Here is a 57452-nt window from a genome sequence, read left to right on the forward strand (position 1 = left end):
AGCGCTGACGGAGGGGGCGACGCCCTCAGGCGTCGGTGCAAGTTTTCAACCCCTCCACCACCGCCTGCGGCGGCGGTCCCCCTCCCCAACGCTGCGCGATGGGGAGGATCTTCATCCCTGCGGCCCCAACCCCTCGACCTTCTCGGTCAGCGCATCGATCTTGTGGTGCAGCCGCATGATTTCCAGCTCGGCGCGCAAATTGATCTCGTAGTCGAGGCTCGCCGCCAGCCGGTCCTTCGCCGAGGCGCGGTTCTGGCTCATCATGATGATCGGCGCCTGCACCGCCGCCAGCGTCGAGAGCATCAGGTTCAAAAAAATGAACGGATAGGGGTCGAAGGCGAGTCCCCAGCGCTCGAGTATCTCCGAATTGAGCAGCATCCACCCGAACAGCACGAGCGTGAAGACGAGGATGAAGCCCCACGATCCGCCCACCGCCGCGACGCGGTCGGCGAGGCGGTCGCCGACGCTCGCCTGCGCATCGTCGAGGTCGGCGGCGTCGCGGCTCGTCGGCGCGCGCTTGGCGATCGCCTCCAGAACGCGGCCCTCCTCGGGGTCGAGATCGGCGAAGGGCCGCCCGAGCAGCCGCAGCGCCAGGTCCGACAGATGCGCCTCGTCGTTCATCCGACCCAGCGCCAGACGCCCGCAACCATATAGCCGAGCGCGCCATGCGCCCAGGTCGCCGCAACCCACAGCACGATCCCGCCGAGCAGTGCATGCGGCCGCGGAATGGCGTCGATCCACGATCCGCGGCCGCTGAGCTGCCGCACGAACGGCACGAAACTCGTCCGCGCCGCCCAGTGGCGCCAGGCATCGCCCATCAGCCGCGCCTTCTTGACGTCCTGCCCCGCCGACCCGGCGAGCGCGAGGAAGGCGATGATCGCCGACAGCATGATCTGCCCGGGCGTCGGCACCACCAGCGCATGCGCGAGCGCCCACAGCGCGAAGCCCCACATCATCGGGTGGCGCGTGATCGCATAGACGCCGCGCGGCGCACCCTGCGCCGCCGCCGCGGCGTTCGGCGCGGGCAGCGCGGGGTTGCCGACCAGCGATCCCATGAACAGGATGCTCGCGAGCAGCACGACGACCGTCGCGAAAATCCACAGGCCGTCACCGACCGCCCAGAGCGGCGGCTCGGGCGGCATGCCGCGCCACGCCTGGACGAGCATGATGAAGGTCGCGATCGCGACGATCGAATAGACGATCTGGAACGCGCGCTCGCCCATCCGCTCTGCGAGCGGCGCGCGCAGCGGATGCGACAGCGCGAAATGCGTGCCGACGAACAAGGCGCCCGTGACGATCAACAGCGACATCGGTTGCATGGAGCCACTCCCTCTCCTTCTCCCCGGTCCGCCGCTTGGTCGTCAGGTGCGGGCGCTTACCTGTCGTACGCTTTTGGTAGCACACCTTCCTGCGGCGTCGCATAGCGATCGCGCAGGCGATCCTGCCGCGTGACCAGCGACTGGCGCTTGCCGTCGATCCACAGCATCGCCGGGCGGCTGCCCAGTTCGAGCGGATCATTGTCCCAGATCACGACGTCGCCGACGCGGCCCGGGCGCAGCGAACCGATCGTCGCGTCCATGCCGACAGCACGCGCCGGGGCGCTGCTGATCGAGGCGAAGGCCTGGTCCCAGCTCAATCCGCTCGCGCCCGGCATCCTGGTCAGCGCCACCAGATTGCCGGCATATTGCGTCGCATAGCCCATCTTGTGCGCATCGTCGTCGTCGAACACCCCGACCGACACCGCCACCCCCGCGGCGGCGAGGCGCCCGGCGTTCGATTGCGTCGCGCCCAGTTGCTCGAAGCTCGACGGCAGGTCGGTCAGCGGCGACACGAGCACCGGCACGCGCGCCACAGCGATGTCGCCGGCCACCAGCCAGCCCTCGGTCGCGCCGACCAGCACCAGCTTCAGCGCCGGGAACTCGGTCTTGAGCTTCAACACGTTGAGGATGTCGGTCGCGCGGTCGACGCGCACGAACAGCGGCGTCGTCCCGTCGATCACGCGCGCCAGCGCATCGGCGTCGGCGCGCTGGATCAGCGCGTCGCTGCCCCATTCGGCGAGCGTCGCGGGGTTGCGCGCATAACTGCGCGCTGCGAGCAGTTGCTCGCGGAACAGCAGGAACAGCGCGGCGCGGCTGCCGCCCGCCTTTGCCGAGCCGTCCTCGCCGAACGCCACGAACTGCAGCGCGCGGGGCTTGGTCACCATGTCGTTGTCGTCGGCCAGGTCGACCACCGCGCCTTGGCCCGCGAACAGGCTGCCGCTTGACCCCGGCGCGACGATCGCGCGCGTGACGCCATCGGCGCGGTTCACCGCGACGGGCGAGCCCATCGGGTTGAGCGCTGGCGCGATGTCGAGCCCCGCCGAAAAGCGCGACTTGCTCGCCGACCGGTCGTTGGTGCCCGAAACGGCGTCGACCTCGGTCAGCCCGACGCGGCTGAACGCCGCGACGATCCCCGGGGTGACCCAGCGACCGCCCGCGTCGACGCGTTCGACGCCTGCCGGGATTGCCACACCCGCGCCCGCCGCGACGACCTTGCCGCCGCGCACGACGACGGTGCCGCCGTCGACCGGCGCGCTGCCGTCGCCGATGACGAGCTTCGCATTGACGATCGCGACGTCCTGCGCCGCTGCGGGGAGCGCGATCAACGCGGCGGCGGAAAGGAGGAGCGCGCGGATCATTTCACGTCTCCTTCACCCGGCTGGCCCAGCTCGAAATCGCTCACCGGCCGCCGTTCGGGGTCCATCGCGTCGTACAGCATCGCGCCGTCGATCCACACTTTCTCGGGCCGCGAATAGACGCTGAACGGATTGCCGTTCCACAGCACGACATCGGCCATCTTGCCGGGCTTCAGGCTGCCGGTCTTGTCGGCAATGCCCAGCGCCTTGGCGGGGTTGTACGACAGCCAGGTCCATGCCTGCTCGTCGCTGACCTCGATCCCCATGCGGTGTCCCGCGGCGCGCGCCTTCGCCGCCTCCTGGTTGAGCCGCTGGATCTGGTTGGCGTCGTCCGAATGGACGATCGTGCACGCGCCGGCCTTGTACACCAGCGGGATATTTTCCTTGACCGAGTCATAGGCTTCCATCTTGAAGCCCCACCAGTCGGCCCACATCGCCGAGCAGATGCCCTCCTTGGCGAGCAGGTCGGCGATCTTGTAGCTTTCGACCGCGTGGTGGAAGGTCGAGACCTTGTAACCGAACTCCTTCGACATATCGATGACGAACGCCATTTCGTCGGCACGGTAGCAATGATTGTGGATGAGGATCTCGCCCGCCAGCACCCCCGCGAGCGTCTCCATCGCGAGGTCGCGGTCGACCGCCTTTCCGTCGTCCATCTTCTTCTTGTACGCCGCCGCCTTCGCCCAGGTCTGCCGGTTGACCGCGAAATTGCCCATGCGGGTCGAGGGCATGCGCCCCTTGCCGCCATAGACGCGCTTCGGATTCTCGCCGCACGCCATTTTGAGGCCATAGCGCGCGCCGGGGAATTTCATCCCCTGCACCGTGCGCGACGGGACGTTCTTGAGCGTGATCGAGCGACCGCCCATCAGGTTGGCGCTGCCCGGCAGGATCTGGAGCGAGGTCACGCCGCCATTGGCAAGCGCGCGGCTGAACCCCGGGTCCTGCGGCCAGACGCTATGCTCGGACCAGACTTCGGGGGTCGTCGGCGACGTCGCTTCGTTGCCGTCCGAATGCGCCTCGACGCTGGGCGACGGATAGTCGCCGAGGTGGCTGTGGATGTCGATCACCCCGGGGGTGAGGAACTTGCCGGTGCCGTCGATGACGTCGGCGTCGGTCGGCAGCTCCATGTCGGGGCCGCCGATCCGATCGACCTTGCCGCTCGACATGACGATCGCACCATTGTCGATCCGCCCGCCCTCGCCGTCGAAGATGGTGACGCCCTTCACGACGGTCAGCCGCGTGGGGTAACCCTTGTAGGTCGACGGATAGGGATCCTTGTCGAACTTCACCGGCTTTTCGGCCTTTTCGGCCGCCGGCTTGCTGCTCGCCGTTTCCACCTCGCCGCTATTCGCGGTGCAACCCGCGAACGCCAGCGATGCCGCGGCCAGCAGGCCGGCCTTCACGCCCCGGATCATCGATCAGCCTTTCGTCAGGTCGGGATGGACGCCCGCGGCCTGCGGCTCGGCCTCGCCGACGCCCGCCAGCCCGTCGTCGCGGTCGCGCAGCGTGTCGAGGTGCATCCAGCGCTTCACGATCGGGCTGACCGCCAGCACCGCCACCGCGGCGCCGATCGCGATCCAGCCGAACATCTCGTAAATCTCGAGCAGCTTATCCTTGCTCATCTCGCCGCCATGCCCGCCGGTCGCTTCGCCGATCTTGCCCGCGACGAAATTGCCGACCGCGGTCATATAGAACCACGCGCCCATGATGAGCGACGCGACGAAGGATGGCGCGAGCCGGTTCATCGCCGAAAGGCCGACGGGGCTGAGGCACAGCTCGCCGGTGGTGGCGAGGAGATAGTAGAGGAAGACGAAGATGACCGGGGTCATCGCCGCGATGCCGAAGGCCTGCGCGCCCCACACGAGGATGAGGTTGGCAAGCCCCATCTGCGCCAGCGCCAGCCCGAACTTGGCCGGGGCCGACGGTTCCTTGCCGTTTTTGCCGAGCCATTGCCACAGCGCGGCGAACAGCGGCGCGAGCAGGATGATGTAGATCGGGTTGATCGACTGGAAGATCGAGGCGGGCACGGCGCCGCGATCGACATAGCGGTCGGTGAACAGGTTCATCGATCCGCCCGCCTGTTCGAACAGGCCCCAGAACAGCGGGTTCAGGGCAATCAGGAACAGGATCGCGAACATCCGGTCGCGCGCGTGGTCTTCGCGGCTCGTCTTTTCGATCACCATCACGGCGAGCAGAAGAAGGAAGCCGAACAGTGCCACCCAGGCCGCGGGCGCGAGCCCGAGCACGACGGGTCCGCTGGCGATGCCCAGCTCGAGAATCAGCGCAAGCGGCAGGAACAGCATCAGGGCCAAGCCCGCGAGCGCGATGTTGACCCGGCCGCGCGGACCGGCGCCGATCGATCCGTACGGCAGCTGGAACGTCGCGACCAGAACGACATAGCCGAGCAGGAGGATGCCCGAGACGAGCAGCAGGTTCTGGATGACGTCCTGATACTGGACGAGCGCCCAGATCACCGCGACCGCCGCGAAACCGACGGCATAAAGCGTCCATTCGCGCGCCCGCGGCAGCGGCGCAGGCGCCTCGCCCGCGCCCTTGAGCGCGCTCTTGCCGAGAACGAAGACGACGAGGCCGGCGAGCATGCCAATGCCCGCGAGCCCGAAGCCATAGCCCCAGCCGATCCGCTGGCCGAGATAGCCGACAAGGATCGTGCCGAGCGCGGCGCCGACGTTGATGCCCATATAGAAGATCGTATAGGCGCCATCGCGGCGGATGTCGGTGAGCCGGTAGAGTTGGCCGACCATCACCGAGATATTCGCCTTGAGGAAGCCCGAACCGACGATGATGAAGGCGAGCGCGGCCCAGAAGACGTTGATCGTCGGATCGTCCTGCCCGCCGACACCTTCGACCGCCATCAGACTGTGTCCCGCCGCGAGCAGCACACCGCCAAAAAACACTGCCTTGCGCTGTCCGAGATAACGGTCGGCGAGATAGCCGCCGAGCACCGGGGTGATATAGACGAGGCTGGTGTAGGCGCCGTAGATCAGGTTCGACTTGCTGTCGTTGAACAGCCAGTGCTGGGTCAGGTAGAAGATCAGGATCGCACGCATGCCGTAGTAGGAGAAGCGCTCCCACATCTCGGCGAAGAAGAGCATATAGAGGCCCTTGGGGTGGCCTGCGAATTCGGGTTTCTTGCTGCCGGCGATCAGCGCACCGATGCTCAGGAAGACGCCCAGGACGACCAGCGCGATCACCGCAATCCAGTCGCCTTCGTCCCAAAGGCTCATGTCTTTCATCAAAGCGTCCCTTTTATCGATTATGATAAACGCGGCTCCCCGCCGCGCGAATGGGGCAACCTAGCGCGAAAATTGCGTATGGGAAGAATCTAATTGCGCGTGAAACCATAGCGATCGGGCCAAATCTTGTTGCGAACCGTTCGCAACACTTGCGCTGGCGCGGCGAAAGCGCCACATGGCGCGCATGTTCAACGACACCTCCTCGCTCCACGCCCACCTCGCCACCCGCCGCTCGGGCAAGGCGCGCGACATGATCGCGCCCGGCCCCGACGCGGGCCAGCTGCACGACATCATCGCGCTCGCGTTGCGCACCCCCGACCATGGCAAGCTCGCCCCCTGGCGCATCGTCACCGTCGCGGCCGACCAGCGCGAGGCCCTTGCGGCGCTGCTCAAAGAGGCGTGGGTGAAAGAGAATCCCGGCGCCGCCGGGCTCGACCTCTCGGCGCTCGACCAATTCGCGCATCAGGCGCCGACCCTGCTCGTCCTGCTTTCGACCCCGGCCGAGGGCGCGAAAATCCCGCTGTGGGAGCAACAGATGTCGGCGGGCGCAGTCGGCATGAACCTGCTCCACGCCGCGCATGCTTATGGCTTCGTCGGCAGCTGGCTCACCGGCTGGGCGGCCTATTCGCCCGACGTCGCCGCCGCCTTCGGCGCGCGCACCGGCGACACGATCGTCGGCTATTTCTTCCTCGGCACGCCGGGCGCCGACCTCTCCGAACGGCCGCGCCCCGATTATGACGAAGTGGTTCGCGCGTGGGACATTTAGTTACAAACGAAAGCTTACATCGCTAACTTTGTGATTTGACTGTGCTGCTGTCTTATGGCATTAAGGCGGCATGCTCGATCAGTCCAAACCCGTGTACCAGCGTCTGCGCGACGTGATCGCCAACGCCATCCTCGATGGCACTTTCGCGGACGGGGACATGCTCCCGTCGGTGCGCAGCCTCGCCGCCGAAGAGGGCGCCAATCCGCTCACCGTCGCCAAGGCCTATCAGACCTTTCAGGACGAGGGGCTGGTGACGGTCAAGCGCGGCGTCGGCATGTTCGTCGCCGAGGGTGCGACCGAGCGCCTGCGCACCCTGATGCGCGAGGATTTCCTGGCGAATGTCTGGCCCCCCGTCGCCGACCAGATGCGCCGCATCGGCCTCGACGCGCGGACGCTGCTGGATCTGACCGAGGCTTAACCTAATACCCGCCCTACCCTTTAGGGGAGGGCAGTGAGACTTGGCAGCTTGCCGCCTAGTCGCAGCGGGTGGGGGCCAAAGGCCTTACGCTGCGCCGCGAGCTCCCACCCCAACCCCTCCCCTGAAGGGGATGGGCTTATCATCGCCCTACCTGCTCCATCTTCTCGCGCAGATCCGCCGCCGCCTGGGCATCGCCACCCTGCGCCAGAAGTTCGGCGTAGAGCCGCATGATTTCGCCGTTCAGCGGCTGCAGCCGGTACGCCAAGGCGATCATGCCCGTCGCGCGCGCGCGGTCGCCTTTCGCGGCATAGGCCTTCGACAGTTCACGCAGCACCACGACGTCGCGGTTGCCGATGCGCTGGCGCACGCGCTCGAAAGTGGCGATCGCATCGTCCCAATGCTCGATGTCCATCGCCAGCGAGCCGGCGAGGCGGTCGGCGGCGAGGCTCGACGGCTGGCTGTCGCGCAGCGCCATGATCGTCGCTCCCGACCCCGCGGCATCGCCCGCGCGGAACAGCGCATTGGCGAGCCGCAGCGTCGTGCGCTCGCTCGCGTCGAGGTCGCGCGCGGCGCGGAAACTCTGCACCGCCAGCGCATAATCTCCCGCCGCCATCGCCGCATCGCCGTGCAGGATATGCGCATCGGCGACCCCGCGGTTGGCGTCGCGCAGCCGCGTCGCGCGCGCCAGCGCCTGCGCGCTATTGCCGCCCGCCATCTCGGCCTCCATCGCCGGGATCACCAACGCGGGGTTGAGCGGCTGCGCATCGGCGTCGGCCGCCAGGCCATAGCCGTCGGGCGCGAAGGCCGCCGCCTCGCCCGGCGCCAGCGCCGCCGCGCGCGCGAGATAATCGGCCGAATCGCCCGCCAGCCCAAGCTCGGCGGCGACGCGCGCCGCCATCAGCAGCGACCAGCTGTCGGCGTCGGCGCGCGCGACGATCGGCGCGAGCGCGTCGGCCGCGCCGTCGGGATCGCCCCCCGCCCATTCGGCCGCCGCCAGGATGCGCCGGGCCACCAGATTGTGCGGCTGTTCCTCGATCAGCCGGTCGGCCCAGGTCGCCGCGACCGCTTCGCCGCCGAGTTCGAGCTCGACCACCGCGCTCAGCAGCATGAAGCCCGGCTCGCCGTCCATCCGCCCGCGCGTGCGCTGGAGCAGGCTGCGCGCGAGCCGGTAATTGCCCGCGCGCGCCGCGACGACGGCCTGCAGATAATAGATTTGCGCATTGCCCGGCACCAGCGCCGCGGCATGGCGCAGCGACACCAGCATCTCCTTGTAGCGCCCGAGGTCGCCGAGCGTCGCGGCGCGGTCGATCAGCGCCCCCGCATTGTCGGGATCGGCCGCCAGCGCCTTGTCATACCATTCGAGCGAGGCGGCCAGCCCCAGCTGCGCGCGCACGAGGTTCGCCTTATAGGCCAGCGCCGCGCTATTATCCTTGTCGAGTTCGATCGCGTAATCGATCGCGTCGCGCGCGCCGAGCGCGTCGGCGTTGGCGTCGCGAAAGCGCGCGACGTCGATCCACAGATCGGCGTCGCGCGGCAATTCGCGCACCGCGCGGTCGAAGGCGTCGCGCGCTGCGCCGAAATCACCGTTGTCGAGGTGGACATTGCCCGCGACCCACGCCGCCTCGCCGATCATCTCGGGCGCGATCGGCCCCGCGTCGAGGATGCGAAAGGCGCGGTCGCCGTCGCCCTGCATCGCCGCGGCCTTCGCCGCCAGCGGGCGCAACGCTTCCTCGGTACCGCCGGCGGCCAGTGCGGCATGCACCGCCGCCTCGGCGCCGACCCCGTCGCCCAGCTTGAACAGGATGCGCGCCAGCTCGACCTGCCCGGCGAGCTGCTTCGGATCCTCGGCGAGCGCTTCCTGCAATTCGACGCGCCGCTCCTCGAGCGCCGCGCGCGGGCTCTCGGGCCGCGTCTCGCCGCATCCTGCGAGCAGCGCCGCGCCCGCCAGCGCGGCGATCCAGGCGCGAAAGCGGCGCAACTCAGGCCGCCTGCATCCGATATTGCTTGAGCAGGTCGTAGAGCGTCGGGCGGCTGATCCCGAGCAGCTTGGCCGCCGCCGAGATATTGCCCTCGCTCTGCATCATCGCGCGGCGGATCGCGACGCGGTCGGCCGCTTCGCGCGCGCTGCGCAGGTTGAGCCAGGTTTCCTCGCCCTCGGTATCGCTGGCCCCGGCGATATCGAGGTCGTCCTTCGCGACCAGCTTGCCGTCAGCCATGATCACCGCGCGCTTGATGCGGTTTTCGAGCTCGCGGACATTGCCCGGCCAGCGCGCCTCGTCGATCGCCTGCAGCGCGTCGGGCGCGAAGCCGCGCACCCCGGGGTTCATCGCGGGCGCATATTGGTGGAGGAAATGCCGCGCGAGCAGCGCGGCATCGCCCGGCCGCTCGGCGAGCGAGGGGATCTTCACCACCATCTCGGCGAGCCGGTAGTAGAGGTCGTCGCGGAAGCTCTGCGCCGCGATCATCGCATCGAGGTTGCGGTGCGTCGCGCAGACGATGCGCGTATCGACCGCGATCGGCTTGCGCCCGCCGATCCGCTCGATCGTCCGCTCCTGCAGGAAGCGCAGCAATTTGACCTGCAGCGGCAGCGGAATGTCGCCGACCTCGTCGAGGAACAGCGTGCCGCCATGCGCCAGTTCGATCTTGCCCTCGGTCGTCTTCACCGCCCCTGTGAACGCGCCCTTCTCGTGCCCGAACAATTCGCTTTCGAGCAGATTCTCGGGGATCGCGGCGCAGTTGATCGCGACGAAGGCGCCGTCGCGCCGCGCGCTCGCCTCGTGCAGCCCGCGCGCCAGCAATTCCTTGCCGGTCCCGCTCGCACCGAGCAGCATCACCGACACGTCGAGGTTCGCGACGCGCTCGATCGTGCGCGCGACCTTGAGCATCTCGGGCGCCCCGGTGATCATCCCGCCGAGCACGCGATTGTCGTTCGCGCCCTGGCTCGCCAGCCGCGCATTCTCGACCTCGAGCTCGCGCACATGGAAGGCGCGCCGCACGATCAGCCCCAGCTCGTCGATGTCGATCGGCTTCTGGTAGAAATCCCACGCCCCGCTCGCGATGGCGCCCAGCGCGCTCGCGCGTTCGCCGTGCCCCGACACGACGATCACCTTGGTATCGGGTTTCATCTCGAGGATCGCCTGCAGCGTCCGGAACCCCTCGCGCGTACCGTCGGGGTCGGGCGGCAGCCCGAGGTCGAGCGTCACCACATCGGGCTCTTCGGCGCGCAACAGCTCGATCGCGGCGGCGTGGTCGCCCGCGATCAGCACCTGATAATCGTCATAGGCCCATTTGAGCTGCGCCTGCAGCCCCGGGTCGTCCTCGACCACCAGCAGCTTGCGCAGGCTTTCACTCCCCTCGCTCTTCATCATGCCACCCTCATCCAGTCGTCGCCCGCGGCGCCCGCCTCACGCGCGGCGGGCAGCCACAAAGTGAAGCGGCTGCCGCGGCCCGGCTCGCTCGCGACGTCGATCGCCCCGCCCATCGCCTGCGCCAATTGCAAAGCCTCATAGGCGCCGAGCCCGAAGCCGCCGTCCTTGGTCGAGACGAAGGGCTTGAACAGCTCGCCCTCGATGAAGGCCCGGCTCATGCCCGTGCCCTGGTCGAGCACGTCGATGCGCACCCGCCCGGCCTCGCGCGCGGCGATCAACTGCACCGGCGCGCCGTCGGGCGAGGCGTCGATCGCATTGGCCGCGAGATGCTCGACGATCTGGCGCACCGACCCGGCGTCGGCCCAGGCGGCCAGCCCCGGCTCACAGCCGACCGACAGCGCGCGCCGCGACCGCATCTGCGCCGCGACGGTGGCGAGCAGCGGCTCGACCGGGGTGCGCGCAGCCTCCGCTGCGCGGCCGCGCTCGCGCGGCGACAGGCGGACGAGCAGGTCGGACAGTCGCCCCGCCGAAATCTTCAGCGTCTCGACCATGTCGGCGCGGAACTCTGGCTTTTCGGCGTGGCGCTCGGCGTTGCGTGCGAGCAAGGCGAGCTGGCTCGCGAGATTCTTGATGTCGTGCATGATGAAGGCGAAGCGGCGGTTGAACTCGTCGAAGCGCCTGGCTTCGGACAGCGCCGCCTGGCTTTGCGATTCGGCGAGGTAGCTCGCCGCCTGCCGCCCAGCGATGCGCAGCACGTCGAGATCCTCCCAGTCGAGCGCACGCGACACCGGCGGGCGGTGCAGCACGACCACCGCGATCATCCGCTGGAAATGCAGCACCGGCACCACCACCCAGGCGCGCGGGTCGGCGATCAGCCAGTCGGGGATCGCCAGATCCTGCCCGCCCGCCGCGGTCGTGGCGCCGCGGCGGACCGCGTCGAGATCGACGATATGCCCGGTGTCCTGCAGCATGAAGGCCGAGCGGAGCGACAATTCGCCCTCAGCCGCATCCCCGGCATCCCAGTGCCAGCGGTCGGCGACGCGATAGCTGCCCTGCGCGCCCGGCAGCATCAGCAGCGCGCCCGGACTGCCGGTCAGCTCGGCGAGCGCTTTCGCGACACGGCGGTAGAGATCGCCTTCATCGCCGCGCGCGAGCGTCGCGGTAAAGCGCATCCATTCGGCGCGATAATCGTAGCGATGCTCGAAGAAATGCTTCGAGATCATCACGACCAGCCAGGCGCGGGCGCGCGGCGAGGCAAGCAAAAGCCCGCCCGCGCCGAGGCCAACGACGAGCGACAGGCTCTGCGCGACCTCGCTGTAATTGCCGCCGAACAGCCGCGCAGCCGCGCCCGCGAGCCCGATCAGGATCAGGTAGCCCGCGGCGACGATCAGCAGGATCGTGCGCGTCGCGGCGGTGCGCGACAGCTGCATCCGCTCGCGCCCGACGTCCATCGCCGCGAGGACGAAGGTCGGCAGCGTGAGCAGCGCGACCGCGGGAAGCAGCAGCATCAGCGTCAACGGCACCGTGCCGGTGAGCGCACCGATCAGCTGGAAATTGAGCTCATAGGCCCAGAGCATCGCAAAGCCGCCCGCGACCGCGAGGATCGGCATGCGCAGCCCCGCGCTGCCGTGGCGCACCCCGCTGTCGACGAGTAGCAGGCCGCCCGACGCGACGATCATCGCGACCAGCGCGAGTCCAGGTCCGGCCCAGTCGCCGGGTACCCCGCCCTCGCGCAGCCAGACGAACGTCCCGAACGCCAGCGCGACGAGGCAGAAGGTGATCAGCATGCGCTGGATCAGCCGCAGCGGCCGCGACATCGGCGCGCGTACGTTCCAGAAGGTCGCGCCGAGCCAGAAGAGCATCACCGCGTTGCGCAGCGCGCGCGCGACGAGCGCCTCGGGCGAGGCGGGCTGATAGGCCCAGGTCGCCGCGCTCCACAGCGCCATCGCCGCCGCCGCGGCGAGCAGCCAACCGAAGCTCGGCATCAGCGCCGCCATGCGCGCGCGGGGCCGCAGCGCGAGCCACAACGTCACCCCCGCGAAACCCGCGAAGGCGAGTGCGGAGAGGATTTCGGAGAGGCCCGCGAGCGCCCCCATGCTCAGCGCGCGCCCTCGGGCCACAATACGACGCGCACCGTCTGGAGCAAGATCAGCAAGTCGAGGAAGGGCGAATAATTTTTAGCGTAATAAAGGTCGTATTCGAGCTTCACCCGCGCATCCTCGACCGACGCGCCATAGGGATAGTTGATCTGTGCCCAGCCGGTCAGCCCCGGCTTCACCATGTGCCGCTCGGCATAATAGGGCAGCGCCTCGGTCAGCTCCTCGACGAAGCTCGGCCGCTCGGGGCGCGGGCCGACGAAGCTCATCTCGCCTTTCAAGACGCACCACAATTGCGGCAGCTCGTCGATGCGCAGCTTGCGGATGATATGGCCGACGCGCGTGATGCGCGGGTCGTTCTCGCTCGCCCACACCGCGATCCCCGCAGCCTCGGCATCGGTGCGCATCGAGCGGATCTTGACGATATTATAGGCCTCGCCGAACAGCCCGACGCGCGGCTGGCGATAGAAGAGCGGCCCCTTGCTGTCGAGCTTGACCGCGATCCCGGCGATGACGATCAGCGGCAGCCCGACGACGAGCACGAGCAGGCTGGCGAGGATGTCGAAGACGCGCTTGCTCGCCTTCGCGATCCGCTGCCCTGCCGAGAAGCCGTCGGAAAAGATCAGGAAGCTGGGGTTGGTGGTCGCAAGATCGACGCGCCCCGTCTCGCGCTCGAGGAAGCTCGCGATGTCGTTGACGTGCACGCCGGTCGTCTTGACGCGCAGCAGGTCGGCGAGCGGCAGCGCGCCGCGCCGCTCCTCCATCGCCAGCACCACCTCGCCCGCGCCGAGCGCGACGGCATGATCGGCAAGGTTCGCGACATCGGCGCGCGGAACCGCCCCGGTGACCGCCTTTTCGTTCGCCGACATCGCGACGTAACCCGCCATCTGGAAGCCGCGCCCGGGTTCCTCGGACAGCGCCTTCAGCCGCGCCGCGCGCGGCCCCGCGCCGAGCACGAGGATGCGCCGCCGGAAGGCGTCAGCCCCCGCGCTCTGCGTCAGGATCAGCCGGATCGCGAGCAGCAGCAGGATCGCAATGACCATCGCATAGACGCTGTTCGCGCGCCAAAGCGTCGCCGTCGGCAGCAGGAAGCCCAGCACCGACAGGAAGATCACCCCGAGGGAGATTGCCGCGAGCAGCCGCGCGGTCGCGAACCCCATCGCGCGCAGCGCCTCGGTCCCGTACATGCCGACCGCCATCATCGCGAGCATGTTCGACACCGCAAAGGTCAGGATCGGCAGCCAGCGGTCCATGAACGCGCCCGCGTCGAACCCAGCCTGGTGCGCATAAAGATGCCACGCCCCCTCGGCCGAGCCGAGCAGCGCGAAAAACTCGATCAGCGCGAGCCAGACGACCGCGTGCGGGACATAATGTTTGAACAGCCGGAACATCGGATAAGCGCGCGCCCTTTCGGGCAGTTACCTTAATGCACAGGCGTCAACTGTCGGTTAATTTTACACACACCCTGTCGTCGACCGTGGAACGGCCACGAATGCCGACTCCGCGTAAAGCGACACTTTCCGCTTGACCTTATTTCGACGGAAAGCTATGCTTTACATCAATGGAGATCGAGAGCATCTCTCACAAGGCATTGCGACGGTTCGTCGAGACCGGAAAACCCAAGGGGCTTCCCGGCGATTTAGTCGACCGGCTGCGCAAGATGATCGCCTTCATGGTCGATGCGGAGACGATGGACGAATTGGGAACCCCTCCTAATTACGGGCTGCACCCGCTCACGGGCGACCGTATCGGCACCTGGTCGATGACGGTAACGCGCAACTGGCGCATGACATTCGCGCTGAACGAAGGCGGCGCGATTATCGATCTGAATTTAGAGGATTATCATTGATGGCTGTCAAAATTCACGCTTCTTTCGCAGTTCACGCCGGCGAATGGCTCAAGACCGAAATCGTCGAAGCGCACGGCATCGCGGTCAACGAACTGGCCGAGGCTTTCGGCGTCAGCCGCCAGTCGATCAGCGCCCTCCTGAATGGCCGCGCGGCGCTTTCCGCCGACATGGCCATTCGCTTCGAGCATGGCTTCGGCGTGAAGGCGGAAACGCTGATGCGGATGCAATCGCGCTATGATCTCGCCAAGGCGCGGGAACATGAGGACAGGCTTGTGGTCAGGCGATTGGCGGCGTGAAGCAGTTCCTGTCCGCGCCTCGGCGCGAAAATGCGCACGCCCGCGGCATGAGGGGATGACCCCCGCCCTTCAACGGGTTAAACCCCGCCCATGACCCTCCAGATCCAACCCGTCATCCTGTGCGGCGGCGCCGGGACGCGCCTGTGGCCCGAATCGCGCGGCACGCGCGCGAAGCAGTTCCTGCCGATCACCGGCGGCGACAGCCTGTTCCGCCAGACCGTCGCCCGCACCCCCGCGGGCCAGCATTTCCTGCCTCCCGTCATCCTCTGCGGCGACGCGCATCTCGCGACCGCGCGCGAGCAGATGGGCACGCTTGAAGCGCAATTGCTCGTCGAGCCGATGCCGCGCAACACCGCCGCGGCGATCGCGCTCGCGGTCGCGCGGGCCGACGCCGACACGCTGCTGCTGGTGATGCCCAGCGACCATGTCATCGCCGACGTCCCCGCCTTCCACGCCGCGATCGCCCGCGCGGCCCGGCTGGCGCAGCAGGACTGGCTGGTCACCTTCGGCATCACCCCCGAGCATCCCGAGACCGGCTTCGGCTATATCGCCAGCGGCGATCCGCTCGGCGACGACGGCTTCGCCGTCGCGCGCTTCGTCGAAAAACCGCCGCTCGAAGAGGCCGAGGCAATGCTCGCCGCGGGCGGCTACAGCTGGAACGCGGGCATCTTCCTCTTCCGCGCCGGGCGGATGCGCGACGCGATGCTCACCCATTGCCGCGCGATCTTCGAGGCCGCGGACAAGGCGGTCGCCGCGGGCATGCGCGACGGCGACGCGCTTCACGCCGATGCGATCGAATTCGAAAAGGCGCCATCGGACTCGATCGATTACGCCGTGATGGAAAAGGACGACCGTGTCGCGGTCGTTCCCGTCGCGATGGGCTGGTCCGACCTCGGCAGCTGGCAGGCGGTGCACGCGCTCGCCGCCTGCGACGAGATCGGCAACGCCGTCCATGGCGACGTCTTCCTCCACGACAGCCACGGCAACCTCATCCGCGCCGGCGGCAAGCGCGTGTCGGTGATCGGCATGGAGGGGGTCGCGGTGATCGTCGACGGCGACGACATCCTCGTGATGCCGCTGAAGCGCTGCCAGGACGTCCGCGCTGCCGCCAAGGCACGCGAATAGGATACCGATTTTGAGCCGCCGTCGTTCCCTTACCGTAGCCCTAAGCCTGTCGAAGGGCGCCTATCCGAGAAGCGCCCTTCGACAGGCCCAGGGCTACGGTGCCGGAGCAAAAGGCGTCCCCCTAGTGTGACCGTGCATCGCCACTTCGCCGAAGCCCCGCTCGGGCTGCTGCGCCACGACCCGCACGAATTGCGCGACCGCCATTGCCACGACCTTGCCTTCGTCGCGGTGGTGCTCGAGGGCGGTTATCAGGAGGCGGGCGACGAGGGCCGCTTCGACGTCCGCCCCGGCGACGCGCTGATCCACCACGCCTTCGAATCGCATCTCGACCGCGTCGAAGCGAGAGGCGCGCATGTGCTCGTGCTCGATCTGCCGCCAGCGCTCGCCGCCACGCCGCACGTCCGCGGCCGCGTCGCCGATCCCGACGCGCTCGTCCGCCTCGCCGCGCGCGACCCGCGCGCCGCCTCTGCGCTGTTCGCCGAAAGCTTCATCGCCGCCCCCGCCGCGGCGCTCGACTGGCCCGACCTGCTCGCGCACGACCTGCGCGGCGACCAGGGCTTCGCGCTCGCCGACTGGGCCGAGCGCACCGGCGTCCGCCCCGAAACGCTAAGCCGCGGCTTCCGCCTCGCCTATGGTTGCACGCCCAAGGCCTATCGCGCCGCCGTCCGCGCCCGCGCCGCGCTGACCGCGGTGCGCACGACGCGCGACCCGCTGACCGCGATCGCGCACCGCCTGCACTTCGCCGACCAGGCGCATATGACCCACGCGGTCGCGCGGCTCACCGGCGCCGCGCCGGGCTGGTGGCGACGTCAAATCGATACAAGACGCGCCTGAGTCCACGGTGTAGGATCGCGGCAACACACTTTGCCGGAGACCTCCCCATGCTCGACCGCCGCACCATCCTCACCACCCTCGCCGCGACTTCGGCACTGGCCGGCGTCCGCTCGCCCGCCAACGCACTGATTGCCGAACCGACGACCGAAGGCGAAAAGCTCACCGCGCTCTACGAGCGCCTCTACGACCGGATGATCGACGAAAGCCCCGAGTTCGCAACTGCGCTCGGACTCGACAAGGACGGGCGCACCACGCTCAAGGCCAAGCTCGACGACCGCTCGCCCGCGGGGATCAAGAAGGGCCACCAGCTCTACCGCGACGGCCTCTCCGAACTCAAAAAGATCGATACCTCAATGCTTTCGGGCATGGACCTCGTAAATTACGAAACCTTCCGCGGCCCGTGGGAGGGCTATGTGAAGGCCTATGATACCTTCGGCTACGGCCTTCACAGCTGGCCCGAACCGCATCCGGTGACCCAGCTCTCGGGCAGCTATCGCTCGATCCCCGATTTCCTGATCAACCAGCATGCCATCGCGGGTTCGGCCGATGCCGAGGCTTATCTCGCGCGCTGCGCCGACTTCGCCGCGCAAATGGACAATGAGACCGGCCGCATCGCCGAAGACCACAAAAATGGCGTGATCCCGCCCGACTTCGTGATCGACCGCACCCTCGGCCAGTTCGACCGCATCTGGGCCCCCGCCGCCGACGCCCATGGCCTCACCACCAATCTCGTGGCCAAGACTAAGGGCATTCCCGGCGACTGGGCGAAGCGCTGCGCCGCGATCGTGGAAGGCCGGATCTACCCCGCGATGAAGCGCCAGGCCGCCGAACTGCGCGCAGCGCGGCCCAGGGCGACGCACGACGCCGGCGTCTGGCGCCTGCCGCATGGCGAGGAATATTACGCTTATGCGCTGCGCTTCGCGACGACGACCGGCATGTCGGCCGAGGCGGTACATCAGCTCGGCCTCGACCGCGTCGCCGACCTCTCGGCCCAGGCCGACGCGATCTTCAAGGCGCAGGGCATGACCAAGGGCAGCGTCGCCGAACGCATGCGCGCGCTCGGCAGTGACCCGCGCTTCCTCTATCCCAACACCGATGCGGGCAAGGCGAAGCTGATCGCCGAACTCAACGCGCAGATGCAGGCGATCCAGGCGCGCCTGCCCGAGGCTTTCGGCCGCCTGCCCAAGGCCAAGGCCGAAATCCGCCGCGTCCCCGCCGATATCGAGGATGGCGCGACCGGCGGCTATTATCAGGTCCCCGCGCTCGACGGCTCGCGCCCCGGCGCCTATTATATCAACCTCCGCGATACCGCCGAAAACCCGTCGTGGACGCTGCCCACCCTCACCTATCACGAGGCGTCGCCCGGCCATCACCACCAGATCGCGCTCGCACAGGAAGCAACCGGCATCCCGCGCCTCCGCCGCCTGCCGGCCTACTCGGTCTACACCGAAGGCTGGGGCCTTTATGCCGAGCAGCTCGCCGACGAGATGGGGGTGTACGAGAACGACCCCTGGGGCCGCCTCGGCTACCTGCAAAGCTATATGTTCCGCGCCGCGCGCCTCGTCGCCGACACCGGGCTCCACCATTATAAATGGACCCGCGAGCAGGGCATCAAATATTATAACGAGACGCTCGGCACCCCCGAACCGTCGAACGTCACCGAGATCGAGCGCTACTGCGTCTGGCCCGGCCAGGCGACGAGCTATATGGTCGGCCAGACGCGCTGGGTAGCGATCCGCGAAAAGGCGAAGGCCGCGCTCGGCGCCAAATTCGACCTCCGCGCCTTCCACGACACCGCGCTGTCGGCGGGCGCGATGCCGATCGAGGTGCTCGCGGGGCTGATCGAGCGCTGGACGGCCGAGCAGCTGGCCTAGGCGAAATCGCGCTTGACCCTGTAGTCGCTACAGGGTGTAGGAGTCCCGGCATCGTTCCTCTTTCCGGGAGTCTGTCGATGCTCGCCTTCGTTCCGCTGCTGCTCTTCGCGCTCGTCATTATCGCCACGCTGATCCGCGGGCGCGCGGTGCGGGCGCGCTCGGGCGTCGGCGCCTGGGCCTTTTTCGAGGCGCGCGGCGTCCAGCGCGCCGCGGGTCTCGCTTTCGCGTTGGCGATCGCGGTGCTGGTCGCCGCCGCGGCGCTTCTTGCACTGGGGCGGATCGCCGTCCCCCTGCCGCTGCTCGTCGCCGGCAGCGCGGTGATGGCGCTCGGCGCGCTGATCGTCGTCTCGGCGCAGCTGCAGATGGGCGCCGCGTGGCGCGTCGGCGTGCGCAACGGCGACGCGCCGCTCTTCGTCACCGCGGGGCTGTTCCGCTTCAGCCGCAACCCGATCTTCGTCGGCATGATCGCGATGGCGGCCGGCGCCGCGCTCGCCGTCCCCGCCTGGTGGACGGCCGCGGCAGCGTTTGCCTTCGCGCTCGCCTGCCGCGTCCAGGTCGGGATCGAGGAGGCGCATCTGGCGCGCGCCTTCGGCCCCGCCTATGACGATTTTCGCCGCCGCGTGCCGCGCTGGCTGATCGGCTGATCCGTCCGCCAATCCCCGATTGCCGCGCCGCGCGTCCTGTGAAACATAGCGCGCTCTGCAGAGGGGAATTTCGTGACAGATATCGCGCGCAAACCGGGCAGCGACCGGCGACTCTGGGCCTTCCTGCTCGGCGTCGCCGCGGTCACGATCGGCGTGCTGCTCCACATCCCCATGTTCTGGATGGGCCGCGACATCGGCTTCCGCATGGTCGGCATGCCGATGGACGACGGCATGATCGCGGGCATGTATCTGATCATCGCGGGGGTCGGCGTCGCCGCCTACGGCCTGTTGCCGCGCAACCTGTCGCAGCAGATGGCGGCGTCGAGCGAACTCGCGGTCAGCGCGCCCGAGGACGCGCCGCTGTCGTGGGCGCATTGGCGGCTGATGGGGGTGCTGGTGATCGCGCTGGTCATCGACATCATGAAACCCGCGAGCCTCGGCTTTACCATTCCGGGGATGATCGACGAATATGGGGTGCCGCGCGAAACCGTGTCGCTCGTCCCCTTCGTGGCGCTGGTCGGCACCGTGCTCGGCTCGTTCGTCTGGGGCTGGGTCGCCGACATCTATGGCCGCAAGGCGTCGATCCTGCTGTCGGCGGTGATGTTCGTCGGCACCTCGATCTGCGGCGCGATGCCCTCGCTCGCGTGGAATATCGGCATGTGCTTCATGATGGGCGCCGCCGCGGGCGGCATGCTCCCCGTCACCTATGCGCTGCTCGCCGAAATGATGCCGAGCCGCCATCGCGGCTGGAGCCTCGTGCTCGTCGGCGGATTGGGCGCGGTCGGCGGCTATGCCGCGGCCAGCCTGATCGCCGCCTGGCTCGAACCGATCTTCAGCTGGCGCATCCTGTGGCTCGCCAACCTGCCGAGCGGCCTCATGCTCGTGATCCTCGGCGCCTTCATCCCCGAATCGGCTAAATTCCTCGTTGCGCGCGGCCGCCATGCCGAGGCCGCGAAGGTGATGGCGCGCTTCGGGTCGGGCGTGCACCGCATCGCCCCCGCCGAGGCCGCCGCGCACGGACCCGCGAGCGCGCCGATGGGGCGCGCCTTCGCCGGCAAGCTCGCGGCGCTCAGCCTCACCGCGATATGCTGGGGCCTCGTCAATTTCGGCCTGCTGCTCTGGCTCCCGGTCGAGCTGATCGCGCGCGGCTACAGCATGGAGGTGTCGAGCCGGCTGCTCGCCGCCTCGGCGCTGATCGCGCTGCCCACCGTGTTCCTCGTCGCGTGGATCTATCATGCGTGGAGCACCAAGAAGTCGCTGCTCGCCGCGATCGCGGTGACCCTGCTCGGCCTCGCCGGGGTGCTCTGGCTCGCGCTCAGCGACGGCGCCTCGCCGATCCTGCCCGTCGCGCTGCTGATCGTCGGCAGCAACGGTATCATCGCAATGCTGCTTCCTTATACCGCCGAAAGCTTCCCGCTGCGCATCCGCGGCCGCGCAACCGGCTGGGTCGCCGCGTGCAGCAAGCTGGGCGGCGTGCTCGCGCAGGCGCTCGCAATCATGGCGATCATTCCGACGCTGGCGGTCAGCGCGCTGATGATCGCAGTGCCGATGACGCTGTCGCTGCTCCTCGCCGCGCGCTTCGGGCGCGAGACGCGCGGCGCCGACCTGCGCGACCTCGATCCCGAGGGGCATGTGTTCGACAAATCGGGGCTTTAAGCCCAACCCTTCCGAACCCGGATAATGGCGAGTAAACCAACAATAACCTTCCCAATGACGGCAAACTATAATAGGCTTGCACAATTATCGCGTGACGTGCCTTTTTCAGGGGGAGGTAGCCGTGATTACCCATAATCGTGACAAAAGCCGCCGCATTATTCTGGCGCTGTCGGTGTCGATCTTCGTCGCATCGGCCGCAGTCCAGGCGTTCGAGACGCCGGCGGCGGGACCCGAGAACCAGAATTGGAGCGAGGCCGACCGCTACCGGTGGTATTGGGGGTCGCAAGGGTCGCGGCTGATCCCCGAATCCTGGCTGATGGCGCTCGAGGCGTCGACCTCGACGACGCTGTTCATGGACCCCGCGAATTTCGACCGCTTCAACTATCTGCCGAACAGCTGGTCGCCGCCCGCGCCCGGCGGTTCGAAACGCCCCTGCCCCGCCGCGGGCCCCGATGGCGCCAAGCTGCCGATCGGTTTCGCGCGCGACTGCCAGTCGGACACCGCGCTCAAGGACACCAAGCTGCGCTGGTACACGGGGCAGAAGGACAAGGAAGCCTGGATCGGGCTGAACTGCGCCGCGTGCCACACCACGCGGATCACCTATCAGGGCCAATCCTATATGGTCGATGGCGCGCCGACACTCGCCGATTTCCAGGGCTTCACCGACAGCCTGCTCGCCGCGATGCAGAAGACCGCCGCCGACCCCGCCAAATGGCAGCGCTTCGAGGGTCGCGTCGTCGCGCCGCGCCGCGCGAAGGAAAAGGACGACACGCGCGTGCAGGCCGACCGCGCGATGCTCAAGACCGCTTTCGCCTCGCTGCTCGACGACCAGAACCGCCTCGCATCCTTCAACCGCACGCGCAGCGTCTATGGCTATGCGCGGCTCGATGCGGTCGGGCACATCCTCAACAAGGTCGCCTATCTCAACGACGATTTCGCGCCGATCCGCGGCGAACCCAATGCGCCGGTCAGCTATCCCTTCATCTGGAACGCGCCGCAGCACGACTTCGTCCAGTGGAACGGGCTGGTCCCGAACAAGAAAGTCAAGGTCGGCCTCGGCATCACCGACGGCGGCGCGCTGGTCCGCAACACCAGCGAGGTGATCGGCGTGTTCGCCGACGTCGTGACGCGGCCGAAGGCGGGGCTCAAGGGCTATAGCTCGAGCGTCGACGTCGCCAATCTGGTGGCGATGGAGGACCAGCTCGGCCGGCTGATGTCGCCCAAATGGCCCGCGGCTTTCGGCACCCCCGACCCGGTCGAAGCCGAATATGGCAAAAGATTGTTCAAGGAAGCCTGCGCCGGCTGCCACCTCTCGCTCGACCGCACCGACCTCAAGACCCCGGTCATCGCGCAGATGACGCCGATCTGGAACCCCGCAGGGGTCAACACCGACCCGTGGATGGCGTGCAACACCTTCGCCTATGTCGCCAAGGGCGGTGTGCTGACGGGCACCAAGGATAGCATCTTCGGCGGCGAGCCGCTCCCCGCGCAGGGGCCGACGGCCGAATATCTGAAGACCCAGGCGATCGGGACCTTGCTCAACCAGAAGTTCAAGATCATCTGGATCGTCGCCAAGCGTGCGATCGGGAGCGAGGGCAAGATCGAAGTGTTCGAGGAAGAAGCCGGCGTCCAGCGCCAGCTGCCCGCCGACCAGCCGCTCAACGACGACCAGCGGCTCAAACAATGTATCGACGCCGCCAAGAATGCGGCGCCGGGTTCGGACACCGCGCGGACCCTGGCCTATAAGGCCCGGCCGCTGAACGGCATCTGGGCCACCGGACCCTATCTCCACAACGGCTCGGTGCGCTCGCTCTACGACCTGCTGCTGACCCCCGCGAAGCGCCCGACGCGCTTCTGGGTCGGCAACCGCGAGTTCGACCCCAGGCATGTCGGCTATGTCAGCAAGGCCGAAGGCTATGGCTCGTGGTTCGACGTCAGGGACAATGGCGGCTTCGGCAATTCGAACGCGGGGCATGATTATGGCAATGCGCGCTTCGACGAAAAGGACCGGATGGCGCTGGTGGCGTATATGAAGACGCTTTGACGCGAAGCGATCCTCCCCCAACGGGGGAGGGGGAGCGAGTGGGAAAAGGAACGCGCGGGGCGCGTTGCTTCCCGCGAGGCCGAAGGGTGGTGGAGGGCCACGCGAGGTTTACGCCGCGCCAAGCAAATATGCCGCTCATTTCTAGCAACATAGCCGGAACGCGTCACCTCGCCGTCAAGGCAAGCCGCCTGTGCCCCTCCACCAGCTTCGCTGGTCCCCCTCCCCGTGCCGGGGAGGATCGGCACCATTCGCCGCCAACGCCAAAATCCGCTCCCCTACCCCGCCGCAAACCGCGCCAGCGTCGCATAAAGCCCCCGGTCGATCCGCCGCGCCCGGTTCGCGCGGTCGTTGCCCGAGGTGTGGATGCCCACCACGATCCGCTGCTCGCCGAACAGCCCGAAAATCGGCGATCCGCTCATCCCGCCCACCGTGTCGAAGGTATAGCGCAGGAACTTGCCCGCGACATCCTCGACGCGCCCGCCGTTATAATGCTGGGTGCGGTTGCCGCGATCGACCGGATAACCGCTGACGTTGAGCAGCAGCCGGTCGAGCTGGCGGTCGGTATAGACCGCGAAGCCGAACCAGCCGAGCCGCTGCCCGACCCCGTCCTCGCCGAGCACCAGCACCCCGAAATCGAGCGTCGGATCGTTGTTGCCGCCGAGCCACGCAGGATCGCAATAGGTCTGCTGCACGCGGTAGGTGCCGAAAGGCGCGGCGACGCCGTCGAACGCCGGCGAGACGAGGATCTCGGTCGCGCTGCCGTGGCGCTGATGATGGATATTATGCCCCGCGGTGCCGAGCGCCTTCGGCCCCATGAACCACGCCGTGCCCGTCGCCTTCGCGCCGTCGGCATAGGTGATCGTCAGCATCGCGATGCAGCGCCAGGGCAGCGCGGTGGTGTCGGGGATCGGGACGAGGTTGTCGACGTCGCCGATAATATTCTCGGTGACGAAACCCTCGGCGTCGACCTGCGGCGCCAGTCGGGTGCGCACCAGCGGGAACAGCCCCGCGTTGCGTGCGCGCATCGCGTCGAACCCCGCCACCTTCTCGAGCGCCCCGCCGCCATTGGTCTCGGCCATGCGTGCATGCGACAGATGGCGCGAGCCGGGGACGGCTTCGGCGCGCACCGTATCGCTCAGCGCAAAAATCTCGCCCGGCGCCGGCAGCGTCCTGAGCCCGTCGTCGCCGTGGCCGCTGCCACTATCCGCGCGTCGTCGCCGCGCGGCCGGTTTCGCTGTGCTGCCGGAAACACCCTTCGCCATGCTCAAGCCCCCCTCGCGGCGGCGACCCGTCGACCCGTGGCGGGCGTGTGGACGCCGAAGGGCGATCTTACCACGTCAGGGCTTTGAAATGAACGGCTCAATCCCCCGCAAAACCAAATGTCACCGCCCCGCCAACATTTCGTGACGAAGCGCGATAGAGATTTTAGGAGATGGTATGCCCTACACCTGTCGCCAACAGCCTTTGATTATGGACCAAGGAATAGAAACCCCGGCTTCTTGATGCTCGAAAGCCTTTCGGTTATCGATTTTGATAAAAGGGACCAGAATGTCAGAACTGACGCTTGCAGATCTGTTGTTGAAGCTGCTCACTGAATGGCGGTCCATCACTCGCCCTCGTCAACGCGACCTGCTGCGCCTTTGCAATCAGAAATATGCAGAACTGGAAGCCACGCATACCACTTTCATGAGTATGCTACGGGATTCTTGGGAGTTGATCGACAAAGCGACGCGCGACGGTGGCAGAAGCAATGAAGACATTGGCGTATTGTTCAGGCAGCTTGAGAACCGGCGTTATGATGGCCGGCAAATCCGGCGGGCGCAATACGAACAAGCGCGGCACTACGCCGAGGAAGCCTTCGCCAACCGGACCTCTATCGTGAAGGCGGTTCCACAACCGGTGATCAGCGCCGTCAAGGAGATGATGGAATCTTATGTTGCCTATTTCCGTACGGATGGCGACTATGCCCACATGCTCGGCCACATTTTCGGCGCGATCGAAAATCTTCTCCGCCGCGATAAATTGACCCCTGAAGAATTCAAAACAATTGGGGAAAGAGTTCTTTGGTCCAATAGGAAAGCCCAGAAAAATCTAGAACTCAATTGGGTTAGATTCTCGCGAGACTATTATCGGGCCTATTCAATTTTTGCGGATTACGGTATTTTTTCTGCAGAGATCGAAAAGAACTGAGCAAGGCATTTTTTCGTATACTCTCGCCTTCCGAACCCGCGCATTGATCCGGGGCGGCGCTTGCGGATATCTCAATCCCCCGCGAAATCGAACGCCGACACCCCCCGCTCGCCCTCGCGGAAACGCAGCGGACGCCCCAGCGGCGGCATCGATCGCTGGACGCAGCCGGTTCGCGTACAGCGGCGGCAGCCGAGGCCGACCGGTGTCGCGGGCGAGCGCATCAGGTCGATCCCGCGCGCGGCGATCAGCGGCGCGGCGACCTTCGCGTCGACACCGACGCAGACCGCGAAGCGCGCGGGCGTGCCGCTCCCCGTCGCGCCGGGCGCCGCGACGCTGCGGCTCTGGGTGAACCAGCGCGTCCCGTCCTCCAGCTCGACCAGGTCGGCGATCACTTCGCCGGGCCGCGCAAACGCTTCATGCACGCCCCACAAGGGACAGCGCGCATCGCCGTCGACCAGCGGCGACTGGCTCGCCCCGGCGTAACGCTTCGACCCCTGCCCCGCGCGGTCGATGCGCAGCATGAAGAAGGGCAGCCCGCGCGCGCCGACGCGCTGGAGCGTCGTCAACCGGTGCGCGACCTGCTCATAACCCGCGCCGAAACGCCGCTGGAGCAGCAGCAGGTCGTAGCCCGTCGCGTCGCAGGCGCGCAGGAAGCGGCCATAGGGCATCATCAGCGCCGCCGCGAAATAATGCATCAGGTGGCGCTCGAACAGGCGCGCCGCGGCGGGCTCGGCGAATTCGGCGCCCGCGACCAGCGCGGCGATCTCGCCCTTCGCCTCGACCTGCGCCAGCGTCGCCGCCGCCTGGAAGGTCCGCGACGCGGGGCGCAGCAGCTCGCTCAGCATCAACTGCCGCGCATGCCAGTCGAGCCAGCGCAGCCGGTCGGGCATCACGTCGCTCGGCAAGATGCGGATGCCCAGCTGGTGCCGCGTGCGCAAACGCTCGGAAATCGTGCCGTAGAGGTCCCCGCCGACCAGCCGCAGCTCATCGGCCAGTTCCTCGGCCTTGGCGTCGAGGTCGGCGAAATGGTTGCGCCATTTCTCGATCGCGCGCCGCACCGCGGCGACCTCGGGCGCCTCCTCCTGCGCCTCGCCGCGCGCCTCGGGCGCCGCGTCGAACAGCCGCGCAAAGGCCGCAGCGGTCGCAGGCGCGGCCTGCAACCACTCCTCGGCCTCCTGCGCGCCGATGCCGAGGTCGGCGAAGCGCGGGTCGGCGAGCCGCCGCCGCAGCCCCGCGAGCCCGCCCGGCACCTCCTCGCCGCCCAGCTTCGCCGCGTCGAAATCGAACCGTTCGGCCAGCCGCACGATCACGGTGGCCGACAAGGGCCGCTGGCCATGCTCGATCAGGTTGAGATAGCTCGGCGAGATATCGAGCGCCTCGGCCATCGCCGCCTGCGTGATCCCGGCATCGCGCCGCGCCCGCCGCACCGCCGCCCCCGCAAACACTCGCCGCTCTGCCATCGCTTGTAACTTTCTTTACTGATTTACACGCACATTACCACGAAACCGGCATATTTCACAAAACTTATTGACAAAGCTTTTCACTTTTGGCGCCCGCGGCGGCACATCTTGCCCATCACCCGGCCACTCTCCCCGAACGGCCGCACCGAAAGGACAGACACATGGGCTATCAGGAAGACATGGCGCAGACCGGCCGCCTCATCCGCGATTTTGACGGCACCTGGGACGGCATCAGCAGTGAAAGCATCGCCCGCATGCGCGCCCAGAACAAGTTCCGCACCGGCCTCGACGTCGCCCGCTACACCGCGCGCATCATGCGGGCCGACATGGCCGCCTATGACGCCGATCCCGCGAATTACACCCAGTCGCTCGGCTGCTGGCACGGCTTCATCGCGCAGCAGAAGATGATCTCGATCAAGAAGCATTTCGGCACCACCAAGGGCCGTTACATCTATCTCTCGGGCTGGATGATCGCCGCGCTGCGCAGCGAATTCGGTCCGCTGCCCGACCAGTCGATGCACGAAAAGACCAGCGTCCCCGCGCTGATCGAGGAAATCTACACCTTCCTCCGCCAGGCCGACGCCCGCGAGCTCGGCATGCTGTTCCGCGACCTCGACGCCGCACGCGCCGAGGGCGACGAGCTCAAGGCCAAGCAGATCCAGGCGAGCATCGACAATCACGAAACGCACGTCGTGCCGATCATCGCCGACATCGACGCCGGCTTCGGCAACGCCGAGGCGACCTATCTGCTCGCCAAGAAGATGATCGAAGCCGGCGCCTGCGCACTGCAGATCGAAAATCAGGTCTCGGACGAAAAGCAGTGCGGCCACCAGGACGGCAAGGTCACCGTGCCGCACGAGGATTTCATCGCCAAGATCCGCGCCTGCCGCTACGCCTTCATGGAACTCGGCGTCGAGGACGGCATCATCGTGACCCGCACCGACAGCCTCGGCGCGGGCCTGACCAAGCAGATCGCCTTCTCGAAGGAAGCCGGCGACCTTGGCGACCAGTATAACAGCTTCCTCGATTGCGAAGAGGTCGACGGCGCGGGCAACCCCGGCGACGTCCTGATCAACCGCGACGGCAAGCTGATGCGCCCCATCCGCCTGCCCTCGAACCTCTACCAGTTCCGCGCCGGAACCGGCGAGGACCGCTGCGTCATGGACTGCATCGCTTCGCTGCAGAACGGCGCCGACCTGCTCTGGATCGAGACCGAAAAGCCGCACATCGAACAGATCGCGGGCATGGTCGACCGCATCCGCGAAGTCGTCCCCAACGCGAAGCTCGCGTACAATAATTCGCCGAGCTTCAACTGGACGCTGAACTTCCGCCAGCAAGTCTATGATGCCTGGGCAGAAGAAGGCCGCGACCTCGGCGCCTACGACCGCGCGAGGCTGATGAGCGTCGATTATGACGGCACCGAACTCGGCGACGAAGCCGACAACCGCATCCGCACCTTCCAGCGCGACGCGGCGAAGCGGGCGGGCATCTTCCACCACCTGATCACCCTGCCGACCTATCACACCGCGGCGCTGTCGACCGACAATCTCGCCAGGGAATATTTCGGCGACGAGGCAATGCTCGGCTACGTCAAGGGCGTCCAGCGCGCCGAAATCCGCCAGGGCATCGCCTGCGTGAAGCACCAGAATATGAGCGGCAGCGACATCGGCGACGATCATAAGGAATATTTCGCCGGCGAAGCGGCCCTGAAAGCGGCCGGTAAGGACAATACAATGAACCAGTTTGCGGCCTGATGGCCGCGGGGAACCAGTTCGCCGCCTAAGACGAGTTTGGCGCGGGGCTCGCGACCCAGCCCCGCGCCTCCCGAGCTTTCCTGGGGAGGAAAGCCTGTCCGCCGGAAGCCCTCGGGCTTCCGGCGGGCATTTTTTGCGGGGACGCGGCACCTTGTCAAAGGTCCGGCGCGCCCCTATCCCCGCGCCTGTCGCGCCGGGCACCCTGACCCGCGGCGGCCGCCACCGAAGATTGCTCCCGCTGACCCCTGCTCCAGCCACGCCCTATATCGAACAGCTCAACATCGGGGTGGGCCGCCGCACGCTGGCCATCGCGCTCGCGGTCCTGATCCCCGCGACCCTGCTGTTCCTGCTGCTCTATTTCAGCGGGGAACCGCCGGTCGACTTTCGCGAGGAACGCGTCAGCGTCGTGAACCTCGAGGTCAGCGAGATTGCGGAAGAAGCCCCCGCGCCCGACAGCCGCGAGCAGGAACGAAGCGAAGCGCAGCCCGTGCCGCCGCAGCCGACGCCCGAGCAGCCGGCCCCGCCAACCCCGACCGAACCGCTGCCGCCGCAACTCCCGCCGCCGCCGGTTGCGACGCCCAATGCGGCGGCGCCTCCGCCGGCGCCGCCGCGAATCGGCGTGCGTCCCCCGAACGGCAAGACCTATGGCCCGCCCGACAAGGGCGGCTCCTCCGCCTCGCGCGATACCGAGCGCGTCGGCACGGCGCCCAACGGCGAGCCGCTCTACGCCGCCGCCTGGTATCGCGAGCCGACCGATGGCGAACTCCGCGGCTATCTCTCCACCGCCGGCGGGCCCGGCTGGGGGCTGATCGCGTGCCGCACCGCGCCCGACTACCGCGTCGAGGATTGCGTCGGGCTCGACGAATATCCGAACGGGGCGCAGATCAACCGCGCCGTGCTCGCCGCCGCATGGCAGTTCCGCGTCCGCCCCCCGCGCGTCGGCGGAAAGTCGATGGTCGGCAGCTGGGTCCGGATCCGGATCGATTACCGCACCAAGCGGGGTTAGAACTCGTTCCGTAAGAATTGAACCGTAGCCCTGAGCCTGTCGAAGGAGCTTCTCAGCAAGGCGCCCTTCGACAGGCTCAGGGCTACGGTGATGAACGAGCCAATCCGAGCAGGGCGTATTCGGCCCACAATGCGTCGGCCGCCACCAATAGCGCATCTATTCGCACCCACCGCCAGTCATGCTACGCTCCCCTCGGGCGCGTAGAACAGGAGGCATAAGATGCGGGGTTCCGGGCCATTGTGGGGGCTGCTCAACGCGGCGCGGCGTGCCAATCTGGCCGACGAAGGCGCCGAACCGCCAGTCGCCATGCCCGAGGGCGTCACCCGCCGCCGCATGCTCGCCGCGCTCGGCGCCACCGCCGCGCTGCCGCTGGCCGGCTGCTTTTCGCCATCGTCGAACAAGTCCGGCACCCGCGTCGCGATCATCGGCGGCGGCCTCGCCGGGCTGACCGCGCTCGACGCGCTGACCGCGGCCGGCGTCGAGGCGCATCTCTACGAGGCGCGCGGCCGGCTCGGCGGGCGCGTGCTGACCGCGAACAACCTGCCCGAACCGGGGCTTAATATCGAGGATGGCGGCAACCTCATTAACACCGATCACGAAGACATGCTCGTGCTGGCGAAGCGCTTCGGCATTCCGCTGATCGACCGCAAGCCGATGGCCGCGCACAGCCGCTATGTCGCCGACGGCCGCCTGCTTGGCGACGCCGAACTGATCGACGATCTCCGCGCCATCGCGGCGCAGATCGCCAAGGACGCCGCCGCGCTCGACGCCGATTATGAAAAGGTCGCGCCCGCGCTCGATGCCATGTCGGTGACCGCCTATCTCGACCGCCACGCCAAGCTGATGAAGCCGCACGTCCGCGCGCTGCTCGAAGCGACGATCCGTACCGAATTCGGCGCCGAACCCGGCGACGCTTCGGCGATCGAACTGCTGTTCAACCTGCCCGTCGTCGACGGCAAGCAGGCCGAGCTGATCTCGCTCAGCGACGAGCGCTTCATCCTGACCGGGGGTTCGTCGAGCGTGGTGCGGGCGCTGTCCGAGCCGCTGCTGGCGAAGATTTCCACCGGCCATGCGCTGGTCTCGATCGCGAAGAAGGACGACGCGCTCGAACTGCGCTTCGCCAACGGCAAGGTCGATCTGGTCGACCGCGTGGTCGTCACCGTGCCCGCGCCGCTGATGCGCACGATCGATTATGGCGGGCTCTTGCCCAAGGAATGGGCCGCGCTGGCCGCAGAGATAGACTCCGGCCGCAATGAAAAGATCAACGCCGGCTATGCGTCGCGCGTCTGGGAGGAAAAAACCGGCCCCGCGGGCGCCGCCTGGGCGGTCGATACCAAGGGCCCCGGCATCTTCTCCGAATTCTGGGACGCCAGCTCGGGCCAGCCGGGCGCGGCGGGCGTGCTCACCTGGTTCTTCGGCGGCGATCAGGTCGATGCGCTGATGGCGGCCCAGCCCGAAACCACGCTACGCGCTGCCGAAGCGGCGGTCGCGCCGGCGGTGCCCGGGCTCGCGGCGCGCACATGGCGGCGCACCGCCTGGGGCAAGGATCCCTTCGCCCGCGGCGCCTATTCGACCTTCAAGCCCGGCCAGCTCACCCGCTTCGCGCCGCATTTGTGGCTCGAGGAAGACGGCAAGACCACGCAGCAGGCGGTCGCCGGGCCGATCGTCTTTGCCGGCGAGCATCTGTCCGACGCCTTCCCAGGCTATATGAACGGCGGCGCGCAGACGGGCCGGCTGGCGGCCGAAGCGGTGCTTGCCGGATTGAAGGTCGAGGCCTGACACGAGAGCAGCCGGCCCTCGCGCAGACCTATTCATCAAGCTTTTTGTCGATTCTGACCTTGAACGTTCACACGGCGCGTGCATTATGGTGCAATGCACAACAAGAATCGCCTTTCTCCCCGGGGCGCGTCACGATGAACGACACCCGCCTCCAGCTCATGGAAGCCATCGCGCGCCGTCGTATGGTCACCGCCCACTATAATGGCAACGTCATGCGCCTCGCCCCGCACCAGATGTTCGAGCGCCGCGGCGACCTGTTCATCAGCGCGCTCAATCTCAGCAAGAACTGGCGCTCGCCCGACGACTGGAAGCTCGGCCACTACAAGCTCGACGGCTTGGCGGTGACCGAATTGCAGGACGAGGAATTCGAGCCGCTCGCGTCGTTCGAAGCCGCGGCGCCGCACGAGGACGACACGCTGCTTCTGGCGGTTTGACGGCGACGAAGGCCTAATTGCTTGTCCGCTTTGGGTGGATAGCGAACCTAAAACCCCTCCTCTGAAGAGGAGGGGCTGGGCATGTCTACTTCCCCCTAACCCACCAGTTGCCACTCCCCGCCCCAACGCGGCATAGTCCCCACCATGCCCGCCTCCATCCCCTCCCCCGTCGACCCATTGCTCGGCGACAGCCACGACGCGCTGCTCGCGGCGCTCGCGCGCTGGGTCGGCGACGATAGCGAGACGAGACCGCGCGAGGCGCGCCTGCCCGCGGCGATGTTCGGCACCGCCTTCGCCGTCGGCGGGCTCATCGCCGCAGCACAATGGACCGGCGCCGATCCGCTGCTCACCGCCACCCCCGCACTCACCGAAGCGCTCCACCATGGCGAGATCGCCACCCCGCCCGACCATGCCGCGATCAGCTTCGTCGCGCAGGACGACGCCCCGCCGCTCGTTGTGCTGACCGTCCCGCTCGCGCTCGTCGATCGCTGGCCGCCCGCCGCCGACTGGCGCAGCCGCCATCCCAATGCCGCCGCAAACCATATCCTGCTCGCCCATCGCGCGATGCTGCCCGGCAGCGACGGGCTGGTCCGCGCGGGCCGCATGCTCGCGCTGACGCCGCGCGAGAGCCGCCTGCTCGCCGCGCTCGCGCGGCTTGGCGACCTCCGCGCCGCCGCCGCCGCCGAAGCCATCGGCTACGAAACCGCGCGCGGCGCGATCAAGGCGGCGCTGGCGAAGAGCGGCTTTGCCCGGCAGGGCGCGCTCGTCGCAACCGCGCTCCAGCTCGACGCGATCGACGACCCCAGCCCGATCCACCTCGGCGGCCATCTGCAACAGGCGATCGGGCTCAGCGACCGGCAGGTGGCGCTCGCGCGGCTGATCGCTTTGGGCTCGACCCGCGACGAGGCCGCGCGCCAGCTCGGCCTTGGGCGCGAGACCGCCAAGGCCGAGCTCAAGATCCTCTTCCAGCTCGTCGGCGTCACCTCGTCGGTGGGCCTGTCGGTGGTCGCGGCGCAGCTCGGCATCGCCGCGCGGCTGCTCGCGGCGTCGGATATCGGCGCCACCGACCTCGCCGCGGCCAGCGAACCCTTGCGCCTCATATCGCGCTCGGGCGGTCGCGCCGGGCGTATCGCCTTCGCTGATTACGGCCCGAAAAGCAGAATCCCCGCGCTCCATTTCCACACTGCGACCACCAGCCGCTATTATCCGCGCTCCTATATCGCACGGCTGCAGGAACTGGGCCTGCGCCCGGTGATGATCGACCGCCCCGGCTATGGCTTCACCGACATGATCGGCGGCGATTACACGCCGCAGGCCGCCCTCGACGCGCTCGACGTTGCCGACCATCTCGGCGCCGAAACCTTCCACGTGATCGCGCGCGGCGGCACGATGCTGCTCGCCGAGCTCGCCGCGTATCATCGCCATCGCATCGCCCGTGCGGTGGTGCTCAACCCCGAGCCTGCGCCCGACGACGACGCGCGCATGGCGGGCATCCAGGGCAGCTACAAGCGCATCTTCTACACGCTGCCGCGCAAGATCCGCCCGCTGACGCGCTACCTCACGGCGCATCTTTCCGACAGCGTGATCGAGCGGATCGCCAGCCGCATGTTCGGGGGCAGCGCCGCCGACCAGCGCATCTTCGCCGACCCCGAGGTCCGCCGCGCCTATGTCTATGCCACCCGCCTCGCCGCGATCCAGGGCGGGGTCGGGCTTGAGGCGCTGAGCATCGCCGAATTGCGGGGACAGCCGCCGCCGATCGCCGACGGCAGCTTCATCACCATATTGTCGGGCGAGGAGGATGCGATGTACCGGCCCGAGGACAGCTGGCCGCGGCTGCTCGCCGCCTGGCCGGGCGCTCGCGCCGAACGGATCGCGGGCGCGGGGCGGCTGCTCCATATCCAGCATCCGGACCTGGTCGCCGCGGCCCTCGACGAAGGGTCGCAGAAATCGCGAAAGCCGCGGCAACCAGGGCGCTAAGGAAGCGTTCCCCCTCCCCCAACGCCAGCTCGGTGACCCCACAGGGCCTATGCCGCTGCTTTTACGGCGCGAATCGGCGCTCCCACATCCCCATTTGGGGGTGTCGGCGCGCCGTCCTCGCTATTTCTCGATCCCCAGCGGTTCGCCCCTGGTCTTGACCAGCGACCAGACTACGCCGCCCGCGATCAACGCCACGGTGACGCCCAGGCTCACCAGCGGCGGGAATTTGTCGCCGCCGAGGATGAAGTCCGCGACGAAGATCTTCGACCCGATGAACACGAGCACCAGCGCGAGCGCATATTTGAGGCAATGGAAGCGGTGCACCATCGCCGACAGCGCGAAGTGGAGCGCGCGCAGGCCCAGGATCGCCATGATATTCGAGGTATAGACGATGAAGGTGTCGGTGGTGATCGCGAAGATCGCCGGCACGCTGTCGACCGCGAATATCAGGTCGGCGAGGTTGATCACGACCAGCGCCAGGAACAAGGGCGTCGCCGCGCGCACCAGCTTGCCCGTCTTGTCGTCGGGGACCTTCACGAAGAATTTCTCGCCGTGCAGTTCGTGCGTCAGCGGGATATGGCGCGACAGCCACTTCACCGCGGGATTGCCCTTCACGTCGATCGGCGCATCGTCCTTCGCGAACAGCATCTTCACGCCGGTGAAGATCAGGAAGGCCGCGAAGATGTAGAGGATCCAGCCATATTCGGTGACCAGCGCCGCGCCGCCCGCGATCATGATGCCGCGCAGCACGATCACCGCGACGATGCCCCACAGCAAGGCGCGATACTGGTAACGCGGCGGGATCGCGAAGCTGCTGAAGATCAGCGAGATCACGAAGATATTGTCGATCGACAGCGCCTTCTCGATGAAGAAGCCGGTGTAATATTGCAGGCCCGCCTCGCCGCCCTTCGCGGCCCACACCCACGCACCGAACGCGAGCGCGATGCTGATGTAGAAAGCGGACAGTTTGAGGCTCTCGCCGATCCCCATCTCCTTGTCCTCCTTGTTCAGGAAGCCGAGGTCGAAGGCGGTCAGCACAATGACCAGCCCGATGAAGGCCAGCCAGAACCAGGCCGGGGTGCCCAGCCAGTCTGCGGTCAGAAATTCCATTTTCTATTCCCTGGTACGGGTCACGCGCGGCGCCTCCCGGACGCGGCGCGTGCCCTCTGTTATCACTGGCTCAGGCGAGCGCGGGGCGGTGCATCAGCGCGGCGAGGCGGCGCTTCACCGCCAGCTTCAGCGCGCGCAGCCGCAGCAGGCGCAGCGGGTCGCGCCCGCGCTCGCGCCGCATCGCCTCGTCGAGCCGGCGGTGCAGCAGCGACAGGCTGTAAAAGCGGGTATTCAAAGACATAAAACCTCCTGATCGAGCGAACTCAAGCAGGTGACGCCTATGCTGGGATTTCCGGTTTGGGTGCGGAAGGGCCAGGCATCGGGGGTCACCCGATGCGGTCCGACATCACGTGGGCGGAATGAGATTCCGCCGACGCCAGAGGGGCCCGGCCCGCACAGGAGCGATTTAGGGTGCAGGGGACTCGCTTTCAAGGGGCGGCCGCGTCATGCTGGCGCAAAAGCGCAACCACTTGGCCCGGAGAGCAAGAATGTCCGTCCTGATCGCCCGCGACGGCCCGGTTTTTATCGTCACCATCGACCGCCCCGCGAAGCGCAACGCCGTCGATCCCGCGACCGCCGAGGCGCTGCGCGCCGCCTTCGGCACCTTCGCCGCCGACGAGGCTGCGCGCGTCGCGATCCTTACCGGCAGCGGCGGGCATTTCTGCGCGGGTTTCGACCTGACCGCGGTCGGCGCGAGCTGCTACGACCCCGACGGTCCCGGCCCGATGGGGCCGACGCGGATGCTGCTGGACAAGCCCGTGATCGCCGCGGTCGAGGGCCATGCCGTCGCGGGCGGGCTCGAGCTCGCCTTGTGGTGCGACCTCCGCGTCGCCGCGCAGAGCGCCATCTTCGGCGTCTATTGCCGCCGCTGGGGCGTGCCGCTGATCGACGGCGGCACGGTGCGCCTGCCGCGGATCGTCGGCCAGGGCCGCGCGCTCGACATGATCCTCACCGGCCGCCCGGTCGATGCCGACGAAGCCCAGCGCATCGGCCTCGCCGACCGCGTCGTGCCCGACGGCGAAGCGCTTCCCGCGGCGATCACGTTCGCCCGGCAGATCGCCGCCTTCCCGCAGCTCTGCATGACGAGCGACCGGATGAGCGCCTATCGCCAATGGGACCTCGACCTCGAGGCCGCGCTCGCGCACGAAGCCCATGCCGGCGTCGCGCCGCTGCGCGAAGGTGCCGCCGCGGGGGCCCGGCGCTTCACCGAAGGCGAAGGCCGCAGCGGCAGCTTCGCGGCGTTCAAGGGAGACTGACATGAACCGCAAACTCGCCATCGCCGCCACGCTGCTCGCCCTGCCCCTCCCCGCTTTCGCGCAGCCGGCCGAACTCCCCGCCGCCATCTATACCGACCCGCCCGCCGACAAGGACCACCCCGCCGCGATGGAGGTGATCCACATCCCCAGCGGCGGCGCCCTAATCAACGGCATCGCCTATGTCGCGGCGGGCGCCGGGCCGCATCCGACGGTGATCCTGTGCCACGGCCTGCCCGGCAACGAAAAGAGCCTCGACTTGGCACAAGCGATGCGCCGCGCGGGCTGGACTGTCATCGCGTTCAACTACCGCGGCTCGTGGGGCAGCCCCGGTGCCTATCGCTTCGCACAGAATCTGGAGGATGCCGAAGCCGTCCTCGCCTTCGCACGCGACCCCGCCAATGCCGCGAAGCTGCGCATCGACCCCGCGCGGCTCGTGATCATGGGGCACAGCATGGGCGGCTGGGTCACCGCGCTCACCGCCGCGAAGGACAGGAAGCTGCTCGGCGCCGCGATGATCTCCGCCGCCAATCTGGGCGCCTTCGGCAAGGCCCCGCGCGAGCAGCTCGCCGCGGGCATGAAGGCCAACGGCCAGGAAGCCCTCGCCGGCACCTCGCCCGAGACCATGGCCGACGAGCTGATCGCGAAGGCCGACGCCTTCGACTTCCTCAAGGCCGCGCCCGCGCTGGCGGCGACCAACCTTTTCATCCTCTCCTCCGACGACGGCCTCGCGCCGGGCACCGACGCGCTGGCGAAGGCGATCCGCGATGGCGGCGGGGCGAAGGTGAAGACGCTGCATGTGGCGACAGACCATAGCTGGTCGGACTCGCGGGTGCGGTTGCAGGCGGAGGTTTTGGGGTGGTTGGCTGGGATAAACGTCCCCTGATTTTCCCAAAGTTCAGCAAAGTTCAGCCCAATGGCGCTGTCGTGTAGTGGCGGTGCGGGAAGGTCGGGACCCATGGGCTACGCGCTGTTCCGCGGGGGCGGAACCGGGTGCCGGGATGGGTGTGGGAATGCTCATCTCGAAGTATGAACCACAGCGAAATATATTAGGAAAGCGGTTTTTCGGTTGCGAAGAGCGAAATAGGATCGGCCGGGGAGCGAGGCCTGACGAACGGAGGGCGTAGCCGTCCACACAATCGTCATCCCGGACTTGATGCGGTACCGGTATCGGCACCTACGCGCCAGCCGAGGCGATCCGCGATGGCGGCGGGGTGAAGGTGCAGACGCTGCATGTCGCGACCGACCGTAGCTGGTCGGATGCGCGGGTGCAGTTGCAGGCGGAGGTTTTGGAGTGGTTGGGGACGCTGAAATACGCCGATTAGATCGATGATTGCTCTCGATTGTAGAGGATTGCCATGAGCGCGCGATGAGCGGAGATGATCACTGCCACGAACAATGAGGGGGTTACAGCCCTTGCCATAGATCGGCAGCGGGAGTCGTCGGAAACCCGCGGTAGAGGGAGTAGAGGGAGGAGACAGATGGGCGCAAGCGGTTCGAAGGCATGGAAGCAGCTCAGCGGCGATCTGCTCGCAGCCGTGGAACGCGACTTTGAGCGTGCAACGCTCCCATTGCTCCGCATCTTCTGGCCCCAAATGATACAGCCTCGGGGTCTCGCCGCTTATGACAAAGCGGGTGTAGACCTCGTCACTTTCAATGATGAAGATCGGATAGAATGCGCAGTTCAGTGTAAGGGCTTTTTCAAGGTCGAGGGTCTCGCCGACGACCAATTCAGCCAAATCGCCAAATCGATCACCAAATTTCGGCGGTCGGGTCTCGTCGCCGAAACCTTTGTTCTGCTGCACAATCAGGACGGTCGCAACAAAGCAGTCGCGGCAAAGATCGACGAGGCGCTCGAAGCTCTCGTTGACGACGGGATAGTCACCAAAGTCGTGCATTGGGACAGGTCCGCGTTTTTGAAAGCGCTCGAGGCGAAACTCGCCGAGATGGTGAGCGAGCGCATCTCAGAGCAATCGACGCTCATGTTGACGCAAATGGACGCCCAATTTCGATATGGCCGAACTTATATTCCCGATGTTCCGGTTAGTCATGAGAGATTAACCTTGGTGCGCGGGAACGCCCCCCTGATCGGCAAGGTTCGCAACAAACATAAGATTAGCCGCGTCGCTGATGCTCTGATAACCGCGAAAGGGCGTTGGACTTTGCTGCTTGGCCTTTTTGGGGCGGGCAAAACGGCTGCGGCGCTCCACGCGGCTCGTTCCTCTCCCCGCAACATCCTCTATGTCCATGCAGGCAGCCTTGGCGACGCCATCTACCACGGTACCAACGCCATGATGGCGCGCATTCTGGATGCTCTGGCAATATTCGGAGATTTCGACGACGACGAACGTGCAATCTTCGGCCGCCTCGCATCGCCTACACTACGCCAGATGTTGAGCCGCAGCGATGGTGGAACCGTGCTGATCATCGACGCGCTAGACGAGAATCACTTCCTCGGCTCTCCCGCGTCAGTGACCAAATTGGCGAACGCGCTGTCCGAGCTGACTTGCCCAGTTGTGCTCGTTACGCGGATCGAACATTTCCGTTCGACATTCGGAAATTTCGACCATCTGTTCGACGAGTTATCGACAAAGAATGGCGGCATGGATGCTATCCCGTTGCTTACGCTCGATCCTTGGGAAGAAGAACAGGTCAAGCATCTTGTCGTAGCCTGCGCAGCTGAGGAACCAGACAATCCGGCGCTGGCTGCCTTCGCCAGCGAAATTGTCGAAGGACGAAATGGGGGGTGGCCGGCCGAGTTACTTGGCCATCCCCTATTCCTGCGCATGATTATCGACCTTGCCGCCGAAGGAGTGGCGCCCTCGATCAATCCATCCGAGTTGGTGGGCAACTGGATTTGGCGAAAATTGACCCGCGATCTCAAATCCAATCGTGCGCTGCCAATACATGTGGTCGATCGCAACGACTTTATCGAGAAGATGGAAGAGGCGATGAAGCGCGTCGCAGCGGCAATGTTGGTCAACGACAACGGAACGCATGAACTCGCCGAAACTCTCCCATCTGACCAAGTGACCGCAATTATTGAAGGCGTGCTTGGTGTGACTGGCCTCGACCTCTCGCGGGCGATTGCGGTGTCGCTTCTAGTGCCGACCGACGCCCGCTTCCGCAAGGCGGTACCAGTGCGTTTTTCGCATCGCGCGTTCCAAGAATACTACGTTGCGCGCCATGTTGTCGATGCGGCTTTGAATCCCGCACTTTTCCCCGCTACAGTTCAAGCACTGCTGCTAGATTTGAGCCAATAGAACGATTGGGAACTGCCCCAAATTTGACCGCCAAGCATGGCTATTTGCAACTTCACACCCCCTCACTTCCCCATCAACTTCATCGCCATCCCCGTCAGCGCCTCGGTTGCGGTTTCGATCACCGTGTTCGCCTCGGGCGCCCAGAAGGGCGAGTGGAGGCTCGGCAGGGTCTTGCCCGCCTTCTTCGCCGCGTCATATTCCGCCCGCGGGACACCGCCGACCCAGATGATCAGGCTCTTCACATCTTTGTTCGCGTCGCGCGAGTAGCGGCTGAAATCCTCGCCGCCCATCACCGGGGGCATCTGCGTCACGCGCGCCTCGCCGAAGCGCGTCTTGAGGAACGCCGCCATTTCCTCGGTGAAATCGACGGTGTTGAAGGTTGCGGGGGTATATTCGTCCTTCTGCACGCTCACCACGGGCATGCGGTCGTCAGGCATGCCTGCGGCGATCGCCTCGCCTTTCGCGATGCGCTCGATCCCGCTCAGCAGGTGCGCGCGCACCTCGTCGGTGTAGCTGCGCACGGTCAGTTGCAGCCGCGCCTCGTCCGAGATGATGTTGTGCTTGGCGCCCGCGTGGAAGCTGCCGACGGTCACCACCGCGCTGTCGAGCGGGCTGATCTCGCGCGACACCAATGTCTGCAGCGCGCCGACGATGCGGCTCGCGAGCACGATCGGGTCCTTGGTCGTCTGCGGATAGGCGCCGTGGCCGCCGACCCCCTTCACGAGGATATCGACGCTGTCGACATTGGCGAGCGCATAGCCCGGCGTATAGCCGATCTGCCCCGCGGGAAACTGCGCCGCGTCGTGGAACGCCAATGCATATTGCGGCTTGGGAAAGCGCGTGTAGAGCCCGTCATCGAGCATCATGCGCGCGCCCGCGCCGCGTTCCTCGGCGGGCTGGCCGATCATCACCAGCGTGCCCGACCATTTGTCCTTGTTCGCCGCCATGCGCCGCGCGACGCCGACCCAGGCGGTCATATGCGTGTCGTGGCCGCACGCGTGCATCACGCCGGTCTCGACGCCTTCCTTGGTCGTGACGCGTATCTTCGACGCGCCGGGGAGGCCCGTCTGCTCGATCACCGGCAGCCCGTCCATGTCGGCGCGCAGCAGCACCACCGGGCCGGGGCCGTTCTCCATCACCGCGACGATGCCGGTGCCGCCGACCTTTTCGGTGACCTTGAAGCCCAGCTTGCGCGCCTCGGCGGCGAGGATGCCCGCCGAGCGCACCTCCATGAAGCTGAGTTCGGGGTTGGCGTGCAGATCGGCATAGATCGCCATCAGCGACGGCATGTCCTTCGCGATCTCGGCCTTGATCGCCGGGCCGGCATCCTGCGCCGCCGCGGGCGCCGCAAATGCCAGCGCCGCGACGCCTGCCCACAAAATCCGCATCTTATTCCCCTGTCTCAAAGCGTTATAGGCCCAACCCAATCCGTTCGTGTCGAGCGAAGTCGAGACACGCTTGGGGAGCGCATGCCTTCGCGTATCTCGACTTCGCTCGATACGAACGGGTATTGGGGGGCTGGTTTTCAGAATAATTGTCAGCCCTCCGGCACCAGTTCGATCACGTCGACCAGCGATTCATAGGCCGGCGCGGGCAGCACCAACCGCCAGCGATGGTCGCCGATCCGCTCGACCAGCCCCGCCATGTCGCGCATCCGGTCGCTGCCGTAACTCACCGCCAGCTTCTCGTCGCCGAGCTCGAGTGTGCCGAGGAACACCTGCCGGTTCAGATTGTCGGGAAAGATCAGCCCCACGGGCCGCTGCGAGCCCGTCAGCTTGACCAGGCTATACAGCCCCTGCTCGGCCGACACGCGGCAGCGGAACCAGCCATAGGCGACATAGCCCAAAGTGCCGCCACGCTGCGATCCGACCTTGATCGTGCGGCATTTGTAATCGCCCGCGGGCAGATGCGGGTTGGGCAGCGCCGCGGTGGGGTGCAGCAATATGCCCTCGCGGTCGATCTGCGGCCCGAAACCCTTGGCGCGCGCATCGGCGAGCGCGGCTTCCCAGCTCGAATACCAGTTCCGGATGCGCGTCTTGTCCTGCTCGGTCGCGGTCGCGCGCCAGCTGCCGTCCGACGCGGGCGGCGACGGCGGTCCGTCGGCGACCGAGCGCGGCACCGGCGGCACCGTGTTGCACGCGGCGAGCAGCGGTGCCGCCAGCGCGGCGAGGATGAACTTGTTGCGACCCCACATATCCGTCTCTCCAGTCCGGTTCGTGGTTAACCTTAGGGGGCGAAAGGAAATTGCTCAAGGCCGTCACTCCCTCCCCCTTGACGGGGGAGGGATGCGAAGACCTGGCGGCTCGCCGCCCAGTCGAAGCTGGGAGAGGGTGCGCGGTCGCTATGCGACCGCAAGAGTCCTTGTCCGAAGACCCCTCATCCAACTGCGGCTAGCTCGCTTCGCTCGCAAGCCTCCGTATCCTTCTCCCGCAAGGGGAGAAGAAGGCAGTCTGCCTATGCCGCAGTCCACCCCCCATCGACGCTCAAATTCGCGCCCGTGATATTCGCCGCCTCGTCGCGCGTCAGGAACGCGGCCAGCGCCGCGACCTGGTCGATCGTCACGAACTGCTTGGTCGGCTGTCCCGCGAGCAGCACGTCGTTGATCACCTGCTCGCGCGTCATGCCCCGCGCCTTCATCGTGTCGGGGATCTGGTTCTCTACCAGCGGCGTCCAGACATAGCCGGGGCTGATGCAGTTCACCGTGATCCCCGCATCGGCAACCTCGAGCGCGACGGTCTTGGTCAGCCCCGCCAGTCCGTGCTTCGCGGTGACATAGGCCGATTTGAACGGCGAGGCGACGAGCGAGTGCGCCGACGCCGTCCCGATGATCCGACCCCAGCCCTTTTTGCGCATCCCCGGCACCGCGTGGCGGATCGTGTGGAACGCCGCGGTCAGGTTGAGCGCGATGATCATGTCCCATTTCTCGACCGGGAAGGTCTCGACCGGCGAGACGAACTGCATGCCGGCGTTGTTCACCAGGATATCGACCCCGCCGAAATCCGCGTCGGCGCGCGCGAACATCGCCTCGATGGCGTCGGGCTTGGTCAGGTCGGCGCCGTCATAGGCCGCCTTGCCGCCGTTGAGCACTTCGAGCGCCGCACGCTCGGCCTCGATCGCCGCGGCCTCGCCGAAGCCGTTGATGATGATGTTCGCGCCCGCCGCCGCAAAGGCCTTGGCGATGCCGAGCCCGATGCCCGAGGTCGAGCCGGTGATGAGGGCGGTTTTGCCTTTCAGGTGCATAAGTTGTCCTTCGTATCCTGGGGGAGATAATCGTCAATTTTCAGGGAGTTGTTTCGGTTTCAAACCGTCAGGCTGCACCGCGAAGCTGTTGGAACGCCCCTCGGCGATACTTTCCGCGAGCAGATGGCCGTCCTTCATCGCCGCCTCGACCGCTGCGCGCCCCTGCGCCCAATTGGCCTCGACCGCCGCGCGCGAGAATTCGAAATCGCGCGCGCCCGTCTGCCATTTCAAGGGATTATGCACCAGCTGCACGACATTCAGCGCCTTGCAGTCGACCATCTTGCGCACCGCCTTGACCTCGGCCAGGTCGAGCACGTTGGGCGGCAGTTTCGCCAACATCCGGTCGATCAACCGATGCTCCTTCCGCCGCCGCACCAGCCCGTCCGAAATCCGCCGCGTGCGGCTCGAATAGCGGATGTCCTTCTCGCGCGACCAGGCTTCCTCCAGATCATGCGGCCGTGATCCACGCGCCGGGAACAGGTCGACCTGGAACACCAGCATATCCTCGGCCGCGGCCTCGACGACATATTCGAGCGGGGTGTTCGACACGAGCCCGCCGTCCCAATACCAGGTGCCGTCGATCTCGACCGGTGGCAGCCCGGGCGGCAGCGCCCCCGAGGCGAGGATATGCCGCGCGTCGATGCGCTCGCACCGCGTGTCGAAATAGCGGAAATTGCCCGTCTCGACCGCGACCGCGCCGACCGACAGCCGCACCTTGCCGTCATTGAGCCGGTCCCAGTCGACCAGCCGGTCGAGCGTTTCGACCAGCGGCGCGGTGTCGTAGAAGCTCACCGCGCCCGGCGTCTGCCGCTCGGCGAGCGCGGGCGGCGGCCAGCGCGGGGTGAAGAAGCCCGGCACCCCGAACGCCATCACCTGCCCCGCCGCGGCGAGGTGGCTCCACTCGCGCGCCGCATCATTGTCGGGGATCGGCCACGACGGCAGCGCCGAGGACACGCCGTCCCAGAAGGTGCGGAGCTTGCCCACCGCCTCGTCGCGCTTGTTGCCCGCGACGATCGCGGCGTTAACCGCGCCGATCGAAATCCCCGCGACCCAGTCGAGCTCGATCCCCAGCTCGATCAGCGCCTCGTAAACCCCCGCCTGATAGGCGCCGAGCGCGCCGCCGCCCTGCAACACCAGCACCACGAGGTCGGGCAAGGGCAAGGCGGCTCGGGCGGCGCGGCGCGGCATGGACTCGGGTCATCCTTCGGTTGGGGGGCGGCCCGATTGGTGCACCGCAACAGAGCGCAATGCAAGGCGCAGGATCGAAGCCTCTTCCAATTGCGCCATGCTGCTGCCACAACCGGGCCAGACAAATTTTGCGCTGGAGACCCCCATATGCGCCTCGACGATTATGATCCCGGCGACGATATCCGCGACCTCGGCCGTGGCGGCGGGGGTTTCGGCGGCGGCGGGGGCGGCGGCATGGGCGGGCTGCTCATCGGCCTGCTGCCGATGCTGCTCGGGCGCAAGATGGGCTGCGGCACGCTCCTGCTGCTCGGCGTGCTCGCCTTCCTCTTCTTCGGCGGCGGCATGAACCTGCTGTCGGACGGCGGCGGCACCGCCGATCCGCAGGCGGGCAGCCAGAGCGGCGCCAATGTCGCCTGCGACACCGCGGCGGAGAAATTCGCCTGCAACGTTTTCGGGTCGACGCACCAGGTGTGGGGCGAGCTGATCAACGGCTACCGGCGCCCGACGCTCAACTTCTTCACCGACAGCAACCGCTCGGGCTGCGGCGCGGCGCAGGCGGCGATGGGGCCCTTCTATTGCCCTGCAGATCAGGGCGTCTATCTCGACACCGCCTTCTTCAACGAGCTCGCGAGCCGCTTCGGCGCCGCGGGCGACGCGGCGCAGGCCTATGTGGTCGCGCACGAGGTCGGCCACCATATCCAGACGATCAGCGGCACCTCCGACGAGGTACGCCGCGCACAGCAGCGCGCCTCGCAGGCCGAGGGCAACGCGCTGCAGGTGCGCATGGAGCTGCAGGCCGACTGCTACGCCGGCGTGTGGGCTGCCAAGGCGCGCAACGCCTCGGGCCAGCCGGTGGTCGAGCCCGGCGATATCGAGGAGGCGATGCGCGCCGCCAATGCGATCGGCGACGACACGCTGATGCGCTCGGCAGGCCAGCGTCCGGTCCCCGAAAGCTTTACCCACGGCACCAGCGAGCAGCGCATGACCTGGCTGCGCCGCGGGCTGCAGACGGGGGATCCGCGCCAGTGCAATACGTTCGACGCCGCCATCTGATCGCCACACTCGCGGCGACCCTTTTGGCATCGGCGCCGGTCTCGGCCGAAACCGTCTATATCGAGGCGGGGCGGCTGATCGACGGCATCTCGAACGAGGTGCGCACGGGCCAGTGCATCACGGTCGAGGGTGAGCATATCAAGGCGGTCGCACCCTGTGGCAAGGCGCCCGATGGCGCGACGATCATCGACTGGTCGGGCTATACCGTGCTGCCCGGGCTGATCGACCTCCACACGCATCTCGCCGATCTCGGCCAGAGCGCCGACCTCGCCGCGCCGATCAAGGCCTCGCCCGCCGAGACAGCGCTGGTCGGCGCGCGCAACGCGCGCGTCACGCTCGACGCGGGCTTCACCAGCGTGCGCGACGTCGGCGCCTATCGCGGGCTGACCGACGTGACCTTGCGCAACGCGATCGACCGCGGCGACGTGCCGGGCCCGCGCATGTGGGTCGCGGGTGCTTACCTCACCATCCCCAAGGGTGGCGGCGAGCTCAACGGCGTCGTTCCCAATGAGCAATTGCCGCCCGACATGCGGCTCGGCGTCGCCGCGACGCCCGAAGAGGCCGCTGCGAAGACCGCCTGGCTGCTCGATCATGGCGCCGATTTCATCAAGGCGATCGCGACCGGTGCGGTGCTCGCGATCGGCACCGAGCCCGGCGCGCCCGAGCTCACCCCCGAGCAGCTCAGCGCGATCGTCAAGGTCGCGCATGCCCGCGGAAAGCGCGTCACCGCGCACGCCCACGGCGCGATCGGCATCCGGAATGCGATTCTCGCCGGGGTCGACAGCATCGAACATGCCAGCCTCGCCGACGAAGCGACGCTCCAGCTCGCGAAGAAGCACGGCACCTGGCTCGCGATGGATATCTACAACGGCGACTATATCGAGGATGTCGGCACCAAGGAGGGCTGGCCCGCCGAATATCTGCGCAAGAACCGCGAGACCACCGACGCGCAGCGCGCAGCGTTCCGGCGCGCGGTCGAGCTGGGCGTGAACATCGGCTATGCGACCGACGCCGGCGTTTACCCGCACGGGCTCAACGCGCGGCAGTTCCAGGGCATGGTCAAATATGGGATGACCCCGATGCAGGCGATCCGGTCGGCGACAGGCCGCGCCGCCGAGGAAATGGGCCGCGCCGACGTCGGCGCGATCGTACCCGGCCGTTATGCCGACATGGTCGCGGTCAAGGCCGACCCGCTCGCCGACATCGGCGTGCTCGAAAGGATCGACCATGTGATGAAGGGCGGAGCGCTGGTGCGATGATCCGCGCGCTGGCCGCCGCGGCGCTGCTCACGGCCCCGATCCCCGCGATGGCGCAATATGACGGCGACTGGGTGTGCAGCGCGAGCGTCAAAGGAAGCCGCGGCGCGCAGGTCGATGTGGTCGCGCAGGTCGACAGCGAGGGCGAGATATGGTCGCGCTCGGTGAGCTGGACGCCGCCGATGCTCGACGCCAGCAAGCCGCAATATCGCGATCTCGACAGGCCGGGGCTCAGCCTTATCTACGACGATGCAGAGGCGGATGCGATCGGCGAACTGACGAGCGCGATCGGCGATGTGTCGAGCGTCGGCGGCCCCGTCGGCGCGCTCCGCGACCTGACTTTGCTCGTGATGATCGACGGCGGCGCCAGCTGGACGACCGAACTCGAACCCTTCGGCGTCGCGCAGCAGATTGGCGGAAGCCCATACCGCTACGCCTCAGCGGAGATCGACGACACCGACTGGGACGGCAATCCCTATGAGTTGTTCGAAGCCGGCGGCATCGTGACCCTGTCGCTGCAGGACGCGGTCGGCCGCCCGGTGGCGCAGGCGCGCTACGACGTCGGCGCAAAGGCCGAGCGCGACCGCCTGTTCCGCAGCGCGTGGCGCAAGGCCGAGCGGATGGCGAAGAGCCGCAAGGGGTGCGACAAGGCGAGCGAGTAGGGCCGAGCTTTCAGAAGGACCGCTTTCGGGCAGGAGGGGACGTTTAGCTCCCCTCCCTGAAAGGGAGGGGCTGGGGGTGGGTTTGCCGCCGAAGGCGGTGCTCTTCCTTCTTGCTCGCTGCGCTCGCTGCGCTCGCTACCCACCCCTAACCCCTCCCTAGAAGGGAGGGGAATGGCGTAGATCCACCCAAAACCGCCATGACCGCAACGGCGACTCTACCCCTTGCCCACCCGCGCTGCCGCATGCACCTCGGCGCGCTCGAGCAGCAGCGCCAGATCCTCGCGGCTGATATCGAAGGTTTCGCCGAGATCTTCGAGCGCGGCGTCGATATCGGCCATCTGCACGCCGACCGGCGCAGGGACCGGCGGCTTGCCCTCGACCGGACGCGCGCGATGCGGATAGCTGTGCCCCGAAAAGCGGTGGAAGAAGATGCCGATGCCGACGAGCACGGCCGAATTGATCAGCACCGGCACGAAGAAATCGACGATATGGCTCCCGATCGCGGACCAACCGAGCACTGCGCTCAGCGCCACCGCGCCGCCCGGCGGATGAAGACAGCGCAGCAGCGACATCACCAGGATCGCGGTCGCAACGGCGAGCGCCGCCGCGAGCGCGGGCGTGGAAACGGCATTGGCGACGAAGATGCCGACGATCGCCGCGATGCTATTGCCGCCGATAATCGACCAGGGCTGCGCGAGCGGGCTCGACGGCACGGCGAACAAAAGCACCGCCGACGCCCCCATCGGCGCGATCAGCCAGGGCATCGACGCCGGAAACAAAGCTCCGCAGATTAGCCCGGCAAGGCCGATCCCCAGCAGAGCGCCCGCGCTGCCGATCATCCGGTCGCGCAGGCTCGCGCCGGCGAGCAGCGGTTTGAACAGGCGACTCGGCCCCGATTGGGTCACAGGCTTCTCCTTCGGTCGCGGGCCGATGCCGTGAAGCCGGCCGATTTGCCAGACAAGATTGATTGGCCGGTCGGCAGGGCTTCTTTCTTCGCCGCGCGGCAGCGACACCGGTTCGACCTTGAACCCGCCCGCCGCATCGCTAAAGCCGTTGCATGCGTAACTTCATCCTGCCCAGCGCGATCGCGCTCGCCGCCGCCCTTTCCACCCCCGCCGCCGCCCGGCCGATGACCGAGGTCGATTTGGCGACGCTGGGGCGCATTGCCGCGCCGACCGCCTCGCCCGACGGACGCTGGGTGGTCTATCAGCTGACCGAGACCGCGCCCGAGAGCTACAAGCGGGCGACCGGGCTGTGGCTCGTCGACCGCAACGCCAAGGATGCGGCACCGGTGCGCGTCGCCGATACCGCCGACAAGAATGAGAGCGCCCCCGCCTTCCACCCCGACGGCAGCCTCTATTTCCTCTCGAACGCCTCGGGCAAGAGCCAGATCTGGCGCGCCGACCCCAAGGCCGGCGGCGCTGCGACGCAGGTGACCGACACCAAGGCCGACATCGAAGGCTTCAAGATTTCGCCCGACGGCGGCAAGCTGCTCGCCTGGGGCGACATTCCCCGCGAATGCACCGATTTCGGCTGCGACGCCAAGGACAAGGGCGAGCTTCCCGGCCCCGGCACCGGCCGCCTCTACAAGGATGAAAGCGGCTTCGTGCGCCACTGGGACAGCTGGGAAACCCCCGGCACCTACAGCCGCCCCTTCGTCTTCAATCTCGAAGGCGGCAAGGCGACGGTCGCGCGCCCGGTCGATGCCGGCCTCACCGGCGACAGCCCGTCGAAGCCGTTCGGCGGCGGCGAGGAACTGGCGTGGGGGCCCGACAGCCGCACGATCTTCTTCACCTTGCGCAAGGCCGACAAGGACGAGCCGACCTCGACCAATCTCGACATCTACAGCTGGCTGGTCGACAGCCGGATGATGCCGGTCAATTTGACCGCCGACAACCAGGCGACCGACACCCTGCCCGCCCCCTCGCCCGACGGCAAATGGCTCGCCTACGCCGCCATGGCGCGCCCGGGCTACGAGGCCGACCGGCAGATGCTGATGCTCCGCGACCTTGCGACCGGCGAGACGCGAAAGCTCACCGACGCTTGGGACCGCTCGGTCGCCTCGATCGCCTGGGCGGCGGACGGCAAGGCGCTCTACGTCACCGCGCAGGACGTGCTCGACCATCCGGTCTTCAAAATCGACGCGAAAAGCGGCAAGGTCGAGAAGCTGAAGGCGACGAGCGAGGAGTTTGAGGGCAATATCGGCGACGTCACCCCGCTTGCCGGCGGAGCGCTCCTCTATTCGCGCAACAGCGTCGCGGTGCCGACCGACCTCTGGACACGCGATGCCAAGGGTAAGGTCATGCGCCTCACCGACGTCAACCGCGCCCAGATGGCCGAGATCGATCCCGTCGATGCCAGGCGCTTCAGCTTCAAGGGCGCGAACGGCGACACCGTCTGGGGGCAGATCGTCAAGCCCGCCGATAGCAAGGGCAAGATCCCGGTCGCCTTCCTCGTCCACGGCGGCCCGCAGTCGAGCTTCGGCAACGGCTGGTCGACGCGCTGGAACCCGCGACTTTTCTCGGCGCCGGGCTATGCCGCGGTGACGATCGATTTCCACGGCTCGACGGGTTACGGACAGGCCTTCACCGACAGCATCAAGCAGGATTGGGGCGGCAAGCCGCTCGAAGATCTGAAGCTCGGCCTCGCCGCGGCGGGCGCGACCGACGCCAATGTCGATACGGCGAACGCCTGCGCGCTCGGCGGCTCCTATGGCGGCTATATGATGAACTGGATCGCGGGCAACTGGCCCGACGGCTTCAAATGCCTCGTCACCCACGCCGGCGTCTTCGACCTGCGCGCGATGGCGTTCGAGACCGAGGAGCTGTGGTTCGACGAATGGGATCATGGCGGCCCCTGGTGGCAGCGCACGGACCCCGAGAAATGGAACCCGGTCAATCACGTCACCAAGTGGAAGATCCCGACGCTGGTCATCCACGGCGAAAAGGATTTCCGCATCCCCTATAGCCAGAGCCTCGCGGCGTATAATGCGCTGCAACGCCAGGGCGTCGAGGGCGAATTGCTGGTCTTCCCCGACGAGAACCACTGGATCCTGAAGGGCCAGAACAGCGTGCAATGGTATCAGACGGTGTTCAACTGGATGGGCAAGCACCTCAAAAAGTAACGAACCGAGGGGGCGCGGTGGTCCGCGCCCCCTTGCCGCCTCGCGCCGCGGCTGGCAAAGGCGCGCGGCTATGCCGATGGAAAAAACCTTCGATCCCGCCGCTATCGAGGCGAAATGGGCCCATGAGTGGGAAAGCCGCGGGCTGTTTCGCCCCGCGCGTCCCGATGCAACGCCGTTCACGATCGTCAACCCGCCGCCGAACGTCACCGGCGCGCTGCACATCGGCCATGCGCTCGACAACACGCTCCAGGACGTGCTGGTCCGCTACGAACGGCTGCGCGGCAAGGATGCACTCTGGGTCGTCGGCATGGACCATGCCGGTATCGCAACGCAGATGGTCGTCGAACGCCAGATGGAAGAGCGGCAGGACAAGCGCACCAACTATTCGCGCGAGGAATTCGTCGAAAAGGTGTGGCAGTGGAAGGGCGAAAGCGGCGGGCAGATCACCGGCCAGCTCCGCCGCCTCGGCTGCTCGATGGACTGGAGCCGCGAGCAGTTCACAATGGACCCGCATTTCACTGCCGCGGTGGTCAAGGTCTTCGTCGACCTCCACAAAAAGGGTCTGATCTACCGCGACAAGCGCCTTGTGAACTGGGATCCGAAGCTCAAGACCGCGATCTCGGACCTCGAGGTCGAGACGCACGAGGTCCAGGGCGGCTTCTGGCACTTCAAATATCCGCTCGCCGACGGCGTCACCCTCGACGACGGGCGCGATTATATCGAGGTCGCGACGACGCGCCCCGAAACGATGCTCGCCGATATGGCGGTCGCGGTGCACCCCGACGATGCGCGCTACAAGAGCGTGATCGGCAAGGACATCCTCCAGCCGATCACCGGCCGCCGCTTCAAGATCGTCGCCGACGAACATGCCGATCCCGAACTGGGCAGCGGCGCGGTAAAGATCACGCCGGGGCATGATTTCAACGACTTCGACGTCGGCAAGCGCGCGGGCTTCAAGCCCGGCGAGATGCTCAACATGCTCGACGGCGACGCGAACGTCATCCAGACCGCCGACGGCCTGATCCCCGCCGAATATCTCGGCCTCCACCGCTTCAAGCGCGACGGCAAGGATGGCGCGCGCGAGCTCGTCGTAAAGCGGATGAAGGAAGGCGGCTTCCTGATCCCGCATGTCGACAAGGACGGCGGCGAGCATGACGCCGAGCCGCGCACGATCCAGACGCCGTTCGGCGATCGCGGCGGTGTGGTGATCGAGCCCTGGCTGACCGACCAATGGTATGTCGACGCCGAAACGCTGGCGCAGCCGCCGATGGCGGCGGTGCGCGACGGGCGGATCAATATCGTGCCCAAGACATGGGAAAAGACCTTCTTCAACTGGATGGAGAATATCCAGCCGTGGTGCGTCTCGCGCCAGCTCTGGTGGGGACACCGGATTCCGGCTTGGTATTGTGCCAGCAAGGAAACTACCGAGGCTGAGATAGAGCGGTTAAAGAGTGCTGCTCCGGGCGATGACGTAAACCTCGACTTTTTCTGGAGCGTTTTCGATCGAGAACACACCATCGTTGCGTTGGACGACGACGCGGCGCGGAAAGCGGCTGCGGAGTATTATGGCGTAAGCGAGAGCGAAATCAGTTTTGCATCGGATTCATACGGGCTCGAACCGATCAAGCCTTACACTCTCGAGCGCGACCCCGACGTCCTCGACACCTGGTTCTCCTCCGCGCTCTGGCCCTTTGCGACGCTCGGCTGGCCCGAGAGTACCGACCTTCTGAAGCGCCACTACCCCAACGACGTCCTGATCTCGGGCTTCGACATCCTCTTCTTCTGGGATGCGCGCATGGCGATGCAGGGGATGGAGTTCATGGGCGACGTGCCGTGGAAGACGCTCTATCTCCACGGCCTCGTCCGCGCGCCCGACGGCGCGAAGATGTCGAAGTCGAAGGGCAATGTCGTCGATCCGCTCGGGCTGATCGACCAATACGGCGCCGACGCGCTGCGTTTCTTCATGTCGGCGATGGAAAGCCAGGGCCGCGACATCAAGATGGATGACGCGCGCCTCGCGGGTTATCGCAATTTTGCGACCAAGCTGTGGAACGCCGCGCGCTTCTGCGAAGCGAACGGCATTTCGGCCTCGACCAGCTTCGAGGCGCCCGCCGCGACGCTGCCCGTCAACCGCTGGATCATCGGCGAGGTCGCGGACACCGTTGCGGCGATGGAGACGGCCTTCGCCGCCTATCGCTTCGACGAGGCCGCCAACGCGATCTACAGCTTCGCTTGGGACCGCTTCTGCGACTGGTATCTCGAGCTGATCAAGGGCAGCATCGACGACGAGACCAAGGCGGTCGCCGGCTGGGTGCTCGACCAGATTCTCGTCATGCTCCACCCCTTCATGCCCTTCATCACCGAAGAGTTGTGGACCGGTCTCGGCGACCGCGCCGATTATCCGCTGATCACAGCCAAATGGCCGAAGCCCGGGGCGCGTGTGGATGTGGAGGCCAAGGCTCAAATTGAGCGAGTTATCAATTTGATCTCCGCGATACGAGCCGGGCGTGGAGAATTGAACGTCCCTCCAGCAGCCAAATTGCGGCTCTCTGTTCAAGGCCCCGAGCATCAAGTTTTACCGGAGTGGATTGAACGAAATAAGCCAATGATAGAACGTCTTGGTAGAATATCTGAAATTACTGCATCGCAACCAATCGAAATCACGATTGGCCTAGGTACAGATAACTACGAAGCTAGACTGCTTGCGCAGCGCGGCGCGATGCAGATCGTTTCAGATGGCTTGACGTATGTCATCCCGCTCGAAGGCGTCATCGACATCGCCGCCGAGCGCGACCGGCTGAGCAAGGCGCTCGCCGCCGCGGTCAAGGAACGCGACGGTCTCGCCGGGCGGCTGAACAACCCGTCGTTCGTCGAGCGCGCCAAGCCCGAAGCGGTGGAAAAGGCGCGCGCCGACCATGCCGCGAAGGAGGCCGAGGCCGACCGCCTGACCGCCGCGCTGGCAAGGCTGGGGTGAGCGACACCGCAAATTCCTCCCCGCTTGCGGGGAGGTGGCAGCGCGAAGCGCTGACGGAGGGGGCTGGCGTCCTCACGCAACCTCGCTTGAGGACGCGAACCCCCTCCACCACGCTTCGCGTGGTCCCCCTCCCCGCGAGCGGGGAGGATATTGTATGACCGACAGCGATCCCGTCACGCCGACGCCCGTCGCGGCAGCGGCGGACCCCGCCGCCAGCCCGGTGCCGCCGCGCCAGACGGCGCGCGGCGGCGGGCGGATGGACCTCACCAGCGGGCCGATCACGAAAACGCTGATCCTCTTCGCGCTGCCCACGCTCGCGTCGAACATCCTGCAGACGCTCTCGGGCTCGGTGAATTCGATCTGGGTCGGCCAGTTCCTGGGCAACAGCGCGCTCGCCGCGACCGCCAATGCGAATATCATCATGTTCCTGATGTTCGGCGCCTTTTTCGGTTTCGGCATGGCCGCAACGGTGCTGATCGGCCAGTCGATGGGGCGCGGCGACATCGACGCCGCGCGCCGCGCGACCGGCGGGGTGATCGGGCTCGCGCTGATCTTCTCGGTGGTGATCGCGATTATCGGCTGGTTCGCGTCGGACCAGATATTGCGCTGGCTCGAAACCCCGCCCGAAGCCTTTGCGCTCGCGCACGACTATCTGCGCGTCACCTTCCTCGCCGTCCCCGCCTCGATGCTCTCGGTGACCCTGATGATGGCCTCGCGCGGCGCCGGCGACGCGGTGACCCCGCTGCGCTTCATGATCCTCGCGGTGGTGCTCGACATCCTATTCAACCCCGTGCTGATCCTCGGCCTCGGCCCCTTCCCGCGCCTCGGCATCGCGGGCAGCGCGCTGGCGACCGCGCTCGCGGGCACGATCAGCCTCGCCGGGATGATCGGCTGGTTCTATGCCAAGAACCATGTGCTGCGGCTGCGCGGGCACGAGTTGTCCTACCTCGTCCCCAAATGGTCGGAGCTACGCTTCATCGTCGGGCGCGGCCTGCCGATGGGCGCGCAGATGCTCGTCCTGTCGGGTGCCGGGCTCGTCATGGTCGGACTTGTCAACCGCGAGGGGCTGGTCACGTCCGCCGCCTATGGCGCAACGCTGCAACTGTGGAATTATATCCAGATGCCCGCGCTCGCGGTCGGCGCCGCGGTCAGTTCGATGGCGGCGCAGAATGTCGGCGCCGGGCGCTGGGACCGCGTATCGACCGTGACGAACAGCGGGATCGCGATCAACCTCGTCATGACCGGCGTACTGATCGTCCTGCTCCTGGCTTTCGACCGCGCCGCGCTCGCGCTCTTCCTCGGCAGCGAAAGCCCCGCGATCGACGTCGCGCGAAATATCCAGCTGATCGCGACCTGGACCTTCCTGCCCTTCGGCACCACGATCGTCCTCATCAGCACGATGCGCGCCAACGGCTCGGTCGTGCCGCCGCTCGTCATCCTGTTCCTGTCGATGTTCCCGATCCGGTTCGGCATTTACCATTTCGGTTATCCGGAGATCGGAAGCGACATCATATGGTGGAGCTTCCCCCTCTCCTCGCTCGTCTCGCTGGCGCTGGCGTGGGCGGTCTACCGGCAAGGCGGCTGGCGTGGCGCGATGCCCGAACGCACCGCCTGAACCACACCGTTCATCTGCGCTTCATCTTTCGACCAACTCCCCGCCATGTTCGACTGGCGGCCCGGTGCCGACTCGCATGGCGCGCCGGCTTGGTCTAGGAGGGCGACAATGAATATGTCCGACCGCAAACTGGCCCAGAGCGATCGCCGCGCCAGATTCCTCGCCGCCGCGCCCGACTGGCGCGCCTCCGACGCCCGCGTCAATCCGCGCGTCGCCATCGGCTCGATCATCGCGATGTGGATGCTCTATTTCCTCATCACCACCGGGCTCGCGATGCTCACCGGCGCGCCCGACCAGATGGAGTTCGTCGGACGCCGCGCGATCGTCGTCGTCGCGGGCATCCTCTGCACCTTCGTGCTCTATCAATTGCTCCAGCGCGTCCAGCCGCAGAGCTTCGGCGCGCGGCTCGCGGCGGCGCTCGGCACCGCGATCCCGCTCGTCATCCTCTACGCCTCGATCAACCTGCTCGTCTTCTTTTACTGGTTCCCCGCCGCCGACACGCAGAAGATCATCGCCGAGGTGCAGGAAAAATTCCCCGTCGCGTGGGAGCTGGTGCTGATCCTCGACAGCTCGATCCGCTGGTATTTCTTCTTCGCGGTGTGGGCGGCGCTCTATGTCGCCTTCGGCTATGCGAACGAGATGCACGCGGTCGAGCGCCGCGCCGACAGCTACCGGCTCGAGGCGCAGACGGCGCAGTTGCGCGCGCTCCATTACCAGGTCAATCCGCACTTCCTGTTCAACACGCTCAACTCGCTTTCGACGCTCGTGATGCGCGGATCGAAGGCCGAGGCCGAGACGATGATCATGAACCTCGCCTCCTTCCTGCGCTCCAGCCTTGCGATCGACCCCGAACAGCTCGTCAGCCTCGACGAGGAGATCGCGCTGCAGCGGCTCTACCTCGACATCGAGCAGACGCGCTTCCCCGACCGGCTCCACGTCGAGGTGTCGATGCCGCAGGAGCTCGACCACGCCTGCGTACCCGTGCTGATCCTGCAGCCGATCATCGAAAATGCGATCAAATATGGCGTCGCGCCGAGCAAGGGCACGATTGCGATCCGGCTGACCGCCAGCGCCGAATATGGCCTGCTGGTGCTGCGGATCGAGAATGACATCGACCCCAAGGCGCCGGTGCCCCCGCCGGGCACGGGCCTCGGCCTCGGCAATGTCCGCGAGCGCCTGCTGACGCGCTATGGCCCGGCCGCGGGCTGCGAATGGGGTCCATCCGACGACGGCGGCTTCGTCGTGTCGCTGTGGCTGCCGCTCGCGCAGCAGGGGTGCTGAGAGCATGATCCACACTTTGCGAACGCTGATCGTCGACGACGAACCGCTGGCGATCGAGCGGCTGCAAATCCTCGCGGGCCAGCAGGACGGCGTCTCGCTCGTCGGTACCGCGACCGACGGCGCCTCGGCGTTGCGGCTGGTCGAGGCGATGGCGCCCGACCTGGTGCTCTGCGATATCGCGATGCCTGGCTTAAGCGGACTCGACGTCGCGGCCGCGATCGACAAACTCGACAATCCGCCCGCGGTGATCTTCGTGACCGCCTTCGACCAATATGCGGTCGCCGCCTTCGACGTCGCGGCGGTCGATTATCTGCTCAAGCCCGTCTCGCCCGACCGGCTCGGCCGCGCGCTGTCGCGCGTGCGCGAATGGCGCGCGACCGACCGCACGCGGTCGCCCAAGAGCAGGTGGATCGGCGAATTCTGGGTCCAGAACCGCGGCGAGATGCTGCGCATCGACGCCGGCCAGGTCGATCTGATCGAGGCCGAGCGCGACTATATGCGGCTCCACGTCGGCGCGCGCAGCTGGCTGATCCACCAGACGATCAAATCCCTGGAAGCGCGCATGGATCCCGACCAGTTCATGCGCATCCACCGGTCGAAAATGGTGCGCCGCGACGGCATCGCCGGGCTCAAGCATCATGGCGACGGCGCGTGGAGCGTCGACCTGGGCGAAGGCGGCGTCCACCGCATCGGCCGCACCTATCTCCACGACGTCAAGGCGATCATGCAGGGCTAAAAAAAGGCGGCCATGCCGGAGCATGACCGCCCTCTTTCCGGCCAAAGGCCGTGGGACATCGTCAGGGCGCCGCGACGATCACCGGGCCGCGCTCGGCCAGCGCGGTGCCGTTGCCGTTGAACAGGCCGGCGAGCTTCACGTCGGCGTCCTTCATCGCGATATTTTCGCACTGGCGCGCCTTCTGCTCGGCGCGAAGGCCCTGCGCGAGGCGCGTGTTGCAGACGTCGCGCACCGCCATCTTGACGCGCGTGGTCAGCCGGTCGCGGCCCGTCGCGCTGGAAAGGTTGAGATCGTCGTAGCGGACGACGACGGTCTTCTTCTCCTGCGCGGCGGCAGGAACGGAAAGACTGGTGAGCGCTAGCGGCACCGCCAGCAGGATCAGGGTAAGTTTCGCCATGGGGGAGTCCTCTCGTTGGGGGATGCGGGATACGAGGACCCGGACCGGGGAAGGCCGCCGCCCCCGTATCCCGCATTTGAAGAGATACGCCGGGCCGCGGCGCGGCGCATTCGGGGTTCGACCGGACGGAACGAGCGGTCGATTTCCGGACGAAGGGCGGTCGGGCATCGACGAATGGACGGGGGATGGTCCCGAAATCGTCATGCAACCACGCCCGCGGCCCCGCGTTAACCGTCCATGCGAGGCAAAGGGGCACTTCCGAACAGCCTGATCTGGGCCGGAGTCGCGGGGATCGGCGCGATCGGCGGGCTGTTGCTCGGCGATTTCGTGGTCGGCAACCATGCGGCCGCCGGCAACGACCCTGCCTCTTACGCGGACGTCACCGGCAACCCCGAAGCGCTTGGCGTCGCGAGCGCCTATGGCCAACCCTGCTATGACTGCGGCGTCGGCTATGGCGCATCGATGCGGCGAGCATCAAGCGACGCGCGAATGACCGACGCGTTCAGGGAATTGGGCGCGGTCGAAGTCGACCATTCATCGCCGGCGACCGACGATTATGCCTATGGCGGAAGCTTCGACGATCCCGCCGCAGCGCGGACTATCGTCATGCAGGCACCGGTGCCGATCGACGCCGCGGTAACCGCACCCGACCCGCCGCCGGCTGCCGCGACCTTGGCGGTTACCCCGGCGAGCGAGCCTGTCGCCGAACCGCCGGGGCAATAGCGGAGGCTCAGGGCTGCGGCGGCACCGCCGGCGCGGCGCAGCGCGTCGTATCGCCGGCCTTGCACGCCGCGACATCGGC

The 57452-nt window shown here is 67.0% G+C and carries 48 protein-coding genes (1 of these 48 running past the window's edge); 28 read left to right on the forward strand and 20 right to left on the reverse strand.

Annotation, left to right across the window (positions count from 1 at the left end):
• Window positions 1–111 precede the first annotated feature (111 nt).
• Genes AC1RNQ_RS11935 through AC1RNQ_RS11955 form a run of 5 tightly spaced genes read right to left on the reverse strand, consistent with a single transcriptional unit; the run spans window position 112 to window position 5928 of the window.
• Window positions 112–621: a DUF1003 domain-containing protein gene (locus tag AC1RNQ_RS11935; RefSeq protein WP_493171370.1), complete on the reverse strand. Its 510-nt coding sequence runs from the start codon at window positions 619–621 to the stop codon at window positions 112–114.
• Window positions 618–1319, reverse strand: a complete 702-nt coding sequence (locus tag AC1RNQ_RS11940; protein WP_493171371.1) for an NnrU family protein — start codon at window positions 1317–1319, stop codon at window positions 618–620. Before AC1RNQ_RS11940 ends, AC1RNQ_RS11935 begins: the two co-directional genes overlap by 4 nt.
• A gap of 56 nt (window positions 1320–1375) precedes the next feature.
• Window positions 1376–2677 carry an amidohydrolase family protein gene (locus AC1RNQ_RS11945; protein ID WP_493171372.1) on the reverse strand — a complete coding sequence of 434 codons (1302 nt, stop codon included), beginning with the start codon at window positions 2675–2677 and terminating at the stop codon, window positions 1376–1378.
• Window positions 2674–4089 carry an amidohydrolase gene (locus AC1RNQ_RS11950; RefSeq protein ID WP_493171373.1) on the reverse strand — a complete coding sequence of 472 codons (1416 nt, stop codon included), beginning with the start codon at window positions 4087–4089 and terminating at the stop codon, window positions 2674–2676. Before AC1RNQ_RS11950 ends, AC1RNQ_RS11945 begins: the two co-directional genes overlap by 4 nt.
• A 3-nt stretch (window positions 4090–4092) precedes the next feature.
• Window positions 4093–5928 carry a peptide MFS transporter gene (locus AC1RNQ_RS11955; RefSeq protein WP_493171374.1) on the reverse strand — a complete coding sequence of 612 codons (1836 nt, stop codon included), beginning with the start codon at window positions 5926–5928 and terminating at the stop codon, window positions 4093–4095.
• A 184-nt stretch (window positions 5929–6112) separates the two neighbouring features.
• Here AC1RNQ_RS11955 and AC1RNQ_RS11960 point away from each other — a divergent pair, with 184 nt between their 5' ends.
• Both AC1RNQ_RS11960 and AC1RNQ_RS11965 read left to right on the forward strand, forming a co-directional pair.
• Window positions 6113–6694: a nitroreductase family protein gene (locus tag AC1RNQ_RS11960; RefSeq protein WP_493171375.1), complete on the forward strand. Its 582-nt coding sequence runs from the start codon at window positions 6113–6115 to the stop codon at window positions 6692–6694.
• A 70-nt stretch (window positions 6695–6764) separates the two neighbouring features.
• Window positions 6765–7112: a GntR family transcriptional regulator gene (locus tag AC1RNQ_RS11965; protein WP_493171376.1), complete on the forward strand. Its 348-nt coding sequence runs from the start codon at window positions 6765–6767 to the stop codon at window positions 7110–7112.
• Between the two features lie 139 nt (window positions 7113–7251).
• Here the strand turns inward: AC1RNQ_RS11965 and AC1RNQ_RS11970 are convergent, their stop codons facing one another.
• From AC1RNQ_RS11970 to AC1RNQ_RS11985, 4 genes are read right to left on the reverse strand one after another with little or no spacing between them, the layout of a single operon-like run.
• Window positions 7252–9090, reverse strand: a complete 1839-nt coding sequence (locus AC1RNQ_RS11970) for a tetratricopeptide repeat protein (protein WP_493171377.1) — start codon at window positions 9088–9090, stop codon at window positions 7252–7254.
• A gap of 1 nt (window position 9091) precedes the next feature.
• The gene (gene prsR, locus AC1RNQ_RS11975) at window positions 9092–10477 is read right to left on the reverse strand and encodes a PEP-CTERM-box response regulator transcription factor (protein WP_493171898.1); all 1386 of its coding nucleotides are present in this window, start codon (window positions 10475–10477) and stop codon (window positions 9092–9094) included.
• On the reverse strand, window positions 10477–12600 hold the full coding sequence (gene prsK / locus AC1RNQ_RS11980; protein ID WP_493171378.1) for an XrtA/PEP-CTERM system histidine kinase PrsK: 2124 nt from the start codon (window positions 12598–12600) through the stop codon (window positions 10477–10479). The genes prsR and prsK overlap by 1 nt, the downstream gene beginning before the upstream one ends.
• Window positions 12579–13967: a TIGR03013 family XrtA/PEP-CTERM system glycosyltransferase gene (locus AC1RNQ_RS11985; RefSeq protein ID WP_493171379.1), complete on the reverse strand. Its 1389-nt coding sequence runs from the start codon at window positions 13965–13967 to the stop codon at window positions 12579–12581. Before AC1RNQ_RS11985 ends, prsK begins: the two co-directional genes overlap by 22 nt.
• Window positions 13968–14137: 170 nt before the next feature.
• Between AC1RNQ_RS11985 and AC1RNQ_RS11990 the strand changes: the two genes are divergently transcribed.
• From AC1RNQ_RS11990 to AC1RNQ_RS12025, 8 genes are all read left to right on the forward strand, one after another.
• Entirely contained in the window at window positions 14138–14425 is a 288-nt protein-coding gene (locus AC1RNQ_RS11990) for a type II toxin-antitoxin system RelE/ParE family toxin (protein WP_493171380.1), read from the forward strand.
• Window positions 14425–14721: a HigA family addiction module antitoxin gene (locus AC1RNQ_RS11995; protein ID WP_493171381.1), complete on the forward strand. Its 297-nt coding sequence runs from the start codon at window positions 14425–14427 to the stop codon at window positions 14719–14721. Before AC1RNQ_RS11990 ends, AC1RNQ_RS11995 begins: the two co-directional genes overlap by 1 nt.
• Before the next feature lie 90 nt (window positions 14722–14811).
• Window positions 14812–15846: a mannose-1-phosphate guanylyltransferase gene (locus AC1RNQ_RS12000; protein WP_493171382.1), complete on the forward strand. Its 1035-nt coding sequence runs from the start codon at window positions 14812–14814 to the stop codon at window positions 15844–15846.
• A gap of 126 nt (window positions 15847–15972) precedes the next feature.
• Entirely contained in the window at window positions 15973–16680 is a 708-nt protein-coding gene (locus AC1RNQ_RS12005) for a helix-turn-helix domain-containing protein (protein WP_493171383.1), read from the forward strand.
• Window positions 16681–16727: 47 nt separating this feature from the next.
• The gene (locus AC1RNQ_RS12010; protein ID WP_493171384.1) at window positions 16728–18554 is read left to right on the forward strand and encodes a DUF885 domain-containing protein; all 1827 of its coding nucleotides are present in this window, start codon (window positions 16728–16730) and stop codon (window positions 18552–18554) included.
• A gap of 77 nt (window positions 18555–18631) precedes the next feature.
• Complete coding sequence (locus tag AC1RNQ_RS12015) at window positions 18632–19198, forward strand: methyltransferase family protein (protein WP_493171385.1); 567 nt, start codon at window positions 18632–18634, stop codon at window positions 19196–19198.
• Window positions 19199–19270: 72 nt separating this feature from the next.
• Window positions 19271–20854, forward strand: coding sequence for an MFS transporter (locus AC1RNQ_RS12020; protein ID WP_493171386.1), 1584 nt, complete (start codon window positions 19271–19273; stop codon window positions 20852–20854).
• A 121-nt stretch (window positions 20855–20975) separates the two neighbouring features.
• Window positions 20976–22898 carry a di-heme-cytochrome C peroxidase gene (locus AC1RNQ_RS12025; protein ID WP_493171387.1) on the forward strand — a complete coding sequence of 641 codons (1923 nt, stop codon included), beginning with the start codon at window positions 20976–20978 and terminating at the stop codon, window positions 22896–22898.
• 275 nt (window positions 22899–23173) lie between these two features.
• Here AC1RNQ_RS12025 and AC1RNQ_RS12030 read toward each other — a convergent pair whose 3' ends face one another.
• A complete protein-coding gene (locus AC1RNQ_RS12030) occupies window positions 23174–24160 on the reverse strand; it encodes a trypsin-like serine peptidase (protein WP_493171388.1) in 987 nt (328 codons plus the stop codon).
• Between the two features lie 286 nt (window positions 24161–24446).
• Here AC1RNQ_RS12030 and AC1RNQ_RS12035 point away from each other — a divergent pair, with 286 nt between their 5' ends.
• Window positions 24447–25088: a hypothetical protein gene (locus AC1RNQ_RS12035; protein WP_493171389.1), complete on the forward strand. Its 642-nt coding sequence runs from the start codon at window positions 24447–24449 to the stop codon at window positions 25086–25088.
• A 71-nt stretch (window positions 25089–25159) separates the two neighbouring features.
• Here AC1RNQ_RS12035 and AC1RNQ_RS12040 read toward each other — a convergent pair whose 3' ends face one another.
• Complete coding sequence (locus AC1RNQ_RS12040) at window positions 25160–26548, reverse strand: helix-turn-helix domain-containing protein (protein WP_493171390.1); 1389 nt, start codon at window positions 26546–26548, stop codon at window positions 25160–25162.
• Window positions 26549–26709: 161 nt separating this feature from the next.
• On the opposite strand from AC1RNQ_RS12040, the gene AC1RNQ_RS12045 reads away from it, so the two are divergent.
• The 5 genes from AC1RNQ_RS12045 to AC1RNQ_RS12065 all read left to right on the forward strand — a co-directional run bounded on the left by AC1RNQ_RS12045 (window position 26710) and on the right by AC1RNQ_RS12065 (window position 33498).
• Entirely contained in the window at window positions 26710–28302 is a 1593-nt protein-coding gene (locus AC1RNQ_RS12045) for an isocitrate lyase (protein WP_493171391.1), read from the forward strand.
• Window positions 28303–28531: 229 nt separating this feature from the next.
• Window positions 28532–29308 (forward strand): hypothetical protein, encoded by a 777-nt coding sequence (locus tag AC1RNQ_RS12050; protein WP_493171392.1) that lies wholly within the window; start codon window positions 28532–28534, stop codon window positions 29306–29308.
• A 219-nt stretch (window positions 29309–29527) separates the two neighbouring features.
• Window positions 29528–31087 carry a flavin monoamine oxidase family protein gene (locus tag AC1RNQ_RS12055; protein ID WP_493171393.1) on the forward strand — a complete coding sequence of 520 codons (1560 nt, stop codon included), beginning with the start codon at window positions 29528–29530 and terminating at the stop codon, window positions 31085–31087.
• 134 nt (window positions 31088–31221) lie between these two features.
• On the forward strand, window positions 31222–31521 hold the full coding sequence (locus AC1RNQ_RS12060) for a hypothetical protein (protein ID WP_493171394.1): 300 nt from the start codon (window positions 31222–31224) through the stop codon (window positions 31519–31521).
• Between the two features lie 144 nt (window positions 31522–31665).
• The gene (locus tag AC1RNQ_RS12065) at window positions 31666–33498 is read left to right on the forward strand and encodes an alpha/beta fold hydrolase (protein ID WP_493171395.1); all 1833 of its coding nucleotides are present in this window, start codon (window positions 31666–31668) and stop codon (window positions 33496–33498) included.
• A 120-nt stretch (window positions 33499–33618) separates the two neighbouring features.
• Here the strand turns inward: AC1RNQ_RS12065 and AC1RNQ_RS12070 are convergent, their stop codons facing one another.
• Window positions 33619–34608: a TerC family protein gene (locus AC1RNQ_RS12070; RefSeq protein ID WP_493171396.1), complete on the reverse strand. Its 990-nt coding sequence runs from the start codon at window positions 34606–34608 to the stop codon at window positions 33619–33621.
• Between the two features lie 70 nt (window positions 34609–34678).
• Entirely contained in the window at window positions 34679–34849 is a 171-nt protein-coding gene (locus AC1RNQ_RS12075) for a DUF465 domain-containing protein (RefSeq protein ID WP_493171397.1), read from the reverse strand.
• Window positions 34850–35096: 247 nt separating this feature from the next.
• Between AC1RNQ_RS12075 and AC1RNQ_RS12080 the strand changes: the two genes are divergently transcribed.
• The 3 genes from AC1RNQ_RS12080 to AC1RNQ_RS12090 all read left to right on the forward strand — a co-directional run bounded on the left by AC1RNQ_RS12080 (window position 35097) and on the right by AC1RNQ_RS12090 (window position 39124).
• On the forward strand, window positions 35097–35864 hold the full coding sequence (locus AC1RNQ_RS12080; protein WP_493171398.1) for a crotonase/enoyl-CoA hydratase family protein: 768 nt from the start codon (window positions 35097–35099) through the stop codon (window positions 35862–35864).
• Between the two features lies 1 nt (window position 35865).
• The gene (locus tag AC1RNQ_RS12085) at window positions 35866–36747 is read left to right on the forward strand and encodes an alpha/beta hydrolase family protein (RefSeq protein ID WP_493171399.1); all 882 of its coding nucleotides are present in this window, start codon (window positions 35866–35868) and stop codon (window positions 36745–36747) included.
• A 595-nt stretch (window positions 36748–37342) separates the two neighbouring features.
• Window positions 37343–39124, forward strand: a complete 1782-nt coding sequence (locus AC1RNQ_RS12090; protein WP_493171400.1) for an NACHT domain-containing protein — start codon at window positions 37343–37345, stop codon at window positions 39122–39124.
• Between the two features lie 62 nt (window positions 39125–39186).
• Here the strand turns inward: AC1RNQ_RS12090 and AC1RNQ_RS12095 are convergent, their stop codons facing one another.
• From AC1RNQ_RS12095 to AC1RNQ_RS12110, 4 genes are all read right to left on the reverse strand, one after another.
• A complete protein-coding gene (locus AC1RNQ_RS12095; RefSeq protein ID WP_493171401.1) occupies window positions 39187–40512 on the reverse strand; it encodes an amidohydrolase in 1326 nt (441 codons plus the stop codon).
• A 149-nt stretch (window positions 40513–40661) separates the two neighbouring features.
• Window positions 40662–41318: a DUF4893 domain-containing protein gene (locus AC1RNQ_RS12100; protein WP_493171402.1), complete on the reverse strand. Its 657-nt coding sequence runs from the start codon at window positions 41316–41318 to the stop codon at window positions 40662–40664.
• A gap of 260 nt (window positions 41319–41578) precedes the next feature.
• Window positions 41579–42364: a 3-hydroxybutyrate dehydrogenase gene (locus AC1RNQ_RS12105; protein WP_493171403.1), complete on the reverse strand. Its 786-nt coding sequence runs from the start codon at window positions 42362–42364 to the stop codon at window positions 41579–41581.
• A 33-nt stretch (window positions 42365–42397) separates the two neighbouring features.
• Window positions 42398–43552 carry a patatin-like phospholipase family protein gene (locus AC1RNQ_RS12110; RefSeq protein ID WP_493171404.1) on the reverse strand — a complete coding sequence of 385 codons (1155 nt, stop codon included), beginning with the start codon at window positions 43550–43552 and terminating at the stop codon, window positions 42398–42400.
• Window positions 43553–43699: 147 nt separating this feature from the next.
• Here AC1RNQ_RS12110 and ypfJ point away from each other — a divergent pair, with 147 nt between their 5' ends.
• The 3 genes from ypfJ to AC1RNQ_RS12125 are packed head-to-tail and all read left to right on the forward strand — an operon-like array spanning window position 43700 to window position 46523.
• Window positions 43700–44605: a KPN_02809 family neutral zinc metallopeptidase gene (gene ypfJ, locus AC1RNQ_RS12115; protein WP_493171405.1), complete on the forward strand. Its 906-nt coding sequence runs from the start codon at window positions 43700–43702 to the stop codon at window positions 44603–44605.
• On the forward strand, window positions 44578–45864 hold the full coding sequence (locus AC1RNQ_RS12120) for a metal-dependent hydrolase family protein (protein WP_493171406.1): 1287 nt from the start codon (window positions 44578–44580) through the stop codon (window positions 45862–45864). Before ypfJ ends, AC1RNQ_RS12120 begins: the two co-directional genes overlap by 28 nt.
• Window positions 45861–46523, forward strand: a complete 663-nt coding sequence (locus AC1RNQ_RS12125; RefSeq protein WP_493171407.1) for a hypothetical protein — start codon at window positions 45861–45863, stop codon at window positions 46521–46523. Before AC1RNQ_RS12120 ends, AC1RNQ_RS12125 begins: the two co-directional genes overlap by 4 nt.
• 215 nt (window positions 46524–46738) lie before the next feature.
• On the opposite strand, the gene AC1RNQ_RS12130 is transcribed toward AC1RNQ_RS12125, so the two are convergent.
• Window positions 46739–47428: an HPP family protein gene (locus AC1RNQ_RS12130; RefSeq protein WP_493171408.1), complete on the reverse strand. Its 690-nt coding sequence runs from the start codon at window positions 47426–47428 to the stop codon at window positions 46739–46741.
• A gap of 152 nt (window positions 47429–47580) precedes the next feature.
• On the opposite strand from AC1RNQ_RS12130, the gene AC1RNQ_RS12135 reads away from it, so the two are divergent.
• The 5 genes from AC1RNQ_RS12135 to AC1RNQ_RS12155 all read left to right on the forward strand — a co-directional run bounded on the left by AC1RNQ_RS12135 (window position 47581) and on the right by AC1RNQ_RS12155 (window position 56253).
• Window positions 47581–49647: an alpha/beta hydrolase family protein gene (locus AC1RNQ_RS12135; RefSeq protein WP_493171409.1), complete on the forward strand. Its 2067-nt coding sequence runs from the start codon at window positions 47581–47583 to the stop codon at window positions 49645–49647.
• 70 nt (window positions 49648–49717) lie between these two features.
• Entirely contained in the window at window positions 49718–52621 is a 2904-nt protein-coding gene (locus AC1RNQ_RS12140; protein WP_493171410.1) for a valine--tRNA ligase, read from the forward strand.
• Between the two features lie 154 nt (window positions 52622–52775).
• The gene (locus tag AC1RNQ_RS12145) at window positions 52776–54236 is read left to right on the forward strand and encodes an MATE family efflux transporter (protein ID WP_493171411.1); all 1461 of its coding nucleotides are present in this window, start codon (window positions 52776–52778) and stop codon (window positions 54234–54236) included.
• 108 nt (window positions 54237–54344) lie between these two features.
• A complete protein-coding gene (locus AC1RNQ_RS12150) occupies window positions 54345–55517 on the forward strand; it encodes a sensor histidine kinase (protein WP_493171412.1) in 1173 nt (390 codons plus the stop codon).
• Between the two features lie 4 nt (window positions 55518–55521).
• Window positions 55522–56253 (forward strand): LytR/AlgR family response regulator transcription factor, encoded by a 732-nt coding sequence (locus tag AC1RNQ_RS12155; protein ID WP_493171413.1) that lies wholly within the window; start codon window positions 55522–55524, stop codon window positions 56251–56253.
• A 61-nt stretch (window positions 56254–56314) separates the two neighbouring features.
• Here AC1RNQ_RS12155 and AC1RNQ_RS12160 read toward each other — a convergent pair whose 3' ends face one another.
• On the reverse strand, window positions 56315–56650 hold the full coding sequence (locus AC1RNQ_RS12160) for a UrcA family protein (RefSeq protein ID WP_493171414.1): 336 nt from the start codon (window positions 56648–56650) through the stop codon (window positions 56315–56317).
• 237 nt (window positions 56651–56887) lie between these two features.
• Between AC1RNQ_RS12160 and AC1RNQ_RS12165 the strand changes: the two genes are divergently transcribed.
• Window positions 56888–57373 carry a hypothetical protein gene (locus tag AC1RNQ_RS12165; RefSeq protein WP_493171415.1) on the forward strand — a complete coding sequence of 162 codons (486 nt, stop codon included), beginning with the start codon at window positions 56888–56890 and terminating at the stop codon, window positions 57371–57373.
• A gap of 7 nt (window positions 57374–57380) precedes the next feature.
• On the opposite strand, the gene AC1RNQ_RS12170 is transcribed toward AC1RNQ_RS12165, so the two are convergent.
• Window positions 57381–57452 carry the final stretch of a hypothetical protein gene (locus AC1RNQ_RS12170; protein ID WP_493171416.1) on the reverse strand. 297 nt of this gene lie beyond the right edge of the window, so 72 of the gene's 369 nt are visible here — the last part of the coding sequence; its start codon lies off the right edge, out of view; it ends in the stop codon at window positions 57381–57383.

This window comes from Sphingopyxis sp. GW821-FHT12F08 (genome assembly GCF_058806755.1).

Excerpts from the sequence above, each read along its gene's own strand:
- AC1RNQ_RS11935 (WP_493171370.1), bottom strand. The coding sequence starts at position 621 with ATGAACGACGAGGCGCATCTGTCGGACCTGGCGCTGCGGCTGCTCGGG.
- AC1RNQ_RS11940 (WP_493171371.1), bottom strand. The coding sequence starts at position 1,319 with ATGCAACCGATGTCGCTGTTGATCGTCACGGGCGCCTTGTTCGTCGGC.
- AC1RNQ_RS11945 (WP_493171372.1), bottom strand. The coding sequence starts at position 2,677 with ATGATCCGCGCGCTCCTCCTTTCCGCCGCCGCGTTGATCGCGCTCCCC.
- AC1RNQ_RS11950 (WP_493171373.1), bottom strand. The coding sequence starts at position 4,089 with ATGATCCGGGGCGTGAAGGCCGGCCTGCTGGCCGCGGCATCGCTGGCG.
- AC1RNQ_RS11955 (WP_493171374.1), bottom strand. The coding sequence starts at position 5,928 with ATGAAAGACATGAGCCTTTGGGACGAAGGCGACTGGATTGCGGTGATC.
- AC1RNQ_RS11960 (WP_493171375.1), top strand. The coding sequence starts at position 6,113 with ATGTTCAACGACACCTCCTCGCTCCACGCCCACCTCGCCACCCGCCGC.
- AC1RNQ_RS11965 (WP_493171376.1), top strand. The coding sequence starts at position 6,765 with ATGCTCGATCAGTCCAAACCCGTGTACCAGCGTCTGCGCGACGTGATC.
- prsR (WP_493171898.1), bottom strand. The coding sequence starts at position 10,477 with ATGAAGAGCGAGGGGAGTGAAAGCCTGCGCAAGCTGCTGGTGGTCGAG.
- AC1RNQ_RS11985 (WP_493171379.1), bottom strand. The coding sequence starts at position 13,967 with ATGTTCCGGCTGTTCAAACATTATGTCCCGCACGCGGTCGTCTGGCTC.
- AC1RNQ_RS11990 (WP_493171380.1), top strand. The coding sequence starts at position 14,138 with ATGGAGATCGAGAGCATCTCTCACAAGGCATTGCGACGGTTCGTCGAG.
- AC1RNQ_RS11995 (WP_493171381.1), top strand. The coding sequence starts at position 14,425 with ATGGCTGTCAAAATTCACGCTTCTTTCGCAGTTCACGCCGGCGAATGG.
- AC1RNQ_RS12000 (WP_493171382.1), top strand. The coding sequence starts at position 14,812 with ATGACCCTCCAGATCCAACCCGTCATCCTGTGCGGCGGCGCCGGGACG.
- AC1RNQ_RS12010 (WP_493171384.1), top strand. The coding sequence starts at position 16,728 with ATGCTCGACCGCCGCACCATCCTCACCACCCTCGCCGCGACTTCGGCA.
- AC1RNQ_RS12015 (WP_493171385.1), top strand. The coding sequence starts at position 18,632 with ATGCTCGCCTTCGTTCCGCTGCTGCTCTTCGCGCTCGTCATTATCGCC.
- AC1RNQ_RS12030 (WP_493171388.1), bottom strand. The coding sequence starts at position 24,160 with ATGGCGAAGGGTGTTTCCGGCAGCACAGCGAAACCGGCCGCGCGGCGA.
- AC1RNQ_RS12035 (WP_493171389.1), top strand. The coding sequence starts at position 24,447 with ATGTCAGAACTGACGCTTGCAGATCTGTTGTTGAAGCTGCTCACTGAA.
- AC1RNQ_RS12040 (WP_493171390.1), bottom strand. The coding sequence starts at position 26,548 with ATGGCAGAGCGGCGAGTGTTTGCGGGGGCGGCGGTGCGGCGGGCGCGG.
- AC1RNQ_RS12045 (WP_493171391.1), top strand. The coding sequence starts at position 26,710 with ATGGGCTATCAGGAAGACATGGCGCAGACCGGCCGCCTCATCCGCGAT.
- AC1RNQ_RS12055 (WP_493171393.1), top strand. The coding sequence starts at position 29,528 with ATGCGGGGTTCCGGGCCATTGTGGGGGCTGCTCAACGCGGCGCGGCGT.
- AC1RNQ_RS12060 (WP_493171394.1), top strand. The coding sequence starts at position 31,222 with ATGAACGACACCCGCCTCCAGCTCATGGAAGCCATCGCGCGCCGTCGT.
- AC1RNQ_RS12065 (WP_493171395.1), top strand. The coding sequence starts at position 31,666 with ATGCCCGCCTCCATCCCCTCCCCCGTCGACCCATTGCTCGGCGACAGC.
- AC1RNQ_RS12070 (WP_493171396.1), bottom strand. The coding sequence starts at position 34,608 with ATGGAATTTCTGACCGCAGACTGGCTGGGCACCCCGGCCTGGTTCTGG.
- AC1RNQ_RS12075 (WP_493171397.1), bottom strand. The coding sequence starts at position 34,849 with ATGTCTTTGAATACCCGCTTTTACAGCCTGTCGCTGCTGCACCGCCGG.
- AC1RNQ_RS12080 (WP_493171398.1), top strand. The coding sequence starts at position 35,097 with ATGTCCGTCCTGATCGCCCGCGACGGCCCGGTTTTTATCGTCACCATC.
- AC1RNQ_RS12085 (WP_493171399.1), top strand. The coding sequence starts at position 35,866 with ATGAACCGCAAACTCGCCATCGCCGCCACGCTGCTCGCCCTGCCCCTC.
- AC1RNQ_RS12090 (WP_493171400.1), top strand. The coding sequence starts at position 37,343 with ATGGGCGCAAGCGGTTCGAAGGCATGGAAGCAGCTCAGCGGCGATCTG.
- AC1RNQ_RS12095 (WP_493171401.1), bottom strand. The coding sequence starts at position 40,512 with ATGCGGATTTTGTGGGCAGGCGTCGCGGCGCTGGCATTTGCGGCGCCC.
- AC1RNQ_RS12100 (WP_493171402.1), bottom strand. The coding sequence starts at position 41,318 with ATGTGGGGTCGCAACAAGTTCATCCTCGCCGCGCTGGCGGCACCGCTG.
- AC1RNQ_RS12105 (WP_493171403.1), bottom strand. The coding sequence starts at position 42,364 with ATGCACCTGAAAGGCAAAACCGCCCTCATCACCGGCTCGACCTCGGGC.
- AC1RNQ_RS12110 (WP_493171404.1), bottom strand. The coding sequence starts at position 43,552 with ATGCCGCGCCGCGCCGCCCGAGCCGCCTTGCCCTTGCCCGACCTCGTG.
- ypfJ (WP_493171405.1), top strand. The coding sequence starts at position 43,700 with ATGCGCCTCGACGATTATGATCCCGGCGACGATATCCGCGACCTCGGC.
- AC1RNQ_RS12125 (WP_493171407.1), top strand. The coding sequence starts at position 45,861 with ATGATCCGCGCGCTGGCCGCCGCGGCGCTGCTCACGGCCCCGATCCCC.
- AC1RNQ_RS12135 (WP_493171409.1), top strand. The coding sequence starts at position 47,581 with ATGCGTAACTTCATCCTGCCCAGCGCGATCGCGCTCGCCGCCGCCCTT.
- AC1RNQ_RS12140 (WP_493171410.1), top strand. The coding sequence starts at position 49,718 with ATGCCGATGGAAAAAACCTTCGATCCCGCCGCTATCGAGGCGAAATGG.
- AC1RNQ_RS12145 (WP_493171411.1), top strand. The coding sequence starts at position 52,776 with ATGACCGACAGCGATCCCGTCACGCCGACGCCCGTCGCGGCAGCGGCG.
- AC1RNQ_RS12150 (WP_493171412.1), top strand. The coding sequence starts at position 54,345 with ATGAATATGTCCGACCGCAAACTGGCCCAGAGCGATCGCCGCGCCAGA.
- AC1RNQ_RS12155 (WP_493171413.1), top strand. The coding sequence starts at position 55,522 with ATGATCCACACTTTGCGAACGCTGATCGTCGACGACGAACCGCTGGCG.
- AC1RNQ_RS12160 (WP_493171414.1), bottom strand. The coding sequence starts at position 56,650 with ATGGCGAAACTTACCCTGATCCTGCTGGCGGTGCCGCTAGCGCTCACC.
- AC1RNQ_RS12165 (WP_493171415.1), top strand. The coding sequence starts at position 56,888 with ATGCGAGGCAAAGGGGCACTTCCGAACAGCCTGATCTGGGCCGGAGTC.